The sequence below is a fragment of the Acidovorax sp. SRI_002 genome (genome assembly GCF_057586455.1).
In genome coordinates, this window is sequence record NZ_JBYCZW010000006.1 from 1 (window position 1) to 57671 (window position 57671).

A 57671-nucleotide genomic window follows, 5' to 3' on the forward strand; every position below is an offset into this window, starting at 1 on the left:
TAGCAAGGTATACAGGGGTATAGCTCAATTGGCAGAGCGTCGGTCTCCAAAACCGAAGGTTGTAGGTTCGATTCCTACTGCCCCTGCCACTTGAATGTGGCCCAAAACAAGCCCGCCAGACCCTGGCGGGCTTCGGTGTCTTAAGTGATGCCGTGCATCGGAAGCAGGAAATACTCAAAGATGGCCACTTCACAGGTTGAAACAGTCAATACAGGCGCAGACAAGGCCAAGCTCGCTGCGGTGGTGGCCCTGGTCATCGCTTCGGTTGCAGGCTTCTATTTGTTGGGAAAACAAGGCGCTGTGGTGCAGTGGGCTGCGCTGATCGTTGGGCTGGCTGCTGCTGCTGGCGTGTTCTTGGTGTCGGAGTCCGGTCGCCAGTTCGTTGCCTTTGCCAAAGACGCTTGGCGCGAGGTGAAGAAGGTCGTTTGGCCCACCCGCAAGGAAACCCTGCAGATGACGGCCTACGTATTCGCCTTTGTGGTGATCATGGCCCTTTTCCTGTGGTTCACTGACAAGACGCTGGAATGGGTCTTGTACGACTTGATTTTGGGCTGGAGAAAGTCATGACAACCGCTGCGGAAATCACTGGAGCAGAAGCTCCTGCAGGCGCTTCTGCTTCGGCAAATCCCGATCTGCGTTGGTACATTGTTCATGCCTACTCGGGCATGGAAAAGGCTGTGGAGCGCAATATTCAGGAGCGGATTGGTCGCTCAGGTATGCAGGACAAGTTTGGTCGAATTCTTGTGCCGACCGAGGAAGTGGTCGAAATGAAGAACGGCCAGCGCAAGACGACAGAGCGTCGCTTGTTTCCTGGCTATGTGTTCGTCGAGATGGTGATGGACGATGACACTTGGCATCTGGTGAAGCACACCAACAAGGTGACGGGGTTTGTAGGGGGGGCGAAAAATCGCCCTGCGCCGATTTCTGAAGAGGAAGTCCAGAAAATCGTCAGTCAGATGCAGGAAGGTACAGACAAGCCTCGCCACAAGATCGAATTCATGGTCGGCGAACTTGTACGTGTCAAGGAAGGTCCCTTCACCGACTTCAATGGTTCGGTTGAAGAGGTCAATTACGAAAAGAGCCGCGTGCGGGTCTCCGTGATGATTTTTGGCCGCTCCACGCCGGTCGAATTGGAGTTTGGGCAGGTCGAAAAGACATAGGTCTTTCGGATAACACCTAAGTTCTCCCTGGCGAGGCCAGGGTAAGCAGTTGGATGCCGCACTTTTCGACTCGGTGCGAACATCGTGATAGCGAGTCGTTAACCCCGGGGAGCCAGTTGTTGCGTGGTGCGACAACAGCGTTATGACCCGTAAGGAGTAAAACATGGCGAAAAAAATCGTCGGTTTTATCAAGCTGCAAGTTCCAGCTGGTAAGGCCAACCCATCCCCACCCATCGGCCCAGCACTGGGTCAACGTGGTCTCAACATCATGGAGTTCTGCAAGGCATTCAATGCGCAGACCCAAGGTGTGGAGCCAGGTCTGCCACTGCCCGTGGTCATCACGGCGTTCGCGGACAAGAGCTTTACCTTCATCATCAAGACGCCGCCTGCGACGACTCTGATCAAGAAGGCTATCAAGCTCGAAAAAGGTTCTTCCAATCCGCTGAAGACCAAGGTTGGCAAGATCACGCGCGAACAGCTCGAAGAAATCGCCAAGACCAAGATGAAGGACATGAATGCTGCGAATGTTGACGCTGCTGTCCGTACGCTGGCTGGTTCCGCTCGCTCGATGGGCGTGACGGTGGAGGGTTTGTAAATGGCCAAGTTGACAAAAAAGCAAAAGGCCCTGCAGGGCAAGGTTGACAGCACCAAGCTGTACGCCTTTGCAGATGCCGTGGTTCTGGTGAAGGAAGCTGCTACTGCTAAGTTCGATGAATCCATCGACGTGGCTGTTCAGCTGGGCATTGATGCCAAGAAGTCCGACCAGGTGGTGCGTGGCGCTGTCGTGCTGCCCAACGGTACTGGCAAGACGACCCGTGTGGCCGTCTTTGCGCAAGGTGCCAAGGCGGAAGAGGCCAGGGCTGCTGGCGCTGACATCGTTGGCATGGATGACCTGGCTGCCATGGTGAAGGCTGGTGACATGCCCTTCGACGTGGTGATCGCTGCTCCTGACGCCATGCGCGTTGTGGGTACCCTGGGTCAGATCCTTGGCCCACGTGGCCTGATGCCAAACCCCAAGGTGGGCACGGTTACTCCCGACGTCGCTACGGCCGTGAAGAACGCCAAGGCTGGTCAGGTGCAGTTCCGTGTGGACAAGGCCGGTATCGTGCACAGCACCATTGGCCGCCGCTCGTTCGACAATGAAAAGCTGCAAGGTAACCTGGCTGCACTGATCGACGCTCTGAACAAGGCCAAGCCTGCTTCGAGCAAGGGTCTGTACCTGCGCAAGGTCGCTGTGTCCTCCACGATGGGCGTTGGCGTCCGCGTGGACACACAATCCATCGCAGCGTAATTGCGGTAAAAAATCTTCGGGCCTGCAAGGGCCTGATGTGGTGGGCTGGGGTGGTGCAACAACCGTCTCCAGGCCATCCAAGACCGTTGGTGTGCAGCCTTGCACTTAATCCCTCCGGGGCCAACGCAGATGGCGATCCCGCTGCAGATGGAATTCATTCCGAAACAGTTGGTCGCTGCAACAAGAGCGTGTACGAGGGCGCAAGCCTGAATGCACAATTTAAGGAGTAGACCTTGAGTCTTAATCGCAGTGAGAAAGAAGCGGTCATCAGTGAAGTGACCAGCCTCGCCGCTAAAGCTCAAACGCTTGTGATCGCGGAATACCGTGGCATCACGGTCGCCGACATGACCAAACTGCGTGTGGAAGCTCGCAGCAAGGGCGTGAACCTGAGTGTTCTGAAGAACACTTTGGCCCGCCGTGCTGTGGCTGGCAGCGCGTTTGACGTGGTGGCTGACCAGATGACCGGTCCTCTGATCTATGGCTTCTCCGAAGACGCCGTGGCTGCCGCGAAAGTGGTGGCTGACTTTGCGAAAACCAACGACAAGCTGGTGATTCGCGGTGGCGCTTTCGGTGGTAAGGCCCTGGACGTGAACGGCGTTAAGCAACTGGCCAACATTCCTTCCAAGGAAGTTCTGCTGGCTCAGATTTGTGGCTTGCTTATGTCCCCCATGTCGCGTACGGCCGTTGTGCTGGGCGCACTGGCGGCGAAAAAAGGCGAAGGCGCAGCCGCACCGGCCGCCGAACCTGTTGCGGCTTGATAGCCCGGCAGACAACCAACACAATTGTTAGGAAATCAAAATGGCATTCGATAAAGACGCATTTTTGACCGCGCTGGACAGCATGACGGTTCTGGAACTCAATGACCTGGTGAAGGCCATTGAAGAGAAGTTTGGCGTGAGCGCTGCAGCCATGGCTGCTCCAGCTGCCGCTGGTGGTGGCGCTGGCGCCGCTGCTGCTGAAGAAAAGACGGAATTCAACGTGGTGCTGACCGAAGCTGGCGCCAACAAGGTGTCCGTCATCAAGGCAGTGCGCGAAATCACCGGCCTGGGCCTCAAGGAAGCCAAGGACCTGGTGGACGGCGCTCCCAAGAACGTCAAGGAAGGCATTGCCAAGGCCGACGCCGAAGCAGCCGTCAAGAAGCTGGTGGAAGCCGGCGCCAAGGCCGAACTCAAGTAATTCGGTCTTGCTCAAGGGCTGGAGTGCTCCTCAAAGGGCCTCCAGCCTTTGGTGCTTTCAGAGCGCACCCGAAAGCCGCCGTGCAAACGCTGGTTTTCGAGTGTCTTCTGACAACCCCGACAGCAGAAGACGCCTTGGTTCGGGTGATGTGCAACGCATCACCGTCCGCCATGGTTGGTAGTGGCCAACCGCCAAGCCCGTAAGGACAGCGCTCCTTGCGGGTCAGTCGTCGAAGACCCAGGACTCATGTCTTTGCCCGGAGATCTCATGGCCTATTCCTACACCGAACGCAAGCGAATTCGCAAAAGTTTCGGCACCCGCGATAGCGTGCTCGAAGTTCCTTATCTGCTGCAGATGCAGAAGGACGCCTACACCGCTTTCTTGCAGGCTGATAAAGCACCCCAGAAAAGAACCATCGAAGGCCTTCAGGCTGCATTCGACGCTGCCTTTCCTATCGTCTCCCACAACGGTTTTGTGGAGATGAAGTTCATTGAATACAACCTGGCCAAGCCGGCTTTTGATGTGCGCGAGTGCCAGACCCGTGGTCTGACTTTCGCCTCGGCTGTGCGCGCCAAGGTGCAACTGATCATTTATGACCGCGAGTCCTCGACCTCGCAGTCCAAGGTGGTCAAGGAAGTGAAGGAGCAAGAGGTCTACATGGGTGAAGTGCCCCTGATGACCGACAAGGGCTCGTTCATCATCAACGGCACCGAGCGTGTGATCGTGTCGCAGCTGCACCGTTCGCCGGGTGTATTTTTCGAGCATGACAAGGGCAAGACCCACAGCTCGGGCAAGCTGCTGTTCTCGGCGCGCATCATTCCTTACCGTGGTTCGTGGCTCGACTTCGAGTTCGACCCCAAGGACATCCTGTACTTCCGCGTGGACCGTCGCCGCAAGATGCCGGTCACGATCCTGCTCAAGGCCATCGGCCTGAATCCAGAATCTATCCTGGCGAACTTCTTCGTCAACGATAACTTCCGCTTGATGGACAGCGGTGCACAAATGGAATTTGTGTCCGAGCGTCTGCGTGGTGAAGTGGCCCGTTTTGACATCACCGACAAGTCCGGCAAGGTCGTAGTGGCCAAGGACAAGCGCGTGACGGCCCGCCACACCCGCGAACTGGAACAGTCTGGTACCACGCACATTAGTGTGCCCGAAGACTTCCTGATAGGTCGTGTCGTGGCCCGCAACATTGTGGATGGGGACACTGGTGAGATCATCGCCAAGGCCAATGACGAGCTGACCGAAGCGCTGCTCAAGAAGCTGCGCAGCGCTGGTGTGCAAGACGTACAGTGCATCTACACCAATGAACTCGACCAGGGGGCGTACATGTCGCAGACCCTGCGCATCGACGAAACGGTGGACGAATTTGCTGCACGCGTGGCCATCTACCGCATGATGCGCCCCGGCGAGCCGCCTACGGAAGACGCCGTGCAGGCCCTGTTCCAGCGCCTGTTCTACAACCCCGACACGTACGACCTGTCGCGTGTGGGCCGCATGAAGTTCAACGCCAAGATTGGCCGCGACGAATCCACTGGCCCCATGGTGCTGTCCAACGAAGACATCCTGGCTGTGGTCAAGATTCTGGTGGACCTGCGCAACGGCAACGGCGAAGTCGATGACATCGATCACCTGGGCAACCGCCGCGTGCGTTGCGTGGGCGAACTGGCCGAAAACCAGTACCGCACGGGCCTGGCACGTATCGAAAAGGCGGTGAAGGAACGTCTGGGCCAGGCCGAGCAAGAGCCGCTGATGCCCCACGACCTGATCAACAGCAAGCCGATCTCGGCTGCCCTGAAGGAATTCTTCGGCGCGTCGCAGCTGTCGCAGTTCATGGACCAGACCAACCCGCTCGCCGAAATCACGCACAAGCGCCGTGTTTCCGCCCTGGGCCCGGGTGGTCTGACCCGCGAACGCGCAGGCTTCGAAGTGCGCGACGTGCACGTAACCCATTACGGCCGCGTCTGCCCTATCGAAACGCCTGAAGGCCCTAACATCGGCCTGATCAACTCGCTGGCTCTATACGCTCGGCTGAACGAGTACGGTTTCATCGAAACCCCTTACCGTCGCGTGGTCGATGGCAAGGTCACGAACGAGATCGACTATCTCTCCGCCATCGAAGAAGGCAAGTACGTGATCGCGCAGGCGAATGCAGTGCTCGACAAGGATGGCCGTTTGACGGGTGATCTGGTGTCTGCCCGTGAGAAGGGTGAATCCATTCTGTGTGGTGCAGACCGCGTGCAGTACATGGACGTGTCGCCCGCGCAGATCGTGTCGGTCGCGGCTTCGCTGGTGCCCTTCCTGGAACACGATGATGCGAACCGCGCGCTGATGGGCGCCAACATGTCGCGCCAGGCCGTGCCAGTGCTGCGTCCTGAAAAGCCGCTGGTGGGCACGGGCATCGAGCGCGTGGCTGCCGTGGACTCGGGCACCGTCGTGACGGCGACCCGTGGCGGTGTGGTGGACTATGTGGATGCGACCCGTATCGTGATCCGCGTCAACGATGCCGAAGCCGTGGCCGGTGAAGTGGGTGTGGACATCTACAACCTCATCAAGTACCAGCGTTCCAACCAGAACACCAATATCCACCAGCGCCCCATCGTCAAGAAGGGCGACATGCTGGTCAAGGGTGACGTGATCGCCGACGGCGCATCGACGGACTTCGGCGAAATCGCCATCGGCCAGAACATGCTGATCGCGTTCATGCCTTGGAACGGCTACAACTTCGAAGACTCGATCCTGATCTCCGAACGCGTGGTGGCCGAAGACCGCTATACCTCGATCCACATCGAGGAACTCGTGGTCATGGCGCGCGACACGAAGCTGGGCGCCGAAGAAATCACGCGCGACATTCCGAACCTGTCGGAGCAGCAACTGAACCGCCTGGACGAGTCCGGCATCATCTACGTGGGCGCCGAAGTGCAACCCGGCGATACGCTGGTGGGCAAGGTCACGCCCAAGGGCGAAACGACGCTCACGCCTGAAGAGAAGCTGCTGCGCGCCATCTTCGGCGAGAAGGCTTCCGACGTGAAGGATACCTCGCTGCGCGTGGACCAAGGCTCGTCGGGCACCGTGATCGACGTGCAGGTCTTCACCCGCGAAGGCATCCAGCGCGACAAGCGCGCCCAGCAGATCATCGACGATGAACTCAAGCGCTTCCGCCTGGACCTGAACGACCAGCTACGCATCGTGGAGGCTGACGCCTTCGACCGTATCGAGAAGCTGCTCAACGGCCGTGTGGCCAACGGCGGCCCGCAGAAGTTGGCCAAGGGCACGAAGATCGACAAGGCCTACCTGTCTTCCGTCGAGAAGTTCCACTGGTTCGACATCCGCCCGGCTGAAGACGAAGTAGCTACGCAACTCGAGTCCATCAAGAACGCGCTGGAGCAGACGCGCCACAGCTTCGACCTGGCTTTTGAAGAAAAGCGCAAGAAGCTCACGCAAGGCGACGAGTTGCCAGCTGGCGTGCTGAAGATGGTCAAGGTGTACTTGGCCGTCAAGCGCCGTCTGCAGCCAGGTGACAAGATGGCCGGCCGCCACGGTAACAAGGGTGTGGTCTCCAAGATCGTTCCGGTCGAAGACATGCCTTACATGGCCGACGGCACACCTGCCGATATCGTTCTGAACCCGCTGGGCGTGCCCTCGCGGATGAACATTGGTCAGGTGCTGGAAGTCCACCTGGGCTGGGCCGGCAAGGGCATTGGCCAACGCATCGGCAACATGCTGCAGGAACAGGCCAAGGCCGCCGACATGCGCAAGTTCCTCGAAGAGGTGTACAACTCGCGCGGCCGCACGGAAGACCTGTCGCTGCTCAGCGATGACGACGTGATGGCCATGGCTGCCAACCTGACCAACGGTGTGCCTTATGCGACGCCCGTGTTCGATGGTGCTTCGGAAGAAGAAATCAAGGACATGCTCAAGATCGCCTACCCAGACGACATAGCAGAGCGCAAGGGCCTCACGCCCACCCGCACGCAGGCGTACCTGTTCGATGGCCGTACGGGCGAGCGCTTCGAGCGTCCCACCACCATTGGTTACATGCACTACCTGAAGCTGCACCATTTGGTGGACGACAAGATGCACGCCCGCTCGACCGGTCCTTACTCGCTCGTCACGCAGCAGCCGCTGGGTGGTAAGGCGCAGTTTGGTGGCCAGCGTTTCGGGGAAATGGAAGTGTGGGCGCTGGAAGCTTATGGCGCCGCCTACGTCCTGCAGGAAATGCTGACCGTGAAGTCCGACGACGTGGTGGGCCGTACCAAGGTGTACGAATCCATTGTCAAGGGCGAACACGCCATCGAAGCCGGCATGCCGGAATCGTTCAATGTGCTGGTCAAGGAAATCCGTTCGCTGGGCCTGGACATCGAGCTGGAACGCTCCTAAGCAGAAAAGGAAAGAGTCACTATGAAATCGCTACTCGACCTGTTCAAGCAATTCACGCCGGACGAGCATTTCGATGCCATCCGCATCGGCATGGCTTCGCCCGAAAAGATCCGTTCGTGGTCTTTCGGCGAAGTGAAGAAGCCCGAAACCATCAACTACCGCACGTTCAAGCCCGAGCGCGACGGCCTGTTCTGCGCCAAGATTTTTGGTCCCATCAAGGACTACGAATGCCTGTGCGGCAAGTACAAGCGCCTCAAGCACCGTGGTGTGATCTGCGAGAAGTGCGGCGTTGAAGTCACGCAGACCAAGGTGCGCCGCGAGCGCATGGGCCACATCGACCTGGCCGCACCCTGCGCCCACATCTGGTTCCTGAAGTCGCTGCCATCGCGTCTGGGCCTGGTGCTGGACATGACGCTGCGCGACATTGAGCGCGTGCTGTACTTTGAAGCCTATGTGGTGACCGACCCCGGCATGACGCCGCTGAAGAAGTTCAGCATCATGTCCGAGGACGACTACGACGCCAAGCGCAAGGAATACGGCGACGAATTCATCGCCAAGATGGGCGCTGAGGGTATCAAGGACCTGCTGGAATCCATCGACATCGACATGTCGATTGAGCGCCTGCGTGGCGACCTGACCGGCTCTGAAGTCAAGGTCAAGAAGAACGCCAAGCGCCTGAAGGTGCTGGAAGCGTTCAAGAAGTCGGGCATCAAGCCCGAGTGGATGGTGCTCGAAGTGCTGCCCGTGCTGCCACCGGACCTGCGTCCGCTGGTGCCGCTGGACGGCGGCCGCTTTGCGACCTCCGACCTGAACGACCTGTACCGCCGCGTTATCAACCGCAACTCGCGTCTGCGCCGCCTGCTGGAGCTGAAGGCCCCTGAAATCATCGCCCGCAACGAAAAGCGGATGCTGCAGGAAGCTGTTGACTCGCTGCTGGACAACGGCCGCCGTGGCAAGGCCATGACGGGCGCCAACAAGCGTGCTCTGAAGTCGCTGGCCGACATGATCAAGGGCAAGTCGGGTCGTTTCCGCCAGAACTTGCTGGGCAAGCGCGTGGACTACTCCGGTCGTTCCGTGATTACCGTGGGCCCAACGCTCAAGCTGCACCAGTGCGGCCTGCCCAAGCTGATGGCGCTGGAACTGTTCAAGCCTTTCATCTTCTCGCGCCTCGAAGCCATGGGCATCGCGACGACGATCAAGGCCGCCAAGAAGGAAGTCGAATCCGGCACCCCCGTGGTGTGGGACATCCTGGAAGAGGTGATCAAAGAGCACCCTGTGATGCTGAACCGTGCACCTACGCTGCACCGTTTGGGTATCCAGGCCTTTGAGCCCATCCTGATCGAAGGCAAGGCCATCCAGCTGCACCCCCTCGTTTGCGCGGCTTTCAACGCCGACTTCGACGGTGACCAGATGGCTGTCCACGTCCCGCTGTCGGTGGAAGCGCAGATGGAAGCCCGCACGCTGATGCTGGCCTCCAACAACGTGCTGTTCCCCGCATCGGGCGAACCCTCCATCGTTCCTTCGCAGGACGTGGTGCTGGGCCTGTACTACGCCACCCGCGATCGCATCAACGGCAAGGGCGAAGGCTTGGTGTTTGCCGATACCGGTGAAGTGCAACGTGCTCTGGACGCCGGCGAGGTCGAACTGGCCGCCAAGATCACGGTGCGCATGACCGAGTGGACCAAGAACAAGGAAACGGGCGAATTCGTTCCGTCCACCTCGCTCGTGGAAACCACGGCCGGCCGTGCGCTGCTGTCCGAGATTCTTCCCAAGGGCCTGCCGTTCTCCAACATGAACAAGGCGCTCAAGAAGAAGGAAATCTCGCGCCTGATCAACGTCTCGTTCCGCAAGTGCGGTCTGAAGGAAACGGTCGTGTTCGCCGACAAGCTGCTGCAAAACGGCTTCCGTCTGGCCACGCGCGCCGGCATCTCGATCGCCATTGATGACATGCTGGTGCCGCCACAAAAGGCCGGCATCATCGAGCGCTCCGAGAAGGAAGTGAAGGAGATCGAACAGCAGTATGTGTCCGGTCTGGTCACCTCTGGCGAGCGCTACAACAAGGTGGTGGACATCTGGGGCAAGGCCGGCGACGAAGTGTCCAAGGTGATGATGGCCCAGCTGTCCAAGCAGAAGGTCATGGACCGCCACGGCAAGGAAGTGGACCAGGAGTCCTTCAACTCCATCTACATGATGGCCGACTCTGGCGCTCGCGGTTCTGCAGCCCAGATTCGTCAGGTGGCCGGTATGCGGGGTCTGATGGCCAAGCCAGACGGCTCGATCATCGAAACGCCTATCACCGCGAACTTCCGCGAAGGTCTGAACGTGCTGGAGTACTTCATCTCCACCCACGGTGCCCGTAAGGGTCTGGCCGACACGGCGCTGAAGACCGCCAACTCGGGTTACCTGACCCGCCGTCTGGTGGACGTGACGCAGGATCTGGTGGTGACCGAAGAAGATTGCGGCACTTCCAATGGTTCGCTGATGCGCGCCATCGTCGAAGGCGGTGAAGTGATCGAATCGCTGCGCGACCGTATCCTGGGCCGCACGGCGGCTGAAGACGTGCTGCACCCCGAGAACCGCTCGGTGCTGGTCTCAGCGGGTGTCATGCTCGACGAAGACCTCATCGAAGAACTCGAAGCGGCTGGCGTGGACGAAGTGAAGGTTCGCACGGCACTGACCTGCGAAACCCGCTACGGCCTGTGCGCCAAGTGCTATGGCCGCGACTTGGGCCGTGGCGGCCTGATCAACCTCGGCGAAGCCGTGGGTGTGATTGCTGCCCAGTCCATCGGTGAACCCGGCACGCAGCTGACCATGCGCACGTTCCACATCGGTGGTGCCGCATCGCGCGCTGCCATCGCATCGAGCGTGGAAGCCAAGTCCAACGGCGTGATCGGCTTCAACGCCACGATGCGCTACGTGAGCAACACCAAGGGTGAGCTGGTGGTGATTGCGCGTTCGGGTGAAATCATCATCCACGACGAGCATGGCCGCGAGCGCGAACGCCACAAGGTGCCTTACGGTGCAACGCTGACGGTCAAGGCCGACCAGACCATCAAGGCTGGCACCATCCTCGCCAACTGGGATCCGCTGACGCGCCCCATCATCACCGAGTTCGCCGGTCAGACCAAGTTCGAGAACGTCGAAGAAGGTCTCACGGTGGCCAAGCAGGTCGACGAAGTGACCGGCCTGTCCACGCTGGTGGTGATCGATCCGAAGCGCCGTGGCGCTGCCAAGGTCGTGCGTCCGCAGGTGAAGCTGATCGACGCCCAGGGCAACGAAGTGAAGATCCCTGGCACCGACCACTCGGTGACCATCGGCTTCCAGGTGGGCGCTCTGATTCAGGTGCGCGACGGCCAGGACGTGGGCCCCGGCGAAGTGCTGGCCCGTATCCCGGTCGAAGGTCAAAAGACCCGCGACATTACCGGCGGTCTGCCCCGTGTGGCCGAGCTGTTCGAAGCCCGTACGCCGAAGGACAAGGGCACGCTGGCCGAGATGACCGGTACCGTGTCGTTCGGCAAGGAAACCAAGGGCAAGGTCCGCTTGCAGATCACTGATCCTGAAGGCCATGTGTTCGAAGAACTCGTGCCCAAGGAAAAGAACATCCTGGTGCACGAAGGCCAGGTGGTGAACAAGGGCGAATCGATTGTGGACGGCCCGGCCGACCCACAAGACATCCTGCGTTTGCTGGGTATCGAAGAGCTGTCGCGCTACATCGTTGATGAAGTGCAGGATGTGTACCGCTTGCAGGGTGTGAAGATCAACGACAAGCACATCGAGGTGATCGTTCGCCAGATGCTGCGCCGTGTCGTGGTCGAGAACGTTGGCGAGTCCAACTACATCGCCGGTGAACAGATCGAGCGTTCCGAGATCCTCAACACCAACGATGCGTTGCAGGCCGAAGGCAAGATCCCCGCGACCTACAGCAACCTGCTGCTGGGTATCACCAAGGCTTCGCTGTCGACCGACTCGTTCATCTCGGCCGCTTCCTTCCAGGAAACGACCCGCGTGCTCACCGAGGCTGCCATCATGGGCAAGCGCGACGAGCTGCGTGGCCTGAAGGAAAACGTGATCGTGGGTCGCCTGATCCCGGCCGGTACCGGCATGGCCTACCACCAGGCACGCAAGGCCAAGGACGCCATGGACGACGCCGAGCGCCGCGCCATTGCTGAAGCCGAAGCCGCCGAGATGGAAGCCCAGGGTGAAGCAACGGAAGTCGAGGGCAGCACCTCCACCGCGACCGACGCAGCCGCTGACTAAGCCTTCGGGCCGCCTCTGAAAAGCTCCCGTCCTGTCCCTGGCAGGCCGGGAGCTTTTTTCTGGAACCCGCACTTCGATCTTTTGCAGTCTTCGCCTTTCTCCCTCATTTCCTTATCGGGCCGTAACGCGTGGTGCACGCGAGGACGGCAACTGTGCATGTGGTCATCGCCCCTTTTTTGGATTGTTTTTGCCATTGCCGCTTTTTGGGCGCTGGGCGCCTACAACCGCCTGATGCGGCTGCGCTCGGCCGTTGTGCAGGCGTTTGGCAGCTTTGACGCTCACATGGTGCGCCAGCTGTCTTTGATGGGTGAGTATGGTGCGGCGCAAGCGGTACAGCAGGTCCCCTCGGCAGGTGGCACGGAGCCAGAGATGGCGGCACTGCAAGGCGCCACCACCCAGTTGAGCGCATCCTTGGCCATGGCGCGGGCGCGTCCCTTGCAGCCAGACGCGGTGGCCGCCTTGGCGGCAGCGCGCGAGGTGCTCCATGCGTCCTGGCAGAAGGCCACACACAACAGTGGGCAAGCGACCCGGGCGCAGGCGTCTGTGGCTACCGCCGCTGCGGACGCGCCGCCCATGTCCCCATCACTGTGGCAGGTTCGGTGGGACGAGCATGTTCTGCAGAACGACCAGGCGATGCGTGTTTTCAACGAAGCGGTGTTGCACTACAACGCTGCCATTGCCCAGTTTCCAGCCAACCTGCTGGCCTGGGTGTTCGGATTCAAGGCCGCCCGCAGGCTGTAGAAAGGTTGCCAGGACCACGATGAACCCACCCGCACCACGACAACAACCCCCACGCCCTGCGTCCCGCCCCGGGCCTAACAAGCGAGCCGACCGAGCCAACAATGCGCCAGCCCGTGACCGGACGCTTTCCGGCCCGGGCGGCGCCAGTCGCCCGGGGGCGGGCGGTCAGTCCGTGGCGCTATGGCAACAGTTGGAGGCTGTGGCCAGTGCCTTGCAGGCCATTCGCGCCGGGCAGTCGGGCACCGCAGCACTGGCGGCGGTAGACACAGCTCTGCGCCCTGGGGTGCAGTCTCTCCTGTTCCAGGTGCTGCGCCAGGCCGGACGGGCCGAGGCGTTGCGCCGCCAGATGGTTGCACGCACGCCTCCACCGGCTGCGGATGCGCTGTTGTGTACTGCGCTGGCGCTGTGCTGGAACCCTGAGGAGTCGCCGTACGAGCCGTTCACCTTGGTGAACCAGGTGGTGGAAGCGGCCAAACGCAGCGCGTCCACGCGTGCGCAGGCGTCATTCCTCAACGGTTGCTTACGCCGCTTTCTGCGCGAACGCGAAGCGCTGGTTGCCCGCACCGATGGCGATCCGCTGGCCCGTTGGAACCATCCGGTGTGGTGGGTCGAGCGCCTGCGCAAGGACCATCCCCAGCACTGGGAGCAGATTCTGCAGGCCAACAATGCCCACGCACCGATGACGCTGCGGGTCAATGCACAAAAAAGCACTCTAGCGCTTTACCAGAAAGCACTGGAAGCTATCAATTTAGAAGCAATTCCGTCTGGGAGTGTAGGGCTGGTATTGCAGCACCCCGTGCCCGTGCAATCGCTGCCGGGGTTTGAAGAGGGCTGGGTCTCGGTGCAGGATGCCGCAGCCCAGATGGCTGCGCCCCTGTTGCTTGAAGGTCTAGACCTCACCCGGCCTGTGCGGGTGCTTGACGCCTGTGCGGCGCCCGGGGGTAAAACCGCCCACCTTCTGGAGTGGGCGGGCGCTGGTGCGCCGATACAGGTCACTGCGCTGGAGATCGATGCCACCCGCAGCGCGCGCATTGGTGAGACCTTGCAGCGCCTGGGGCTGCGCGCCCAGGTGGTGGTGGCCGATGCGGCGCGTCCGCAAGACTGGTGGCAGCAGCATTGCGATGGTGCGCAGTTCGATGCCATCTTGCTGGATGCGCCCTGCACGGCCTCGGGCATCGTGCGCCGCCATCCGGATGTGCGCTGGCTGCGCCGCGAGAGCGATATTGCGCAGCTTGCAGGCCTGCAGGCCCGGTTGCTCAAGACCCTGTGGCCGCTGTTGCGCCCTGGCGGACGGCTGCTGTATTGCACGTGTTCCGTGTTCCGTGCCGAAGGCGACGACCAGGTGCAAACGTTTCTTGCACACAACACCGATGCGCAATTGCTGCCGTCGCCGGGTCATTTAATCCCCGCCAACGGGGACAAGCCCGGAGCTGTCCCGGACAATCGGTCGGGTGACCACGACGGATTTTTTTACGCACTGTTGCAAAAATCGCCGCAATGAGTTCCGTGGGGCTCGTTGGGTGGCGATCTGTGCGCTCTTTCTCTTGGTGGCATGGGCTGCAATGGTGCGGTCGGCCGTCGCTGGCCAGCCGGTGGACCCCGAGGTGGGCGAACTTCGGCTCGACCGTGCCGAGGATGGCCTCTACCTCAGCGCCACACTGCAATTTGTGCTGCCGGAGCTTGCCGAGGATGCGCTGTACAAGGGCATTCCCATGTTCTTCGTGGCCGAGGCCCAGGTTTTGCGAGACCGCTGGTACTGGTCTGACCGCCAAGTGGCTGAAACCACCCGCTATCTGCGGCTAAGTTACCAGCCGTTGACGCGACGTTGGCGTCTGAACATCTCCCCGGTACCTTTCACCAACAGTGGCCTGGGTGTGGTTTTGGGGCAGAATTTTGACAGTTATGCCGATGCGTTGTCAGCCATTCAGCGCATTTCGCGATGGAAGATCGCTGAACGCGATGTCATTGAGTCAGATGCCGTCCATACGGTCAATTTCCGGTTCCGGCTTGACATGTCGCAGTTGCCCCGACCCTTCCAGATCGGTGCCGTGGGGCGCTCGGGCTGGAATCTCCTGGTGTCCCGCAGCCAACGCCTGGCTGCAGAGACCGTCGCCAAGTGAGCCCTCCAGAGTCTTCCCAGACGGGAGCTTCCGCGTCGGCCCATGCTGCCGCACGCCAGTCGCGCGCCGTGCGCTGGGCCGTGGGGGTTGGGGCCGCCATCATGTCGGCTATCGGCATGGTGCTGTTGTTCCTGCTCACCCTGGCCACCAACAACCGCGCGCTGTACGAGCGCAACTATGCCTGGCTCTTTGGCGTGAACGTTTTGGTGGCCGTGCTGCTGCTGGCCGTGCTTGTGTGGGTGGCGGTGCGCCTGGGCATGCGCTTGCGCAAAGGGCGCTTTGGCAGTCGACTGCTGGTCAAGCTTGCGGCCATCTTTGCGCTGGTGGGTCTGATGCCGGGGCTGCTGATCTATGTGGTGTCCTACCAGTTTGTCACGCGGTCCATTGAGAGCTGGTTCGATGTGAAAGTGGAGGGCGCTCTTTCAGCGGGGGTGAACCTGGCCCGTGTGTCGCTGGATTCGCTGGCCGCCGACATGGCCTCAAAAGCGCGCAATGCCAGTGCCCAAGTGGCGCAGGTGCCTGATGCCGCGGCTGGCCTGGTGCTGGAGCGCATCCGCGACCAGCTGGGAGCCACCGATGTCGTGCTCTGGAATGCTGCGGGCCAGGCGGTAGCCAGTGCAGGCCAATCGCGCTTTAGCCTGAACCCCGACCGGCCCGGCGTGGCGTTGCTGCGCACCGTGCGGCAGCAGCGCGCCACCGCGCAGATCGAGGGCCTGGACGATATTTCGGACCCTGCCGCGGCACAGAATGCGCGCGTGAAAGTGCTGGCGCTGGTCAGCAGCCCCAGCGTCGGCTTGCTCGTGGAGCCCCGATACCTGCAGGCCACGTTGCCCCTGCCGCCTGCGCTGGTGGCCAACGCCATTGCCGTGCAGGAGGCCAACCGCGAATACCAGGAGCGAGCCTTGGCCCGTGGGGGGCTGCGGCGCATGTATGTGGGCACGCTTACGCTGAGCCTGTTCCTGGCTGTCTTTGGCGCCGTGTTGCTGGCGGTGTTGCTGGGCAACCAGCTGGCCCGCCCGCTGCTGGTGCTGGCCGAGGGGGTGCGCGAGGTGGCGGCTGGCAATCTCAGCCCCAAGGCTGCATTGCAGGGCAAGGATGAGCTGGGTGGACTCACACGCTCTTTTGCACTGATGACCCAGCAGTTGTCCGACGCCCGCCATGCCGTGGAGCAGAGCATGGGCGAGGTCGATGCCGCACGCGCCAACCTGCAGACCATCCTGGACAACCTCACGGCGGGGGTGATCGTGCTGGATGCCCAAGGTTTGATCCGATCGTCCAATCCGGGGGCCACCCGCATCCTGCGGGCACCGATGGCGGCCTATGAGGGGCGACCCCTGTCGGAAGTGCCAGGGCTCGCCGAGTTTGCGGCGTCGGTGCAAGGGCACTTCGACGCTTTCCTGGGCGACCACGAACGCCATGGACTGGACCACTGGCAGCAGCCTTTTGAGCTGCATGCGTCTTCTGGCGGCGTCGGGCAACACGCTACCAGCCTCGTCGCGCGGGGGGCGGAACTGCCCGATTCGGCCAGACTGTTGGTTTTTGACGACATTTCGGAAATTGTTTCCGCCCAGCGCGCGCAGGCTTGGGGTGAGGTGGCGCGGCGCCTGGCGCACGAAATCAAGAACCCGCTCACGCCCATCCAGCTGTCTGCGGAGCGGCTGGAAATGAAGCTCTCTGGCAAGCTGCCCGGCACTGAACAGGCCATCCTCGCCAAGTCCGTCAAGACCATCGTGGACCAGGTCGATGCGATGAAGCGGCTGGTCAACGAATTCCGCGATTACGCACGCTTGCCTGCTGCAGAACTCCATGCACTGGACCTCAATGCCCTGGTGGCCGACGTGCTCCATCTCTACGGCGAAGAGAACGCCGCCGTGCGCGTAGAAGCCGAGCTGGACCCGCGCTGCCCCTCTATCGCAGGCGATGCGCAGCAGCTGCGGCAGGTTGTGCACAACCTGCTGCAAAACGCGCAAGACGCCACCGAGCAGGCGCGCGCTGGAACCTCGGAGCCCGTGCCCCCGGTACGCATCAGCACGCGCTGGAGTGAGTCCTCGCGCCGCGTGCGGCTCACGGTATCCGACAGTGGTGGGGGCTTTCCTGCGCACATCCTGCAGCGTGCCTTCGAGCCCTACGTCACCACCAAGCCCCGGGGCACCGGCCTGGGTCTGGCCGTGGTCAAAAAGATTGCCGATGAGCACGGTGCGCGCATTGACTTGTCGAATCGGACCGAAGATGGCGTAGTGCGGGGGGCCCAAGTGTCGTTATCATTCGCCCCTGAACCAGCGGTGGCGTCATAACAACACCGCCCCGCAGTACCCCAAGGCGCTTCAACACACATGGCAAACATTCTGGTGGTCGACGATGAGCTCGGCATTCGTGATCTGCTGTCGGAAATCCTGAACGACGAAGGTCACAGCGTAGACCTCGCAGAAAACGCCACCCAGGCGCGCACGGCCCGGGCAGGCAACACCTACGACCTCGTGCTGCTCGACATCTGGATGCCGGACACCGACGGGGTTTCGTTGCTCAAGGAATGGGCCACAGCGGGCGTGCTGACGATGCCCGTGATCATGATGAGTGGCCACGCCACCATCGACACCGCCGTAGAGGCCACCCGGATCGGCGCCTTCTCGTTTCTCGAAAAACCCATCACCCTGCAAAAGCTGCTCAAGGCGGTGGAGCAGGGCCTGGCACGCAATGCTGCCCACCAGTCCGCCCCGGTGGCTGCGGCCCCAGCGCCCGTCCATACCCCGGCCGACCCCACGTTTTCGCAACTGCCTGCTGTGTCGGCCATCATGGCTGGCGTCGAGGCTGGCCCGCACGCGCACCAGGGGTTTGACCTGGACCGCCCCCTGCGCGAAGCGCGCGATGGGTTTGAAAAAGCCTATTTCGAATTCCACTTGGCCCGCGAAGGCGGTTCCATGACGCGCGTGGCCGAAAAGACGGGCCTTGAGCGCACGCACCTTTATCGCAAGCTGCGTCAGCTGGGGGTCGATCTCGGCCGGGGCAAACGCGGGTAGGCCTGCAAGAAATTATTGGCGGTTTCGCCAAAACGGCCTTTTTTTCTGGTTATAATTTGAGGCTCAGGCCCGGTAGCTCAGTCGGTAGAGCAGAGGATTGAAAATCCTTGTGTCGGTGGTTCGATTCCGCCCCAGGCCACCAAACAAAAGCCCTTGATTTTTGCTAATCAAGGGCTTTTTCCATTCTGCATGCGGCGTCCACGGCGCTGGGTCGTGCTTCGGAGAGGCGTTGGACGGGTCTCCTGTCGCGCCACCAAGCTGCCCAGAGCATTCTTCTCGCCGCAGCACCGCATCCGATGTTTGCGTTCACCGAGGCTGTGGCCGGTGTGCGTTGAACACTTCCTCATCGCTTCGACACTTCACCCATGCCCCTCCTGAAGGACACCACCCTCGGTATCGACTTTGGCACTTCCAACTCCGCGATGGCAGTGCGCCAGGGGGCGGGGTTGGCGCGGATGATTGCGCTGGAAGGGAGTGCGCACACACTGCCCACCGCACTGTTCTTCAACGCAGAGGATCACCGCACGCACTTTGGTCGCGATGCCGTGGGCCAGTATCTGGCAGGCACCGAGGGGCGCCTGATGCGGTCGCTCAAGAGCCTGCTCGGCAGTGCGCTGCTGCAGGACAAGACGGCGGTGCACAACAAGATGGTGAGCTACCAGGACATCATCAGCCTCTTCTTGCGCATGTTGGTGCAAAAGGCGCGCGATGAGCTGGGCGGCATGCCTGCCCGGGTGGTGATGGGGCGGCCGGTGCATTTTGTGGATGGGGATGCCGACCGCGATCAGCAGGCGGAAGATGCGTTGCGCCAGGCTGCGCTGGATGCGGGGTTTGCCGAGGTGTCGTTCCAGCTGGAGCCGATTGCCGCAGCGCTGGACTACGAACAGCGCATCGCGCACGAGTCGCTGGTGTTGGTGGTGGACATTGGCGGCGGTACCTCGGACTTCACGGTGGTGCGGCTGGGGCCGGAGCGCATGGCGCGTGCCGCGCGTGGCAGTGATGTGCTGGCCACCACCGGCGTGCACGTGGGCGGCACCGACTTTGACCGGCGGCTGAGCCTGGACCTGTTGATGCCCTTGCTAGGGTTTCGGCACACCGGGCCCACGGGGCGCGAGGTGCCCAGCCGGGTGTTTTTTGACCTGTCCACCTGGCACCTGATCCAGTGGCTGTACTCGCCGCGTGCACTGCGCGATGCGCAGAACCTGCGCACCGACTATTCCGATGCGCGGCTGCACGCGCGGCTCATGCGGGTGCTGCACGAGCGCCTGGGGCACCGCATGGCCAACACGGTGGAGCAGGCCAAGATTGCGGCCTCGTTGGCCGATGCCGAAGCGCCCATGCCGCTGGACTGGATCGAGGCCGGGCTCGGTGCCGCCGTGACACCGGAGGGACTGGCGCAGTCCCTGTTGCAGCCCCTCGAACAGGTGGTCGCCTGCGCGCAGGAATGTGTGCAGCTGGCGGGCTTGGGTGTGCAGGGGCTGGATGCGATCTATCTCACCGGGGGCTCGTCGGCCCTGCGGCCGCTGCGGCAGGCGCTCAAAGCGGCGTTTCCCGACACTCCCCAGGTGGAAGGCGATTTGTTTGGCGGGGTGGCGGCCGGGTTGGCGGTGTCAGGGCGATAGATCCGGAGGGGGCGGCGGCACCAGGGCCGGTGGTGGATTCGCTGTGGCGGATGAAATGCTATTAAAAATATAGCTATCAGCGCTTGTCCATAAAGCGCTAGGTGCCAATTTGGCCTGAAATCCGAGGTGCTATCAGCTCCCGGCGTCGCCTGCTTCGTCCTCATCTTCCCCGCTCGCGCCGCTGCGCTTCCACGCCAGGGCTGTGTCGTACAGCACATTGCGCGATGCACCCGTGATCTCGGCAGCCAGGCGCACGGCGGTTTTCAGCGGCAGCTCCTGCACCAGCAGGCGCAACACCCGCAGGCTGGCGCCATCGTCGCTGGCCACCGCCACCGGGTGCAGCAGCACCACAAACTCGCCGCGCGAGCGCTGGGGTGCGCCGTCCAGCCAGGCTGTCAGCTCCCGGGCGGGCCGCGTGGTCACTTCCTCGAACTGCTTGGTCAGCTCCCGTGCCAGCGTTACCGGACGATCACCCAGCACCGCCAGGGCCTGGGCCAGCTCGTTGATGCGGTGGGGAGCTTCAAGCAGGACCACGCAGCGCGGCTCCGGGGCCAGCTGCTGCGCAATCACCGTGGCGCGTTCCGCGTTCTTGACGGGCAGGAAGCCCGCAAACACGAAGCCGCCATGTTCAGTGCTGTGGGCCACGGCACCCGCCACGCTCAGCGCTGTGGTGATGCTGCTGGCGCCCGGCAGGGGCACGGCCCGCAGGCCGGCCGCCTGCACGGCGGCCACGAGCCGGGCGCCAGGATCACTCACGCCGGGCGTGCCAGCGTCACTCACATACACCACGCGCTGGCCCAGCTGCAGCCGCTGCACCACGTTCTGCGCGGCCTCGGCCTCGTTGTGCTGGTGCACGGCCAGCAGCTGGGCGGCACCCTTGTCGATGCCGTAGGCGCGCAGCATGGACTGCGTGTGGCGCGTGTCTTCGCAGGCCACGGTGTCGGCCATTTGCAGCACGTGCAGCGCGCGCAGGGTGATGTCGGCCAGATTGCCGATGGGCGTGGCCACCACGTACAAGGCGCCCTCGGGATAATGCTGCGCAGCCGCCGCTTCGCGCGCGGCGCCCTGGGCTGAAGCGAAAGATGCGCTCAATGAAATTCCTTGGAAAGAGAAAACCGGCGGGGGGCTCTGGCCCGGCTGCCCCTGCCGCCACCACGCGCGAACGCGGCAATGTGGCGGAGGACCAGGCCTTGGCCCATCTGCAGGCGGCTGGCCTGCAACTGGTGGTGCGCAATTATCGGACGCCCGGACGCGGCGGTGGCGAGATTGATCTGGTCATGCGCGAGCGCGACGGCACGCTGGTGTTTGTCGAAGTGCGCAGCCGGGCGGGCAGTGCGTTTGGCGGCGCGGGGGCCAGCATCGGTGCCACCAAGCAGCAGCGCATCATTTTTGCGGCCCGGCAGTACCTGCTGCGCCTGCCATCGCCGCCGCCCTGCCGTTTTGATGTGGTGCTGGTCGAGGCTTCGGTGCAGTGGCTCAAGGCTGCCTTTGATGCGCAGTGACCCCATCCGTTCCCTGTCCCCCATTCGGGCTCCAACGCAATGCCAGTGACTACGGTTTGCTACAAAAGCTGTAACACGCGGCGGGTATCATCGAGCCCTCATGCTTGAGCAACGCATCCAACAGCATTTCATCGACAGCGCCGACCTGAAGTACCAGGCGGCGCAGGTTTTGAGCCATCCCATCGCCGCCGCCGTGCAGGCCGTCCTGGCCTGTGTGACCAGCGGCGGCAAGGTGCTGGCCTGTGGCAACGGCCCCTCGGCCGCCGAGGCGCAGCAGTTCGCTGCGTTTTGCGTGGCGGGTTTCGAGCGCGAACGCCCCGAGCTGGCAGCGCTGGCCCTGACCTCCGACAGCACGCTGCTGACGGCCGCCACAGGAGGCAGTCACGACGCCGCCCAGCAGTTTGCCCGCCAGGTGCGTGCGCTGGGCCAGGCCGGTGACGTGCTGCTGGCCCTGTCGGTGTCCGGCAACGACGCCAACCTGCTGGCCGCTGCCGAAGCCGCCCACGAGCGCGACATGACCGTGGTGGTGCTGACCGGCCGCACCGGCGGCAAGCTTGCCGCCATGCTGCGCGAAACCGACGTGTTGATCAGCGTGCCCCACGACCGCGCAGCGCGCGTGCGCGAAGTCCATGCCCTGGTGCTGCATTGCCTGAGCGATGGTGTGGACGCCCAGTTACTTGGTGAACAGGAGAATCCGCTATGAAGCAAACAACCATGAACCGTACCCAGCGCACGGTGTGCACCGTGCTGGCCGCTGCCGCCCTCGCTGCAGGCCTGTCGGCCTGCGCGCCGCTGATCGTCGGGGGCGCCGTGGTGGGTGGCGTGATGGCCGTGGACCGCCGCACGGCGGGCACCCAGATCGAGGATGAAGGCATCGAACTGCGCGCGGCCAACCGTATCCGCGAGACGTTTGGCGACCGCGTGCACGTGAACGTGACGAGCTACAACCGCCAGGCCCTGCTGACGGGCGAAGTCCCTAATACGCAGGAGCGCCAGGCCGTCGAGCAATTGGTGTCGCAGGTGGAGAACGTGCGCTCGGTGGTGAACGACCTGACCATCACCACCTTCTCCAGCACCCTGAGCCAGCGTTCCAACGACACCTTCATCACCGGCAAGGTGCGGGCCAGCCTGGTGGACGCGCAGGACATCTCGGCCAATTCCTTCAAGGTGGTGACCGAGCGCAACGTTGTCTATCTGATGGGCCGCGTGTCGCAGCGCGAAGCCAACCGCGCCACCGAGATTGCGCGCGGGGTGAGCGGCGTGAGCAAGGTGGTGCGTGTGTTCGAGATTGTCTCGGAAGAAGAACTGCGCCGCATCGCTCCGCAACCTGCACCCGTCACCACGGATGACACCAAGCCCTCTGGGGGCTGAAGGCCGTTTAGCAGGCTTGGCGGCCAGCACAGCCAACCACCCGTGCAGCAAAAATCCCGGCCCGCATCCTGCGGCCCGGGATTTTTTCTTGGGGATTTTGCCCCGCGCGCTGCGGCGTGAAACCGGCGCTGCACAAGCCAGCGCGCCCGTGGAACCGGCTTTGCCGGGCCACCGGGTGCGTCCCCCCTCAGGGGGGAAGGCGCGAAGCGACTCAGGGGGGAGCCTATTTCAACCGCTGGATGAGGGACGATGTATCCCAGCGGTTGCCCCCCATTTTCTGCACATCGGCATAAAACTGGTCCACCAGGGCCGTCACCGGCACGCGTGAACCGTTGCGCTTGGCCTCATCGAGCACCAGGCCCAGGTCCTTGCGCATCCAGTCCACGGCAAAGCCAAAGTCGAACTTGCCGTCCACCATGGTCTTGCCACGGTTGTCCATCTGCCAGCTTTGGGCGGCGCCTTTGCCGATCACGTCGAGGACCTGTTTCATGTCCAGCCCCGCGTTCTGGCCAAAGGCCACGGCCTCGGACAGGGCCTGCACCAGCCCGGCAATACAGATCTGGTTGACCATCTTGGCCAGCTGGCCCGAGCCACTGGCACCCAGCAGCGTGAAGGCACGCGAGAACGCCATGGCCACGGGTTGGGCTGCCTCGAAGGCTGCGGCATCGCCGCCGCACATCACGGTGAGCAGGCCGTTCTGCGCGCCAGCCTGGCCGCCCGACACGGGGGCATCCACAAACTGCAGGCCCAACGCCTGGGCGGCTGCGTACAGCTCGCGCGCCACCTCGGCCGATGCCGTGGTGTGGTCCACAAAAATCGCACCCGGCTTCATGCCCGCAAAGGCGCCGTCCGCTCCCAGCGTCACAGAGCGCAGGTCATCGTCGTTGCCCACGCAGCAGAACACGATGTCCGCGCCCGCAGCGGCTTCGCGCGGCGTTGCAGCATGTTTTGGCGCCTTGGCGCTTGCATACTCTGCGCACCAAGCTATTGATTTGGTAGCGGTCCGGTTGTAAACCGTCACCTCATGCCCGGCCAGTGCAAGGTGTCCGGCCATCGGGTAGCCCATCACACCCAAGCACAGAAAGGCGACCTTGCGGGAAGGGGTGGCGTCGTAGTTGCGGGGGTTGGTGCTTGGCATGGAAATGGTTCTTGTGAGAAAAGGCCGCCATGTCGACGGCGTTTGAAACTGGTGCGGCCTGGGCCAGCGGACGCCGTGGAACTGGCTTTGCCAGGCCACTGGCGTCGTCCCCCTTCCCGCGCGCCGCGCGAGAGAAGGGAGAAGCGGCGCAGCCGCTCAGGGGTTTGTCACACGATCGCGAAATGCTCGGTACCCGAGGCCAGGTCTGGCGACTTGGCGCGCTGGCTGTTGAGCTTGATCTGCAGGCGCAGGTCATTGAGCGAGTCGGCGTTGCGCAGCGCGTCTTCGTAGCTGATCACGTTGGCCTCGTACAGGTCGAACAGCGCCTGGTCAAAGGTCTGCATGCCCAGGTTGCGGCTCTTTTTCATGATCTCCTTGATCTCGGAGACATCGCCCTTGAAGATCAGGTCGGAGATCAGCGGCGTGTTCAGCATGATCTCCACCGCAGCCGCACGGCCCTTGCCGTCCTGCTTGGGGATCAGGCGCTGCGAGACCATAGCGCGCAGGTTCAGTGACAAATCCATCAGCAGCTGCGCGCGGCGCTCTTCAGGGAAGAAGTTGATGATGCGGTCCAGCGCCTGGTTGGCGCTGTTGGCGTGCAGCGTGGCCAGGCACAGGTGGCCGGTTTCGGCAAAGGCCACGGCATGTTCCATGGTCTCGCGGTCGCGGATTTCGCCCATCAGGATCACGTCGGGCGCCTGGCGCAGCGTGTTCTTGAGGGCCGCTTCCCAGCTGTCGGTGTCCAGCCCCACTTCGCGCTGCGTGACCACGCAGTTCTTGTGTGGGTGCACGAATTCCACCGGGTCTTCCACCGTGATGATGTGGCCGAACGAGTTCTCGTTGCGCCAGTCCACCATGGCGGCCAGCGTGGTCGATTTACCCGAGCCCGTGGCACCCACCAGGATGCACAGGCCGCGCTTGGTCATCGTCACTTCCTTGAGCACCTGCGGCACGCCCAGGCCGTCGATGGTGGGCAGCGTGAGCGGAATCGTCCGCATCACCATGCCCACATGCCCCTGCTGGATGAAGGCGTTGACGCGAAAGCGGCCGATACCGGAGGGCGAGATCGCGAAGTTGCACTCCTTGGTGCGTTCAAAGTCGGCCACCTGCTTGTCGCTCATGATGGCGCGCGCCAGCGTGAGCGTATGGTTGGGGGAGAGCGGCTGGGGCGACACCTTGGTCACCTTGCCATCCACCTTGATGGCGGGTGGAAAGTCTGCGGTGATGAACAAGTCGCTGCCGTTGCGGCCCACCATCAACTTGAGCAGGTCATTGATAAATTTACTGGCCTGATCGCGTTCCATCAGAAGTTCTCCCGGGGCTGTTCGTCGGCTGGACGATCATTGATCTTGTCTTGACGCATCATTACTTGTGGTTGTCGCTCAGGCGCGCACTCACCACACGCAGGCGCAGCGACAGCTTGCGGGCCAGCAGTGCAATCAGGCTGGCTGCAAGCTGCGGGTCCTTGGTCATCATGTCGTCCATGGCTTCGGCGCTCAGCACGGCGATCTCGCAGTCAGTGAGCGTGGTGCAGGCCGAAAAGCGGATGCCGCTGTCGAGCAGCGACATCTCGCCCAGGATGTCACCGGGCCGCGTCTCGGCCAGGCGCAATTGCTCGCCCCAGGGCTGCACACGGTCCACGGCGATGGTGCCCGTGAGCAGCACCACCATGAAATTGCCGTACTCGTCCTGGCGGATCACATCGCGGTTGGACGGGATGGCCGCAAATTCGAAGAAGCGCTCCATGCGCTCCACGGCGTCCTTGTCCAGGTGCGCCATGTATTTGTCTTTGGCCCACAGACCTTGCAGCAGCTTGCCGCCTCGGCTGGTGGGCAGGCGTTTGGCGCCTACTTCCACGGCACGTGCCTCCCAGGGCACCAGCATCGAATCGTCTACGCCCTGGCCTGCAAAGGCCGTGGAGAACAGCACGGAATCCGTGTGGTCTTCCGCAGGCTTGCCGCCCCGGGTTTTTATTTTCAGAAGGCTCAGAATGCCTTTCATATCGGGCTCCGGTATGCGGCGCCTGCAGGGGCCGCAAAGTCGTTCATGGGTGTGTGCTGCGGGGGGCTCAGCCAGGGAAGTTCTCGGGGATCTTGGCCTTGCTGCGGGCCTCGGCCGGGCTGATGATGTTGCGGCGCACGAGGTCGGTGAGGTTCTGGTCCAGCGTCTGCATGCCCACGCTGTTGCTGGTCTGGATGGTGGAGTACATCTGCGCCACCTTGGCCTCGCGAATCAGGTTGCGGATGGCGCTGGTGCCCAGCATGATCTCGTGCGCGGCCACGCGGCCCGAGCCATCCTTGGTTTTGCACAGTGTCTGCGAGATCACGGCCTGCAGCGATTCGGACAACATCGCACGCACCATTTCCTTTTCTTCGGCCGGGAACACGTCGATGATCCGGTCAATCGTCTTGGCAGCGCTGGAGGTGTGCAGTGTGCCAAACACCAAGTGGCCCGTTTCCGCCGCCGTCATGGCCAGGCGGATGGTTTCGAGGTCGCGCATTTCACCCACCAGAATGGCGTCTGGGTCTTCGCGCAGTGCGGACTTCAGCGCGGCAGCGAACGACAGCGTCATCGGCCCCACTTCGCGCTGGTTGATCAGGCACTTCTTGGATTCGTGCACGAACTCGATCGGGTCTTCCACCGTGAGGATGTGGCCGTATTCGGTTTCGTTGAGGTAGTTGACCATGGCGGCCAGCGTGGTGGATTTGCCCGAGCCCGTAGGCCCGGTCACCAGCACCAGGCCGCGCGGCTTGAGGGCCAGGTCGCCGAAGATCTTGGGTGCGTTGAGCTGCTCCAGCGTCAGGATCTTGCTTGGAATCGTCCGGAACACGGCGGCGGCGCCCCGGTTCTGGTTGAAGGCGTTGACGCGAAAACGTGCCAGGCCTTCGATTTCAAAAGAGAAGTCGACTTCCAGAAACTCTTCATACGTCTTGCGCTGCGCGTCGCTCATGATGTCGTACACCATGGCATGCACCGTCTTGTGGTCCAGCGCATCGACGTTGATGCGCCGCACATCGCCGTGGACCCGGATCATGGGCGGCAGGCCTGCGGAGAGGTGCAGGTCGGAGGCCTTGTTCTTGACGCTGAACGCGAGCAGTTGGGTAATGTCCACGGAATCCCTCTATCGTTTGGTACGCTTGCCAAACATTATGACCACGATTGCTAACAACCTCCAACAGGTTCTGGGCAGGATGGCGCAGGCGTGCAAAGCCGCCGGGCGCGATCCGGCCAGCGTTTCCTTGCTGGCCGTTTCCAAGACCTTTGGCGCCGATGCGGTGCTGGAGGCCGTGGCCGCCGGCCAGCGCGACTTCGGCGAAAACTACATCCAGGAAGGCGTGGACAAGATTGCGGCTGTGCGCGCCGCCTTGCCCGATGTGGCGCTGCAGTGGCACTGCATAGGCCCCATTCAGAGCAACAAGACCCGCCTGGTGGCCGAGCACTTTGGCTGGGTGCATACGGTGGACCGGCTCAAGATCGCCGAGCGCCTGTCGGCCCAGCGGCCCGATCACCTGCCGCCGCTGCAGATATGTATCCAGGTCAATATCGATGGAGGCCCCACCAAGTCAGGTGTGGCTCCTGCTGAAACGCTGGAGTTGGTGCGGGCTGTCGCAAAACTGCCACGGCTGGTGGTGCGGGGGCTCATGAGCATTCCGGACCATGCTCCTGAATTTGAAGCGCAACTGGCAATCCACACCAGCGCCAAGAGGCTTTTTGACCAAATATCTGCCTTGGGCGGACCGGGCCTGGGGAAGTTCGACACCCTGTCCCTGGGCATGACGGCTGATCTGGAGGCCGCCATCCGGGCGGGCAGCACGCTGGTGCGCGTGGGCACCGGCGTGTTTGGTGGACGGACCTACCCCGCCGCCTGAGCGGGCTCAGCCCGGCAGCGTGAAGCGCGCCACGCAATCCAGCGCTGCCGTCACATCCTCCTCGCTCACATCCAGGTGCGTCACCCAGCGCAGCCGGGTGGCGCCGCCATACAGGCTGCTGGTGACGCGCACGCCGTGCTGCGCCAGCCAGGCGGTGAAGGCTAGGGCCACCTCTGCGTGCAGGTCGGTGAAGAGGATGTTGGTCTGCCACGGCAGCACGGTGAGCTTGCCCTGCAGCACAGGGTGGCTGCGGTTGGCTTCAGCCAGCCCTTGCGCCAGCCGGTCCAGGCGGGCGTGGTCTTCCGCCAGGCGCCGCACATGGTGCTGCAGCGCGTAGTGGCCGGCAGCCGCCAGCACACCCGCCTGCCGCATGCCGCCGCCCAAAATCTTGCGGGTGCGGCGCGCCTGCCGGATGAAGTCGCGCGAGCCCAGCACCAGCGAGCCCACGGGCGCGCCCAGGCCCTTGCTCAGGCACAGCGATGTGGAATCAAAGTGGCTGCACAGCGCGCGCGCTTCCGCATACACATCGGTGCCGTTGCGCGCGGCATTGGCCGTGGCAGCGTTGAACATGCGTGCGCCGTCCAGGTGCATTGCCAGCCCCCGGCTGCGCGCCAGCTGTGCCACCTCGGCGATGTAGGCGGGGGGCAACACCTGGCCGCCGGTCGTGTTCTCCAGCACCACCAGGCGGGTGCGGGCAAAGTGCGGGTCGTCGGGCTTGATCGCGGCGGCGATGTCGGCCAGACGCAGGGTGCCGTCAGGCTGCGTTTCCACGGGCTGGGGCTGGATGGAGCCCAGCACCGCCATGCCACCCGCCTCCCAGCGGTAGGTGTGCCAGCTCTGGCCCACGATGGCCTCGTCGCCGCGCTGGCAGTGGCCCCACAGTGCGATCAGGTTGGTCTGCGTGCCCGAGGGGGCGAACAGCGCAGCCTCGAAACCCAGCAGCTCGGCGGCATGTTCCTGCAGTGCGTTCACTGAAGGGTCGTCGGCAAACACATCGTCGCCCAGCGGGGCCTTGAACATGGCCTCGCGCATGGCGGGCGTGGGCTGGGTGACGGTGTCGCTGCGAAAGTCGGGCATGGGCGCGGTCCTTGTGGGTCGGGTCAATGAATGCAATGACCGGCCATGGTAGCGGCGGCCTGTGGCGGTTGCCGCTGTGGGGATTTCGGCGCCCTTCGGCGCCGTGGCATCAAGGCCGCGTCATCTTGCACTCGGTGCCTTGGGCTATTTCATTGCCGGTGTAGGCGGCATCGGTGCGAAAGCCATAGTTCGTGCCTTCCCAGCCCACCTTCACGGCCTTGCCGTCCACCGGCGCGATGGTGTTGACCACCTGGGGTAGCAGCAGCTGGTGGTCTTCGCCGCGCATGCGCACCGGGCCCACCACCGAATCAATCGTCAGGTCTTCCAGCGCGCGAGCCACCTTCACCGGGTCGGTGGACTGGGCCTTGTTGATGGCGGCGGCGAGGAAGCGCGGCGTCATCTCGATGCGCGGCGCGAGGAAGTCCTTGCCCGTCTTGGTCTTGTAGGTCTTGGCCAGCGCGTCCACCTTGGGGGTGTCGGCCTGTCCGGGGTGCCATTCGGCCACCCAGGTCAGCTGGCCTTGCTTGGCCTGCGATACCGCCAGCACCGTGCCGGGGATGGAGCCCGCGCTGTGGTTGAAGTAGCGCAGGTTGTAGCCCGCGTCACCCGCCGCCTTGAGCAGCAGCGTCATGTCCTGCCCCCAGTTGCCGGTGATGACCGAGTCGGCCTCCGTGCTCTTGACCTTGGCGAGGTAGGGTGCAAAGTCCTTCACGCGGCCGATGGGGTGCAGCGCCTCGCCCACAAACTGGATGTCGGGCCGCGCCAGGCCCACCATCTCGCGGCCATAGTGCGCCCACTGCTTGCCATGGGCGTAGTCCTGGTTCAGCAGGTAGACCTTCTTGATGTCCGGCTGCTTCTTGATGTAGTTGGCAATCGCCTTCATCTTCATGGCCGTGTTGGCCTCGAACTGGAAGTGCCAGAAGTTGCACGCCTTGCCCGTCAGCTCGGGGTCGATGGAGGAGTGGTTCAGCACCAGGATCTCCTTGCCCGGGTTGCGCTGGTTGTGGCGCGCCGCTGCTTGTACCAGCGCCGTGACCACCGATGAGCCCGAGCCGCCCGTCACGATGGCCTTGGCCCCCTGGTCAATGGCGGCCTGCAGCGCGCTCTGGCTCTCTTGCGCCGAGAGCTTGCTGTCGAACTGCAGCAGCTGCAGCTTGGTGCCCTTGAGCACGCCGCCCTTGGCGTTGATGTCCTCGATGGCGTACTGCGTGTGGGTGAGCATCAGCTCACCCACGTTGGCGAACGGGCCCGACAGCGGGTCGATGTAGGCGACCTTGAAGGTCTCCTGCGCGCTGGCGGCCGGGCCGATGAGTAGTGCCGCCGCAGCGGCCAGGGGGGTGAGGAACACGGTTTTCATGGGTTTTGTCTCCGGTGGTTGTTGTGCTTGGTGTAGGGGTGCTGCGGTGCGCGTCAGGCTGGGTTGCGCTTGCGGGTTCGCCGCAGCCCCAGCACACGCCAGGCCAGCTGCGCCAGCTCCTGCGCCACCTCGTCTTGCGACAGGCGGCCGTCAGGGCGGTACCAGTTGTAGAGAAAGCCGGGCAGGCTGCATGCGGCCAGCGCGGTGATCTTGGTGTCGTTGAACTCGAACATGCCGTCGTCGCGGCCCTGTTCGAGCAGCGCGCACAGCCGGTCGTAGAAGTGGTTCGCCAGATCCTTTTGCGCCGCCAGGTACTCGGGCCGGTAGACCTGCGGTTCGCGGTACGGGAAGAACGCCGATGGGTGGTGCTCCAGCGTGGCGCGGATCAGCCGCTCGATGCCTTCCGTCACCTTCACATGGGCAGGCCGGTCATCGTCCGCCGCAAAGTCCATCGCAGTGAAACACGCCACGGCAGGCGCCCACGACAGCGTCTCGAAGATCTCCTGCTTGTTGCGAAAGTAGTAGTACACAAAGGGCTTGGTCACGCCCAGCTGCTGCACGATCTGCTCGATGGTGGTATTGGCGTAGCCCTGCGCATCGAACAGCGCCTCGGCTGCGCGCAGGATGCGCTCGCGCTTTTCGTCCGACCCGGCCGTGGCGGCCTTCTGGCGGCCGCTGGCCTGCACGGGGGGCTGCTGGTTCATCGGTGTCCTTTGCGCGACGTTGAAGTTATACCCATGGGTAGCATTGTTCTACCGAGCGGTATATATTGGCAAGACGCTGGCGGGTGAGGGCGCTCAGAGAAAACCCTGAGTGGCCGCCAAGAACCAGCGATTCCAGACACCTCGGAGACAACGCCATGCCTTCTGCCGCACCGCAGCTGCCGCTGCACGAACACCTGCGCCGCCACGCGCGCGAAACGCCCGACCGCATCGCCTACCTCTGGTACGGCCAGCCCCTCACGTGGGCGCAGCTCGACGCCGCTAGTGATGCATTTGCCGCGCGCCTGCAGGCGCTGGGTGTGGCCAAGGGCGAGCCCGTGGCACTGTTCATGAACAACTGCCCGCAGTACGTGATGGCGCACTACGGCATCCAGAAGATCGGCGCCATCGTCTGCCCTTGCGGGCCGCTGAACAAGGAGCATGAGCTGGAGTACCAGCTCACCGACTTGCAGGCGCGCGTGATCGTCGCGGCCGATGTGCTGCTGCCCGTGGTGGACAAGGTGCGCGCCAAGACCGCGCTGCAGCAGGTGTTTGTGGTGCGCTATGCCGAACTGCTGCCCGAGGGCGAGCCCAGCATCGACGTACCCGCCGAGCTGCTGGCCATGCGCGCCGCCATGGCGCCGGTGCCTGCGGGCTGCGAAGACTTCCTGGCCGCCACCCGCACGGGCGCACGGCCTGCGCCAGTGACCTTGTCGATGGACGACATCTCGCTCATGACCTACACCTCGGGCACCACCGGGTTACCGAAGGGCGCCATGCTGAGCTATGGCAATGCCACGTTCAAGACCGCTGCATCGGCCGACTGCAACGGCATGACGCCGCACGAAACGCTGCTGGCCGTGGCGCCGCTGTACCACATTGCCGGCATGGTGATGGGCGTGAACCTGCCCGTCTATACCGGCGCCACCGCCGTGCTGCTGTACCGTTTTGACCCACTGGGCGTGGCCCAGGCGCTGGAGCGCCACCGCGTGACCTGGTGGTACAGCATCGCGCCCATGAACGGCGCGCTCATGCAGGTGCCCGGCGCACGCGACATGGACTGGAGCGCGCTGCGCCGCAACCCGGTCACGAGCTTCGGCATCACCTTCACCGAGGCGCTGGCCCAGCAGTGGCAGCAGTTCGCGCCGAACTGCATTGCGCACGAGGCGGCCTATGGCCTGTCGGAAACCCACACCGTGGACACTGCCATGCCGGTGGACGCGATCCGCTGGGGCACCCAGGGCAAGCCCGTGCCGGGCAACACCCTGCGCATCGTCGACCCCGACACCGGCGCGCCCCTGCCCGTTGGCGAGGTCGGCGAGATCACCATCCACGGCCCCGGCAACTTCAAGGGTTACTGGAACAAGCCCGAGGCCACGGCCAAGACCCTGCGTGACGGCTGGGTCTACACCGGCGACATGGGCCAAATCGATGCGGACGGCTACCTCACCTTCATCGGCCGTTTCAAGGAAATGATCAAGGTGTCGGGCTACAGCGTGTTCCCCGAAGAGGTCGAGACCCTGCTCATCAAACACCCCGCCGTGGCCCAGGCCGCTGTGATTGGCGTGCCCGATGCGGAAAAGGGCGAGGTGGTGCGCGCCTTCATCGTCAAGAAGCCCGGCCAGGATGTGGACGCCGCTGACCTTGTGGCCTGGTGCCGCGAGAACATGGCGCCCTACAAGGCCCCGCGCGAGGTGCGTTTCATCGACGCACTGCCCGCCACCGGTGCTGGCAAAGTGCTGCGCCGCCTACTTCGGGATATTGCTTGATTGAATGAGAAATTGGCTGCTGGCGCCTGATGAGTATGCGCTGGTAGCTATACAAAACATAGCGACTGCCCCATGCCATCTTCTGTTCTGTTCACCAAAGTGCTGGTTGCCAATCGGGGCGAAATCGCACTGCGCACCGTGCGCGCCCTGCACGACCTGGGCATCACCAGCGTGGCCGTGTATGCCGACGATGACGCCGCCAGCCCCCATGTGCACGCAGCCAGTGCGGCCGTGGCGCTGGGCGCGACCGGCCCGGCGGCGTACCTGGACGGTGCGCGCCTCATTGCCATTGCCCAGGCGCAGGGCTGCGATGCCGTGCACCCGGGCTACGGCTTCTTGAGCGAGCGCGCCGACTTCGCCTGCGCGTGCGCCGACGCCGGGTTGCGCTTCATCGGCCCCACGCCTGCGCAGCTCGCGTTGTTCGGCGACAAGGCGCAGGCCCGTGCGCTGGCGCAGCAGCAGGGCGTGCCGCTCATGCCCGGCACGCAGGCGGCGGTGACGCTGCAGGAGGCGCAGGCCTTCTTTGCGCAGCACGCCCACGCCGGCATCGTGATCAAGGCCATCGGTGGCGGCGGCGGGCGGGGCATGCGCGCGGTGGCGTCGGCCGATGACTTGCCCGCTGCTTACGCGCGCTGCCGCAGCGAGGCGCAGGCCGCCTTTGGTGTGGACGGCGTGTACGTGGAGCGCCTGATGGGCAACGCCCGCCACATCGAGGTGCAGGTGGTGGGCGATGGGCGCGAGGTGATCGCTCTGGGCGAGCGCGAATGTACGCTGCAGCGGCGCTTTCAGAAGGTGGTGGAGATCGCGCCTAGCCCTTCGTTGCCCGCAGCGCTGCGCGAGCGCATCACCACCGCCGCACTGTCCATGGCGCGGGCGGTGCAGTACGAAGGCCTGGGCACCTTCGAGTTTCTGGTGGACTTGGCGTCGAACGACCTGCCGTTTGTGTTCATCGAATGCAACCCACGCCTGCAGGTGGAGCACACCATCACCGAAGAAGTGACCGGCGTGGACCTGGTGCAGGCGCAGATTGCGCTGGCCGCGGGCCGCACGTTGCAGGACATCGGCCTCGACCCTTCCGCACCGCCTGCCGTGTTGGGCTTTGCCGTGCAGTGGCGCATCAACGCCGAGACGCTGGACGCGCAGGGCAACGCCACCCCAGGCAGCGGCACGCTCAGCCGCTTTGACCTGCCCGCAGGCCCCGGAGTGCGCGTGGACACGCACGGCGCAGCAGGCGCCACGCCGTCGCCGCACTACGACACGCTGCTGGCCAAGCTCATCGTGCACACGCGCAGCCCGCACTTTGCGGATGCGCTGCGCCGCTCGCAGCGCGCGCTGGCCGAGTGCCGCATCGAGGGCGTGGCCACCAACCTCGCGCTGCTGCAGGCGCTGGCAACACGGCCCGAGATGGAGAGCCAGCAGGTGCACACGCGCTGGCTGGAATCCGTGTTACCTGAATTGCTGGGTGCTTCCAAAAACATAGCTGCCAGCGCTTATCCATCAAGCGCTAGCGGCCAAAAATACTCAAATTTCTCAATGCCTGCACCCGAAGGTGCCGTGCTGGCCCCCATGCCCGCCCGCCTGGTGCAGCTGAGCGTGGCCGAGGGCGACGTGGTCGCTGCCGGCGCCGAGCTGGCCGTGCTCGAATCCATGAAGATGGAGCACGTGCTGCTGGCCCCACACGCGGGCCGCGTCGGCGCGCTGCTGGCCGTGGCCGGTGGCTACGTCGTGCAGGGGCAGCCGCTGCTGGTGCTGGACGCGGTGGATGATGCGGCCGATGTCGAAGTGCAGGGCAGCGCTGCGCACGACCCCGACCACATCCGCGCCGACCTGCAACGCGTGATCGACCGCCACGCCTTCACGCTCGACGCGGCGCGCCCCGACGCCATGGCCAAGCGCCACGCGCAAGGTGGCCGCTCCGCGCGCGAGAACATTGCCGACCTGTGCGATGACGGCAGCTTCATCGAATATGGCGCCCTCGCCATCGCCGCGCAGGCGCGCCGCCGCAGCAAGGAGGACCTCATCGCCAACACGCCCGCCGATGGGATGGTCACGGGCATTGGCGGCATCAACGGCGCACTGTTTGGCGACGAGAAGTCCCGCGCCGTGGTCATGTCGTACGACGCCACAGTGCTCGCGGGCACCCAGGGCGCACGCAACCACGCCAAGACCGACCGCATGCTCGGCATCGCGCTGGCGCAGAAGCTGCCGGTGGTGCTGTTCGCCGAGGGCGGCGGCGGGCGCCCGGGCGACACCGACATGCCCGTGGTGGCGGGGCTGCATGTGCACACCTTCGCCAGCTACGCGGCGCTGTCGGGCCAGGTGCCGGTGATCGGCATTGCCGCAGGCCGCTGCTTTGCGGGCAACGCGGCGCTGCTGGGCTGCAGCGACGTCATCATTGCCACACGCGCCAGCAACATCGGCATGGGCGGCCCGGCCATGATCGAAGGCGGCGGGCTGGGCATCTTCAAGCCCGAGCAGATCGGCCCGAGCCGCGTGCAGCATGCCAACGGCGTGATCGACGTGCTGGTCGATGACGAGGCCGGGGCGGTGCAGGCCGCGCGCCACTACCTGTCGTTCTTCCAGGGCCGCACATCGCAGTGGTCTGCACCCGACCAGCGCCTGCTGCGCGCCGTGGTGCCCGAGAACCGCCTGCGGGTGTACGACACCCGCACGGCGATGGCCGGCCTGGTGGACGAGGGCAGCCTGTTGCTGCTGCGCACCGGCTTCGGTGCGGGCATCCACACCGCACTCGCGCGCATCGAAGGCCGCCCCGTGGGCCTGCTGGCCAACAACCCGCAACACCTGGGTGGCGCCATCGACGCCGATGCGGCCGACAAGGGCGCGCGCTTCATGCAGCTGTGCAACGCGCATGGTCTGCCCATCGTGAGCCTGGTGGACACGCCCGGCTTCATGGTCGGCCCCGAGGTCGAAGCCACGGCCCAGGTGCGCCACGTGAGCCGCCTGTTCGTCACCGCCGCCAGCCTGCGCGTACCCACCTTCAGCGTGGTGCTGCGCAAGGGTTACGGCCTGGGCGCCATGGGCATGACGGCCGGGGGCTTCCATGCGCCCGTGTTCACTGTCGCCTGGCCCACGGGCGAGTTCGGCGCCATGGGGCTCGAAGGCGCCGTGCGCCTGGGCTTTCGCAAGGAGCTGGAGGCGCTGCCCGAGGGCGCCGAGCGCGACGCGCTGTTTGCCAAGCTGCTGGCCAAGTCCTACGCCAACGGCGAGGCGATGCACATGGCCGCCACGCTGGAGATCGATGCGGTGATCGACCCGGCGGACACGCGGGCCTGGCTGGCGCGGGGGTTGGCATCGGCGCAGGTGGCGCCGCTGGGTCCACGTTGCATCGATACCTGGTGAAGCAGCACGGCACCTGACACGGTGGTGCCTATCGGTGCATCAGGGCGAGCTTTGCGCCGAGCCCGACAAACGCGGCCGCAAAGCCGCGGCGCAGCCACACCAGCGTGCCGGGGCGCTGCAGCACCTGGTCACGAAACCGGGCGGCAAAGACGCCATAGCCCAAGAACACCACAAAGGTCATGGCCATGAAGACCAGCGAGAGCTGGACCATGCGCCACGCGGGCTGCGCTTCACCCGGTGCGATGAACTGCGGCAGAAAGGTGAGGAAGAACAGCGACAGCTTGGGGTTGAGCAGGTTGATCAGCATGGCTTCCGCGATACGCCCGCCGGCTGTGCGTGCGGGTGCGTCAGTGCGAACCTCCAGTGTGGCGGGCGAGCGCCACGTGGCCCAGCCCATGTAGACCAGGTAGGCGACCCCCGCGTAGCGCAGGACTTCGAATGCCGTAGCGCTGGCGTTGAGAAGTGCGGCCAGCCCGGTGATCGCCGCCAGCAGGTGCGGCACGATGCCGAGCGTGCAGCCCAGCGCCGTCACGGCGGCGGCCCGCGCGCCGCCCGAGAGCCCGGCCGCCACGGTCAGCAGGGTTCCTGGCCCCGGCGAGACGACCACGATGAGAGAGGTGATGAGGAATTCGATGCCCATGGCGAGAGGCCGCGCGGCGGCGTGAAGTGGCGATGCCCGCAGCATCCGCCAACCCCCGCACAACGGTCTTGAACGAAATTGCAGGGGCCGGGCTGTCAGCTGCGTGCGCGAACGTAGGCGCCTGGTGTGATGCCAAAGCTGCGCGTGAACAGGCGCGTCAGGTGGCTTTGGTCGGCAAAGCCACTCGCTGCGGCGACATCAGCCAGGGGCGTGCCCTCACCCATCAGATGGCGCGCAAGCTGCAGTCGGCGCTGCAGCAGGTAGGCGTGTGGCGTGAGGCCCGTGGCCTGGGCAAATTGGCGCACGAGCTGGTAGCGGCTCAAACTTGCTGCATCGGCCAGTTGCGCGAGGCTCCAGGGTGCGGTGGGATCGTCGTCCATCATGGTGCGAGCCCTGGTGATGGACGCGGCGGATTGTTGGTGGCCCTTCGGTCGCAGCAGGCCGCCCAGCACCTGCAACAAGCATTCCTCCACATGCAGCGCTGCGGCCGAGTGGTTGAGGCGGTGGGTGGCCGCGTCGAACAGCGCCAGTACCTGGGCCGCCAGCCGCGCATCGCGCATCGTCGGAGCATGGAATTCGAAAGCGGAGCCGAGCGGGCCCGGATGCACCTCTGCCGCCAATGGCGCCACCAGGGCAGGCTCCAGGTAGAGCATGCGCCAGGCGCGTCCACGCTCGTCCAGCGGCATGCCATCGTGGACTTCGCCGGGGTTGACCGTGATGGTGTCGCCTGGGCCCGATTCCACAATCCCCCGGCCGCTGGCCGATTTCTGCGCACCCCGTTCGATCACGCCGAGGCCGAACTGCAAGTGCATGTGCCTGCCGAAGACGAGGCGGGAGTCGGCCTGCATCGCTTCGATGCCGGGCAGTGCGGTGGGCAGGAATCGGAAGGGTTTTTGCTGCATGGCGCGCGGCCTTGGGGTGGCGCGGGGCCATGATAAGCTGACCTGATCGTCCCTTTTTCGTACCCCAGTTTCACACGCGGAGACTCCCCTATGCCCGGCCTTTTGCCCGATATCGACCCCGATGGTTTGCTCGAATTTTCGGTGGTCTACACCGACCGCGCGCTCAACCACATGTCCAAGCGCTTCACCGGCGTGGTGCAGGACATCCTAGGCACGCTCAAAGAGGTCTACCATGCCCACACCGCCGTGCTGGTGCCCGGCAGCGGCACCTTCGGCATGGAGGCCGTGGCCCGCCAGTTCGCCAACCGCGAGAAGGTGCTCATCGTGCGCAACGGCTGGTTCAGCTACCGCTGGACGCAGATCTTTGATGCCGACAAGGGCCTGGGCGGTGGTTCCGTGGTGTGCAAGGCGCGCCAGCAGGGCAGTGGCCCGCAGGCGCCCTGGGCACCATGCCCCGCTGAGGAAGTCGCCGCTACCATCCGCGCAGAAAAGCCCAAGGTGGTGTTTGCGCCCCATGTGGAAACGGCCAGCGGCATCATCCTTTCGGACGACTACATCCGCACGCTGACGGCGGCTGCGCATGAGGTGGGCGCGCTGTTTGTGCTGGACTGCGTGGCGTCGGGCGCGATGTGGGTGGACATGCAGGCCACGGGCGTGGATGTGCTCATCAGCGCGCCGCAAAAGGGCTGGAGCGGATCGCCCTGCTGCGCCATGGTGATGCTGTCCGAGCGTGCGCGCGAAGCCATCGAGGGCACCACCAGCAGCAGCTTCTCGTGCGACCTCAAGAAGTGGATGCAGATTGCCGAGGGCTACGAAAAGGGCCAGCACGCGTACCACACCACCATGCCCACGGATGCGCTGGTGCGCCTGCGCGAGGTGATGGCCGAGACGCGTGAATATGGATTTGCCAAGGTGCGTGACGAGCAGATCGAATTGGGCGCCAAGGTGCGGGCGCTGCTCGAATCGCGCGGCTTCCCCAGCGTGGCGGCCGACGGCTTCAAGGCGCCCGGCGTGGTGGTGAGCTACACCACCGACCCCGGCATCCAGAACGGCAAGAAGTTCATGGAAGTGGGCCTGCAGACGGCTGCGGGTGTGCCGCTGCAGTGCGATGAGGGGCCGGACTTCAAGACCTTCCGCATCGGCCTGTTTGGCCTGGAGAAGTGGCACAACGTGGACCGCACGGTGGGCCATCTGTCGAAGGCGCTGGACCAGATTGCGGCGGCTGCCTGACACATTGGGGTCGAGGTCGGCGGGCGTGCCCGGATGAACGCCGAGACTGAAAGCGCAACCCTCGCCTTGCGCCGGGCCAAGCGCCAGGCACTGGGCCTGTTGTTGCTCGTGACGGCCGTGTTCATCGCCACCAGTGTGGTCGAACGCGGCCTGCTGCTCAACTGCGTGAAAGCCATGGCCGAGGCCGCCATGGTGGGTGCGCTGGCCGACTGGTTTGCGGTGGTGGCGCTGTTCCGGCGCCCGCTGGGCCTGCCCATTCCGCACACGGCGGTCATTGCGCGCAACCAGGCGCGCATCGGCCGCAACCTGGCCACCTTTGTGCGCGACAAGTTCCTGGATGTGCCCTCGCTGGTGTCTCTGATCCGCCGGCACGACGCCGCCGAGCGGCTGGCGCAGTGGCTGACTGCCCCCGGCAACGCCGCGCTGCTGGGCCACCAGGCCACGCGCCTGGCATCGGCTGCGCTGGAGACGGTGCAAGACGCGCAGGTGGAGCGCTTCATCCACAAGGCCGCGCGTGCCTTGATCGGGCAGGTGGATATGTCGCGTGCCCTGGCGGCAGTGCTCGACACCCTCACGCACAACGGCCGCCACCAGGCGCTGCTGGACGACGTGCTGGCCAAGCTCATCGAACTGCTGCAGAACGAGCAAACCCGTACCTGGGTCGCGCAGTCCATCGTGGCCTGGCTTAAGAAGGACCACCCGCGCACCGAGAAGTTGCTGCCCAGCGACTGGCTGGGCGACAAGGGCTCGGCCCTGCTGGCCCGCGCGCTGGAGAGCCTGATGGCCGATGTGGCCGCCAACCCGCAGCACGCACTGCGTGCGCAGTTTGATGTGGCGGTGCAGCGCTTTATCGAGCGCCTGCGCAGCGACCCGGAATGGGAGCGCAAGGGCGAGGAGATCCGCTCCTGGCTGCAGACCGACGCCACGGTGGCAGGTTATGTGCAGACCTTGTGGCTGGATCTGCGCGGCGCTCTGCAACGCGACCTGGCCGATGCCGATTCGGTGCTGGCGCGGCAGGTGGGCAAGCTGGGGCTATGGTTGGGCGAGTCGCTGGCGGGGGACGCGGCGTTGCGGCAGTCGTTCAATGACCGGCTGGAGCGGTGGGTGGAGGGGCTGGCGCCGGATGTGTCGGCGTTCATTGCGCAGCACATCGAGGACACCGTGCGGCGGTGGGATACGGAAGAGATGACGCAGCTGGTCGAGCTGAACATTGGCAAGGATTTGCAGTACATCCGTATCAACGGCACGGTGGTGGGTGGGTTGATTGGGCTGGTGCTGTTTGCGGTGTCGCACGCGGGGGAGATTTGGCGGGCGGTGGTGGGCAGTTGACCACTCGTTCGGGCTGAGCCTGTCGAAGCCAGGGCGTGCTGGTTAGAAAAGCATGCTTGTGTTGAGTGCGGAAGCCGGGACTCGCCCCGGCGGGCGAGGTACTTGTTCTTTGCTTCGCCAAAGAAAAGTACCCAAAAGAAAGGCGACCCCCAGTCTGCGACCCCTTCGCTGTGCGAAGGGGCAAACCTGCGTCGGGGCGGCTGCGGGGTGCGCCGTGGAACTCGCTTTGCTGCTGCGCAGCGCCGCTCGGACAACCACGGCGAGTCAGTTCACGAGGCATGCGCGCTCCGACGCGCATGCCCACCCCGCAACCGCCCCGCCGCAGGCGCAGCCAGCAGGGGGCGAACAGCCACACTGGCCATTGCTTCGCTCGGCCTCGCGGTCGCGGCGCGAAGCGCCCGTGTTTGTTCTGACTGCTACCGACCAAGGGCAGCTGGCGCAATTGAGAAAAGCAACCACTACGTGGAGGAACCCCTTACCAGGGCACCTCCAGTGATCGATCTGAATCTCAGCTCTTGCGCTTTGCTTTGAGAGACGCCGTTTTGCGCCAGGTGTCACCCTGATCAAGACTCATGGAGCTTTCCCAGGAGAAGGAGTCTGGAGTGATCTCGAAGAAGCGGATTTTTGTGAGCACACGGTGCCCGTTAGGTAGGGTGGCGATGGCATCAAGGAGCATTTCGCCGTCCCTCCATATCCCATGCCACTCAGTAGGGACTGCTGGTTGAAGTGCCTGTAGTCCGACGATCTCCCAACGCTTTGTAGTTTCAGAATATGTTCGCAGGGTGACGAATGATGAGACTGGCGCGCCAGTCGGACCAAGCGCCTTGAAATCGTCCATGATCATCCTGCCCTCATTCAGATGAACGGCATTCCACAAGGCCGAGTAGTTGAGCGCAGGAGTTCCATCCTCCTTGTATCGCGTCGCCTCGACATTCCAATGGCCAATGAGGAAATCAAACTCCTTTGCTTCGGGTGCCGGGCCTTGAAGATAGCGCAGCACTTCTGGTGGCACGTTTTGAACTTGTGGATTGGTCATTGGAGGAAGTTGGTAGTGTGATGGAGTAAGGCCTAGCGCAATGCGTCCTGCGGTGTTGCGAGATGCTCTTCGCATGCCTTCTCTTGAACGTAGCTTGAGCCTGAGCTAGCGCCTCAAAAATTTGCAAAGACACTGGCACAAATTTACAGCAAGCCCCACACGCCCGTTTTGCACTTTCTCAGAGCCAAAGGCCGCCACCCTTCAAAACCGCGGCAAATCCGGATGCTTGATCTGCCCCCCGCGCACCAGCATCTTCCCGTACTCCGCACACCGGTTCAGCGTCGGAATCACCTTCCCCGGGTTCAACAAACCCGCTGGGTCAAACGCATGTTTGAGCCCGAACATCTGCGCGTTCTCCTCCGCAGAAAACTGCACGCACATGCTGTTGAGTTTCTCCACGCCCACACCATGCTCACCCGTCACGGTGCCGCCCATGGCCACGCTGGTCTCCAGAATCTCCGCGCCAAAAAGCTCGCAGCGGTGCAGCTGGTCGGCGTCGTTCGCGTCGAACAGGATCAGCGGATGCAGGTTGCCGTCGCCCGCGTGGAACACGTTGGCGCAGCGCAGCTGGTATTTCTTTTCCATCTCCTGGATGGCCAGCAGGATGTCGGCCAGGCGCTTGCGCGGGATGGTCGAGTCCATGCACATGTAGTCGGGGCTGATGCGGCCGCTGGCGGGGAAGGCGTTCTTTCGACCGCTCCAGAAGCGCAGGCGCTCGGCTTCGTCGTTGCTGACCGAAATGGCGGTGGCGCCTGCAGCGCGGAGCACGTCGCTCATGCGGCCGATTTCTTCCTCTACTTCTTCGGGCGTGCCATCGCTTTCGCACAGCAGGATGGCTTCGGCTGTCAGGTCGTAGCCCGCGTGCACAAAGTCTTCGACGGCGGCGGTCATGGGCTTGTCCATCATCTCCAGGCCGGCGGGGATGATGCCAGCCGCGATGACCGCGGCCACCGCGTCGCCCGCTTTGCGCACGTCGTCAAAGCTGGCCATGATGCAGCGCGCCAGCTGGGGCTTGGGGATGAGCTTGACCGTCACTTCGGTGGTCACGGCCAGCATGCCCTCGCTGCCGATCACAGCGGCCAGCAGGTCGTAGCCGGGCGCATCCAGCGCCTCGCTGCCGAACTCCACCGGCTCACCTTCCACCGTGAAGCCCTTCACCTTGAGCACGTTGTGCACCGTCAGGCCGTACTTCAGGCAATGCACGCCGCCCGAGTTCTCGGCCACGTTGCCGCCGATGGTGCAGGCGATCTGGCTGCTGGGGTCAGGGGCGTAGTAGAGGTTGTAGGGTGCCGCCGCTTCGCTGATCGCCAGGTTGCGCACGCCACACTGCACCACGGCCGTGCGGCTTTCGGGGTTGATGTCGAGGATGCGGTTGAACTTGGCCAGCGACATCGTCACGCCCAGGGCGTGGGGCATGGCGCCGCCCGACAAGCCCGTGCCTGCGCCGCGCGCCACCACGGGCACCTGCAGCCGGTGGCAGACCTGCAGCACGGCCTGCACCTCGTCATACGTTTCGGGCAGGCACACCACCAGCGGGCGCTGGCGGTAGGCGGTGAGGCCGTCGCATTCGTACGGAGTGGTGTCCTCGTTGTGCCAGAGCAGTGCGTGGGCGGGCAGCACGCGGCCCAGGGCCTGGACAACCTCGGCCTGGCGCGCGGCGCGTTCGGCGGGTGTCGGGAGCGGGGCGGAAGAAGTGGCGGTGATCATGGCCGCCACTGTAGGGGATGGGGACGGGCGGGGTGTGAGGTTTTCTGCAGGTGTTTGTGAAAAACACCGAATCGCTCACTAATTGATAGCTTCTAACGTTTGATGGACAAGCGCTGGGGCTGATTTTTGCCTGAACTTGGTGGAGGAGGGCACGGCTCGGGCGAGGGCCGCCGAGCAAGGGCCGCCCCGCAGCGAGGGCGGCGTCCCCCTTCCGGCGCAGCCGAGAGAAGGGGGAAGGCGCCAAAGGCGATTCAGGGGGATGCCTCGACTACGCCATGGTTTTGCGCAGCCACTCGGCAAACGCCGCGCATTCCCACCGGTCCATGGTGCCGGTGCGCCAGCACAGGTAGTGGGCGTGGGGGCTGGCAGTGTCGGTGTCAAACAGGCGCACCAGCGTGCCGTTCTCCAGCCACGGTGCGCCCAGCTTCAGTCGCACTAGGGCGACGCCCATGCCGGCGGCGGCGCCGTCGCACATCAGGCCGATGTCGTTGAACTGCGAGCCCTCGCTGGGCTCGGCCCAGTCGAGGCCCGTGGCAGCAAACCAGGTGCGCCAGGGCTCCAGCGGGCTGCGCAGCAGGGGCACGCCCTCCAGGTCTTCAGGGCGGTCAAAGGGGCCGTGTTCGCGCACGAACGCGGGCGAGGCCAGGGGCGTGACCACGTCGCGGGCCAGTTCTACGTGCTCCACGTCGGCATAGTGGCCGGGGCCAAAGCGCACCATCAGGTCTGCATCCTCGGCCACCACGTCCAGCAGCGGGATGGAGACCTGCAGGGCCAGGTCGATCTCGGGGTAGGCCTCGGTGAACTGGCGCAGGCGCGGGATCAGGATGGTGCGCGCAAACGTGGGTGTCACGGCCAGCTTGAGCCGCCGCCGCCCCGGCGCGGTCGCCTGGCCTGGAAAGCGCTGCAGCGCACCCAACCCCTCGCGCACATGGGCCAAGTAGGCGCTGCCCTCGGTGGTCAGCGAAAAATCGGCCCGGCCAAACAGCCGCACCCCCAGGATCTGCTCCAGCTGCTTGACCCGGTGGCTCACGGCGCTAGGCGTGACGCACAGCTCGTCGGCCGTCTGCGTCACGCTGCGCAGGCGGGCCAGGGCCTCAAAGGTCAGCAGGCACTGGATGGGCGGAATGCGCCGGGCTGCGCTGCTGAGGAAGGATGAGGACGGGGCTGCCGTGGCCATGGGGCAGAACGGGTTGGCGGGTTAGCGGAAGACGACGGTCTTGTGGCCGTTGAGCAGCACGCGGTGCTCGCTGTGCCACTTCACGGCGCGGGCCAGCACCTGGCTTTCGGTGTCGCGGCCCCGGGCCGTGAGGTCTTCCACGGTGTCGGTGTGGTCGGCGCGGGCCACGTCCTGCTCGATGATCGGGCCTTCGTCCAGGTCGGCTGTGACATAGTGGGCCGTGGCTCCGATCAGCTTCACGCCCCGGTCATGCGCCTGGTAATAGGGCTTGGCGCCCTTGAAGCTGGGCAGGAAGCTGTGGTGGATGTTGATCGCCCGTCCGGCCAACTTTTGACATAGGTCAAGAGAAAGTATCTGCATGTAACGGGCCAATACCACCAACTCGGCCCCTTCGCCCTCGATAATCTCAAGCTGCTTGGCTTCGGCCTGGGCTTTGGTGCTGCCCGTCAGCGGGATATGGTGGAACGGCACGTTGTAGCTGGCCGCCAGCTGGTAGAAGTCGCGGTGGTTGCTGATGATGGCGCGGATGTCGATGGGCAGCAGGCCACTCTTCCAGCGGAACAGCAGGTCGTTGAGGCAGTGGCCCTCCTTGCTGACCATGAGCACGGTTTTCATGGGTGCAGCTGTTGCGTGCAGGCGCCAATGCATGTTGTAGGGTTCTGCAAACGTGGCCAGGCGGGCCTTGAGCGTTGCGTGATCGTGCTGGTCGCAGGCAAACTGAACGCGCATGAAGAACAGGCCGGTGGCGTGGTCGTTGTACTGCGCGGCTTCTTCGATGTTGCCGCTGTGCTCCAGCAAAAAGCCCGAAACGGCATGCACCAGCCCCAGGCGGTCGGGGCAGGACAGGGTAAGGATGTAGGCGTTGGTCATAGCGGTGCGATTGTCGCAGCATGGCCTGAGCGCTTGTCGAACAGGGAAATCAATGACCAATCCGGGCGATGCGTCGCGTATTGTCCCCTGGCGGGGAATGCTGCTGTACCTGGTGCTGGGGGTGGCCTGGGTGTTCGTGGGCGACGCGCTGTTGGCCCGGTGGGTGAGCGACCCGGTGCTGCTCACGCGCTTTCAGACCTGGAAGGGCTGGGGCTACGTGCTGCTGACCAGTGGGCTGGCCTGGTGCCTGCTGCGCAGCATGCGCCACGCCGAAAAGGTGCGCCTGGCCATGGCCAGGGAGCTGTCGCAGATCGTGCGCCACGTGCCGGCAGGTATCGCGCGCGCGGCGCCAGACGGGCGGTTCCTGTGGGCCAACACCCGCCTGTGTGATCTGCTCGGCGCGCCGCTGGAGCGGGTATGCAGCCTGAATGTTCGCGATGTGCTGATGGCGCCCGACCGTGACCGGGTGGCTGCCCAGTTGTCGCGCCTGCTGGCGGGCGAGATCGACCACTATGTGGGTGAACACGAATGCCTGCGTCCGGGCGATGGGCGCAAGGTGGCCGTGCTGTGCACGGTAGCGCTGGTCCCCGAGGCGGATGCCGAGCCCGCCCATATGGTCTGCGTTCTGCAGGACCTGGACGAGATCAAGGCCGCCCGCGCCGCACTCAAGAACAGCGAGGCCCGCCAGCGGCTGGCCGCCACGGTGGTGGACAACACCATGGAGGGCGTGGTGGTGACCGATGCGCAAAGCCGCATCCTGTCGGCCAACGCCGCCGTCACCCGCCTGCTGGGCTATACCGAGGAAGAACTGCTGGGCCAGACGCCGCGCGTCTTCAAGTCGGGGCGGCATGACAAGGCGTTTTACGAGGCCATGTGGGGCACATTGCGCCAGACGGGCCATTGGCAAGGCGAGATCTGGAACCGCCGCAAGAACGGCGAGGTGTTTCCGGAGCACATGTCCCTGTCGGCCGTGCGCGACCCCGCCGGGCAGATCACGCACTACGTGTGCATGTTCACCGACATTTCTGAAGAAAAGGTGCAACAGCAGCGGCTGGAGTTTCTTGCGCACAACGATGCGCTCACGGGGCTTTCCAACCGCGCGTGGTTCGGCCACCAGCTGGAGCAGGCCGTGTTGGAGGCGCGCGCCAGTGGCGAGCACATCGCTGTGCTGCTGCTCAACCTCGACCGTTTCAAGGACGTGAACGACAGCTACGGCCATGCCACCGGTGACGAGGTGCTCAAGCACATCGCGCGGCAGGTGCAGTCGGCCTTGCGGCCGGGCGACGTGATGGGACGGCTGGCGGGCGACGAGCTGGCCGTGGTGGCGCGCCACCTGCGCCATGCCGACGGCGCCGCTGCCGTGGCGCGGCACCTGATCACGGCCGTGGCCGAGCCCTGGCGTTCGCCCGATGGCTTTGAAGTGGTGGCGGGTGTGAGTGTGGGCATCTGCATGTTCCCTGAGCACGCGAACACCACCGAGCTGCTGCTGCAGGGCGCCCATGCGGCGGTCTATGGCGCCAAGGCGCGCGGCCGGGGGGCGTGGTGCTTCTTCCACGAGGCGATGACCCAGGCTGCGCGCGAGCGGCTGGCGCTGGAGTCGCGCCTGCGCCTGGCGCTGGCGCAGGGCCACCTGCAGATGTACTACCAGCCGCAGGTGGACATTGCCACCGGCCACATCCAGGGCGCCGAGGCGCTGGTGCGCTGGAACGACCCGGTGGAGGGCCTGATCTCGCCCGCGCGCTTCATTCCGGTGGCCGAAACCTCGGGCGTCATTGGCCCGCTGGGCGAATGGGTGCTGCACGAGGTTTGCCGCCAGGGCCAGGCCTGGCGCCAGGCAGGCCTGCCCGACCTCACGCTCGCCGTGAACGTGTCGCCGCGCCAGTTCCACCTGACGGATCTGGCCGGTTGCGCGTCGGGCGCGCTGGCCGATTCGGGCTTTCCGCCCGAGCTGCTGGAGCTGGAGATCACCGAAACCGCCCTGGCCGAGCGCACCGAAGAGGCGCGCCAGGTGCTGATGCGCCTGCGCGCGCTGGGCCTGCGCATTGCGGTGGATGACTTTGGCACAGGGTATTCGTCGCTCGCGCAGCTCAAGCGCTTTCCGATTGATGTGCTCAAGATCGACCAGGGTTTCATCCGCGACATTCCGCAAAGCGAGGACGACATGGCCATCAGCGCCGCCATCATCGCCATGGGGCACAGCATGGGGCTGTCGGTGCTGGCCGAAGGGGTGGAGACCGACGGTCAGTTGGCCTTCCTGCGAGAGCGGGGCTGTGATGCGTACCAGGGCTACCTGTGCAGTCGGCCCGTGCCCGCCGATGACTTCGCAGCGCTGCTGCGGGCACAGCCCGTGACTGTGGCACCGTAGGTCACGGTGCTGGGCGCGCCGGGCGCCACTTCTCACGCAGTTCTGCACAGGCATCGCGGGGTGGCAGGGCAGGGGTTTCAATCACCGCTTCCGCGTCGCCTGGTTTGTTTGCTCCATATTTGATAGCTGTTTGCGCTTTACCAGATTGCGCTAGGGCCACTTTTGACACCAAACCGGCTGGCCAGTGGGTGGGCACTCCCAGGCTGCTCAGCACATGACCGCCCCCGGCCACCAGCAGCACCGTCTGCCCGGGGCGCAGGGCCTGCTGGGCGGTGCGCGCCATGCTCGCGTCGCGGGCGATCTGGATGCGGGCCATGGGGGCAATTTGCGATTCCGGCAGCAGGCCGCAGTGGCCCTCGCGCAGCGCCTGGTGTTGCTGTGCCAGTGCGGGGGCGGGCAGGTGCTGGTCCCAGCGGGCCTCGCCCATCGCGGCGCGCATCTGGGCGCGCGGCAGGTTGCCACCCAGCACCGGCACGCCAGCGGCCACGGCGGCCATCACCACGGGGCCATAGGCCTTCCACGGCCAGGCGGCGTCGTTCCATTGAAGGGCGGCCTGGGCCTGGGCGTCGGTGGCGTCGCGCGGCAGGGCCTGCGTGCTGTGGCCGCTCTCGGCCATCTCCATCACCACGGCCGCCAACTGGCCTTTTGCGGCCAGCCACAACACGGTCTCGCGCTGCAGGCGCTGGTGGTCGGGCGCATCGTGCTGTTCGCCGAGCAACAGCACATCGGTGGGGAGCAGGGCCTGCAGGCGGTCGGGCCACGCAGCGAGTGGTGTGCTGGGGGGCGTGGTGCCCGTGCTGGCACAGCCTGCCAGTGCTCCCGTGGCTATCAGGGCTCCGGCCAGCAGCAGGCGGGCACAGAGGTGGGTGTCGGATGATCGTTGCATGGCGCCATGCTACGCGGGTGAGACTTGACCCAGGTCAAGAGTCGGCGCAAGCTCGGTGCCTACACTGCCCTGCATGCGCACCAAGCCCACCCTGTCCACCAAGCTCCTGGCCATGGGCGCGGGTTTTTTGCTGGTGGCGCTGGCCTCCATCAGCCTCACGCTGTGGGTGACCTGGAAGCTCGAAGGCGGCGCCGCCGCTGTCAACGAGGCCGGCCGCCTGCGCATGAACATGCTGCGCATGGTGCTGGTGCTGCAGACCGAACCCACCGAGGCGGTGCAAGAGCGAGCCCGCCTGTTCGATGCCAGCCTGGACCTGCTGCGCACGGGCGACCCCTCACGCCCGCTGTTTGTGCCCTGGAGCGACGAGACCCGCTCGCGCTTCGAGGCCATACGCACCCAGTGGGCCCAGGCGCGCAGCGGCTGGGTGACCACGTTGCCCCCCGATCGCGCGCAGACCTTGGCGCAAGCCGATGCGTTTGTGCAGCAGGTCGATGGTTTTGTGGATGCCATCGAGATCCAGATTGCGGGCTGGACGGCGGCGCTGCACCTGTTCCAGCTGTTCATGATGGCGCTGGCCATTGTTGCCGCCGTGACCTTCATGGCCGCAAGCTATCTGCTGGTCATCAACCCCGTGGCGCGCCTGCAGCAGGCCCAGGCCCGGCTGCGCCAGGGCGAGCTCGGCACCCGCCTGCCGGTGGATACGGATGACGAGTTCGGCCAGCTGTCGGCGGGCTTCAACCTCATGGCGCACGCATTGCAGGCATCGCACGACGACCTGGAACACAAGGTGGTGGAGAAAACCGCCAGCATCGCCGTGCAGAACCAGCGCCTCGCCGCGTTGTATGAGGTGAGCGCGCTGGCTTCCACCGCCAGCAGCCTGGAGCTGCTGGCCCAGGGCTTTGTGCAGCAGATCCGGCGCGTGGCCGGGGCCGATGCGGCGGCGGTGCGCTGGTCCAACGAGGCCAATGAACGTTATGTGCTGCTGGCCGGTGACGGCCTGCCCCGCACCATGGCCGAGGGCGAGCACTGCCTGCACACCGGCACCTGCCTGTGCGGCCAGCCCCAGGCCCAGGCGCGCACGCGGGTGATTCCCATCACGCCATCAACTACCGTCGCCTTGCCACATTGCCGCGAGGCGGGTTTTGAAACCATGGTGACCATCCCGGTGCAGATGCAGCAGCGCTTGCTGGGTGAGGTGGACCTGTTCTTCCGCTCGCCCATTGAGCTGACCGATGAACTGCGCGATTTGCTAGAAGCCATGACGCGCCACCTGGCCAGCGCCATGGAAGGCCTGCGCGCCACAGCCCTGGAGCGCGAAGCCGCCGTGGCCGAAGAGCGCAGCATGCTGGCGCGCGAGCTGCACGACTCCATCGCCCAGTCGCTGGCCTTCCTCAAGATCCAGACGCAGCTGCTGCGCGACGCCGTGAACCGTGGCGACGAGGCCAAACGCGACCGCAGCATCAGCGAGCTGGATGTCGGCGTGCGCGAGTGTTATTCCGACGTGCGCGAGCTGCTCGTGCACTTTCGCACCCGCACCAACGACGAGGATATTGAATCGGCCCTGCGCGCCACGTTGTCCAAGTTCGAGCACCAGACCGGCATGGCCACCACGCTGGGCATGGTGGGCCATGGCCTGCCGCTGGCGCCCGATTTGCAGATCCAGGTGCTGCACATGGTGCAGGAAGCGTTGTCGAACGTGCGCAAGCATTCGGGCGCCACGCGGGTGGACCTGCTCGTGCACCGGCATCCGCGCTGGCGCTTTGAGGTGCAGGACAACGGCAAGGGCTTCGACGTGGCCACCGTGCCGCCCGATTCGCTGCATGTGGGCCTGGGCATCATGCGCGAGCGTGCCCACCGCGTGGGTGCCGTGCTGCAGGTTGAATCCACCCCGGGCCAGGGCACCCGCGTGTGCATCGAGCTGCCCACGGTGACCGCTGCCACCACCATGCCCTCCCAGTCTGCATCTCCGTCCGCAGCGGCCATAGCCCCCCAAGGCGCGGCTTCTGGCGAAGAACTCACACCCGCCGTGGCCGCAGGCCGGGTGGCCACCACCGCATGACCATCACCACCGCCATCCCCTTGGCCCCCCCCGCCGGTGTGGGCCACCAACCCTCCGCAGAGCCGCCTGTGACGCTGCTGGTGGTGGACGACCACACGCTCTTCCGCCGGGGGCTGATTGCACTGTTGGGGCAGGACGCGGGCCTGCTGGTGGTGGGCGAGGCGGGCGATGCCGCCGAGGCCCTGCGCCTGGCGCCGCAGCTGTTGCCCCAGGTGATCTTGCTGGACAACCACCTGCCCGGCGTGATGGGCGTGGACGCCATCCGGGGCCTGCGCGAAGTCTCGCCCTCCTCGCGCGTGCTCATGCTCACCGTCAGCGAAGACGGGCAGGACCTGGCCGCCGCACTGCGCAACGGCGCGCAGGGCTACCTGCTCAAGACCATCGACGGCGATCTTTTGGCCCAGGCCATCCGCCGCGCGGCCCGGGGCGAGCCCGTGGTGAGCCCCGAACTCATGGGCAAACTGGTGGCCGCGTTCCAGTCGCAAGGGGTGGCCGAAGCAGCAGCGCTCATCGCCCCAGCCGGGCCCGCCGGGGCGGGGGCGTCCACGCAGCCGCCCGAGGCTGCCAACAACGGCGCCGCGCCCCTGTCCCCGCGTGAGGAAGACGTGCTGCGCGAGATCGCGCGCGGTGCCAGCAACAAGGAAATCGCGCGCGCACTCGACATCGCCGAGACCACGGTCAAGATCCATGTGCAGCACATCCTGCGCAAGCTGGGCCTGAGTTCGCGCGTGCAGGCGGCGGTCTACGCATCGGACCGCCAGCGCTAGCGTGCAACACCACACTAGTAGGAGTAGCGCGGCAGTGCAACCGCCGTGGTCGGCCAGGGATTTGTCGCTGACCACCCTGCGCGCGAGCCGGTGCACCTGCACAAGCGCGCCCTGCGCGAGGCCCGGCGCATGAAGCCGTCACGCCCGCTACATCGCCAATCGCACATAGCGCGTCGCCCATAGCGCATAGGGCCTGTCGTCATGCAACCCCTGGGGGTGGGGCGCAGCGCGGGGGAACTTCATAGACTTCTTTCCAGTGTTCTACCTGCCACTGGCCAACGGCCGCATTGCTGAGGAAGCCTTTGATGTCCCCCGAACAAATCCATCTTGTTCGCCAGAGCTTTGCGCAGGTTGCTCCTGTCGCCGCGAAGGCGGGTGCGCTGTTCTACGCCAAGCTGTTCGCCCGCGACCCCGCTATCAGCGGGCTGTTTGCCTCGTCCGACATGAACGAACAGGCGCGCAAGCTGCTGGACATGATCGGCAGCGCCGTGCGCATGCTCGGCCAACCCGAGCAGCTGGACGCCGCACTGCGCGCACTTGGCAAACGGCACGCGGGCTATGGCGTCGAGGCCGCGCACTACGACACAGTGGGCGCGGCGCTGCTCGACACACTGGCCGAAGCACTTGGAGGCGCCTTCAACCCCGCCACGCGCGAGGCATGGGGTGCCTTATATGCCCACGTGGGCACCACCATGCGGGCGGGGGCCGCAGGGGCGTAGCGTGGCAGCGTGGGCGGTTTGCTTGCCCAGGTGACCGATCCTTGTCTGGTTGCACGCCCCGGGGCATGATGCTTTTGTCAGCACCCGGTGCCGGGGCGCTGGCCCCCATCGATACAGGAGCAACAACGCATGAAAATCACCTCCTTGCGCCGCTTCGGCGCAGCCGCAAGCCTGGCAGCAGTCTCCCTTGCTACCGTCTTCGCCTCTGTCACTGCCATGGCCGACACCACCAAGCCGCTGCTGTTCAAGATCGTTACGGTCAAGGACGATGTCATCGTTGCCGTGCCGCCGGACGAGGCCGGTGCCCCGCGCCCCGAAGCCGCCGCCATTGGCCAGGCCCTGGCCGCCAAAGGCGCGCTCACCTTCTGGCAATACGCGACACGCAAGGCAGCCGACGGCGCACTGGAAATGGCCCCCCGGGCCAAGATCAGCGTGCTGGCGCACGACAGCCTGCGCGTTGAGCCCTACACACCAGCGGTGCGGGTTGTGCCGATGCCGTAGTGGCGCTTGGCTGACCTGGGAGTGTGGGCAGCAGAAGGAGCACCGGCTGCAACGCGCGATAAACCGGTCTCGCGCGGTACTGCCTCCTGCGCCCAGGGGCCCGCTCTGGGCTTGTCGGAAGCACCACGCGATCCTCGGTTTTCGCACGTTTCGCTTCGATGCCTTCTGCCGCCCACACTCCTAGCTGGACCTGCCCTGATCGGGCTGAAAAAGCCGAAGGGAGCGAAGCCCGGGTGTTTCTTCATGAAGCCCCTTTTGAACGGGCTCTTACCCTCGCTCCACCGGAGGCTCCTCAACGGGGCGCCAGCAGTCGGGCTTGCAGCTCCAGCCGGTTTTGCACCTCCAGCCGTGTGTAAATCTGGCGGCGGTGGTAGGTGGCGGTGTTGGCGCTGATCCCCATGCGTTCGGCAATCTGCGCCTCTGGCAGGCCCCGCGCCAGCCAGTAGGCCAGCTCGTGCTGGCGCTGCGGCAGCCCCAGCGCGCGCAGCGCGGGCAGCAGGTGCGCCACGCGCGGCACCCGGTGGGTGATCTGAATGCCCACCGCCTGGCCTTCGCCCGCTGCGGCGGCCATCTGCGTGGCGCGCAGGCTGAACCAGCCGCTGGCGTTGTGCAGGTCCAGCTGGGGCAACGCAGGCGCGGGGCCACTGCGGCTGTCACCGCTGCGGCCCGAAAATTGCAGGCGCTGCAGCAGCATGTCCAACTTTGGCGGCAGCTCAGAGCGGCGGTGCCAGCTCGGCCCAAAGGCCAACGCCATCAGCAGATCCGATTGTTGGGACGTCCATACCAGTCTTCCTTGGGGCGTGACTACCAGCATGGCACTGTCGTGTACCACGCTGTCCTGCGCGTCCAGCTCGCCCGGTTGCAGAATCCGCGCCAGCCACGGCTCCATCCGTCCAAACATCGCCACGTCGTCCACGTTAAAGCGTGACGAGGCGGCGCTGCGATACAGCTTGAGCGCACCCAAGCCAGCACCCTGCGGCGTGCGCAACACGAGGCTCAGGCAGTCAAACACCTCGGCGGGCCGCAACGCTAAGTTGTAGAAATCGCTGCGCAACAGCTCGCTGATGGGCACCGCCAGAAGCTGCTCCAGCACTTGCGGCCCATGGTCAAAGCGCACCGCCTCGGCAAAGTGGTGAGCGCTGCGGCGAATCACCTTGCGTTCGCTGGCTATTACCTGTGGCTCGAAGTAGGTGTGCATGGTGTCCCTCGCGATCGACGGCTCGACATACGCATCCAGCCCAACGTCGCCGCCTGGATAGAAATAGCAACCCGAGTCAAAGCCAATGAGGTGATGCAACTCATGCAAAACGGGCTCGATGAGCTGGGGCCCGTTGAAGTCAAGGCCAGCCATCTGCTGCAAGCGCGCAATGGCCTGCTGCTGAATTCGGGTGAGGGACATGAAGTGGTGTGTTTGTTTACTGCATCGCTTCAACGCAATGCGCGTGCCCCAACGTAGCACATCGAAAGTGTCGTTTCCCAACCCCTGGGGGTGGGGCGCTGCGCAGGAGGGCTCCATAAACTTCTTTTCAGCCCAACCCCCTTCTATCGAAAGCTTTCATGCTCCCGATTAGATAGCACGCGCTGAAAAACGCATCCACCCCGACCACGCCATGAAGAGAACGCACGTTGCCTGCCTGTCCCAGTTCCCGCACTGGCCGCCACCTGCTTGGGGGACCACCCTTCGCGGTGGTCTCCAATGCGCATCAAAAAATAGCTATCAGCGCTTTCCAGATGAGCGCCCGAGCCGGGTTTTTACTGAAATTTTCAGAGTGTCAACCCACCGACCTCGCCCACTTCGTTGAAAACACCATGAAGAAATACCTTGTACTTCTAGCTGCGGGCCTCCTTCAGGCGGGCGCCAGCGCCACCACCACTTACCACTTCACCAGCGCTTCCTACAAAACGCCGATCTTCAATCACACCGACAACTGCGCTAGCGGCACCTGCGCCGACTTCACCGCAGCCATGGCGCATTCGGGTAGTTTCACCTTGAACACCAAGCTCGGTCCCAATCTAGTGCACGTCGATGTCTCCAGCGACATGACAAGCTATTCCTTCAGCGACGGTACGACCCCTGTGTTTGCCAGCAAAGGTATTCAAGAACGGCTGATGTCCGCCTTTGTCTCAACCGATGCAGTGGGGAACATCACCGCCAGCGATATCGTCGTCATGCGCTGGCAAACCGCCAACCATCTTGCCGGTGGACGGCTTGACAGCATTACGGTGGGCGCTGTCAGCTACGCCAACGGGATTTGCAATGCCGTAAGCAGCCCAGGCAGGTGCACCCAAGTGGTTGGTGATGCATCTACCAGCCAAGCCGCCATAGGCCCTGGAGGCCCCGGCTGGAACCCTGTGGGCGCCGCCATTGCGTCGGTGCCAGTTGACAACCCCTTTGCGTTGCTACTCACCGGAATCGGCGTCATCGGCCTGACCTTGCGATGCAGGCAGAAGCTGGCGACTGTCCGTCTGCATCCGTGATGAGCACTGCCCCCTCAACCGTGGGCCAGTCGTAGGCGTGACATCGATGCCCACACTCGATGAATGGGGCTTGCTGCTGATGGCCTTCCTGGTGCGGCGCGCAGGCTGGTGGCAGGTGCGGCGCCGCATCCACTCCGTCTACGTTGCTGCCAATACCATGAAGAAATACCTTGCACTCCTGGCTGCGGCCTTTCTCAAAACCAGCGCCTGGGCGGCCACTTACACCTTTACCGGCCCCACCTACGTCAGCCTGCTGGACTACACGGCACCCTGCGCCGCCGGTAACTGCGTCAACTTCAGCACGGTCATGCGGCAAACGGGCCACTTCACCACCAACCAGCCGCTGCCCGCCAACCAGGTCAGTCTCGACATTGCACCCCTCATCACCTGGTACGACTTCAACGATGGCGTGACCAGCTACAGCATGAACGGCCTCAACACTCGGTTGGCCAAAGCCCATGTTTCTACCAACGCAGCAGGCGAGATTGTTGATAACGACATGGTTTTTCTGTGGTGGCAAACCGGCAGCCATGGCGTGGGCGACCGATTGAGCTACATGTCGGTCAACTTTGCCAGCTACTTCAACCGCCCCTGCGTTTCCCTGAGCAGCCCCGACATCTGCCATAGCTACGCTGACGACGGCGCCACCAGCCACGGCTTTGCCCATGGCAGTGGTGGCTGGACGAGCGACGTCCCCGTGGTGGGGCCGGGTGGGGCGCAGTCCGTACCCGTGGACAACCCGTTTGCCCTGGTGCTGACAGCCGTCGGCTTGCTGGGGCTGGCCTTGCGTGGGCGGCAGAAGTTGCTCTTGAAAAGATAGCTGATTGCGCTTTCCAGATAAACGCTGGAGGCAAATTTTTTATCCACCCCTCAGCCCTTCCATTTTGCGCACTGGGCGACAAATCACCATGAAAAAATACCTTGTATTCCTGGCTGCGGCCCTTCTTCAGGCGGGCGCCTGGGCTGTCACGTACACCTACACGGGCTCCGCCTATACAGCCCCCACCCTGACCAACCACGCCGGTCCCGGATGTCCGATCGGGGCCTGCGGTGACTTCACCACGTCCATGTCGCAGTACGGGACCTTCACCACTGTTTCCCCGCTGCCCCCAAACTTCAACGGCAATATCGCACCGCTCATCACCGGTTTCAACTTCAACGACGGACTAACAACCTACTCCAGCGTGGATCCAAACACGACGCTGACGTCAGCCATCGGATGGACTGACGCAAGTGGTGCGTTGGTCGGCGCGGGTCTGAATTTCCAGCGCTGGCACACGAGTGCCCCGCATAACATTGGCGACCGCGTAGACCAAATGGTTCTGGAGCAAGGCGCTTACAGGAATAGTCCGTGCAATGTAGTCACCACACCACCCGGGGGCGACGTGTGCAATGCGGTTTCTTTTGATGCTTCCAGCAGTAATGTCTTTGGCGTCCCCAGCGCTTCCGGCACGTGGACCGCTATTGGTATCCCGCCAATGGGGGGCGTTACCTCTGTCCCCACGCTCAGCGAATGGGGTCTGATGATGCTGGCGTGCCTGTTGGCAGCGCTTGGCCTGCGTCAGCGACGCAAGCTCTGATCTGATCTGATCTGATCTGATCTGATCTGATCTGATCTGAGTTTCATTCGCTACTGCCGCTCCTGCGAGCAGCCCAGGCGGTGGTTCTTTTATCCTTCAAGAGCTTCCCCGATCAGCGGTGGGAAAACCGTTCTGGCCCGTTGAGTCCCGGGTCGGTGACATCGGTGCCCCAGGCGAATGGGTTCGTTGCTGCTGATCTGCGCTGCGCCAAACAGCGGCAGGTACGACGGCAACCCGCCGCCGCCCGTGGGTTACGTTGTGAGCACGCTTAGTTTCTGGTACCGCTGAACGCAGCCTTCTTGCCAGTTTGCGCATGCCGCGCAGTAGCGGCCGCAGTGCCGCACCATAGTTCTTTCGAACGATGCGCCCAAGCCGCGCACTAGTCCTTCTGCCGCCCCCCGTGCTGGTCGAGCGAAGGATGTGCAAAGGCCGCTGCAAACGCGACCATTCCTCTCATGCAAAAAGAGAGGAACCGCGCAATGGCACATACCCCTTTGCCCCCGGGCGACAGCCCACAGCGCACCCGCCAGGCCTGGTCGGTGCTGATCGTCAGCACCTTCGCTTTCACGGTCTGTTTCATGGTGTGGATGATGTTCGGCGTTATCGGCATCCCTATCAAGAAAATGCTGAACCTGAACTCCACGCAGTTCGGGTTGCTCATGTCCATGCCTGTGCTCACGGGCTCGCTGGTTCGGGTGCCGTTGGGCATCTGGACCGACAAGTTCGGCGGCCGCATCGTGATGGCCGCCGTGATGGCCACCACCGTGCCCGCCATCTGGCTGATGGGCTACGCCACGGAATACTGGCACTTCCTCACCATCGGCCTGTTTGTGGGCTTGGCGGGGGGCTCGTTCTCGGTGGGCACGCCCTATGTGGCGCGCTGGTTCCCCAAGCACCGCCAGGGCACGGCCATGGGGGTGTATGGCGCGGGCAACTCGGGTGCGGCGGTGAACAAGTTCGTGGCCCCGGTGCTGCTGGTGGCCTTTGGCTGGACCATGGTGCCGCAGGTGTATGCGGCCATCATGCTCGGCACGCTGGTGCTGTTCTGGTTGTTCAGCTACAGCGACCCGGCCCACCTGGTGCCCAGCAACGTCAAGTTCACCGACCAGCTCAAGGCGCTGAAGGACCCCAAGGTCCTCAAGTACTGCCAGTACTACAGCATCGTGTTTGGCGGCTATGTGGCGCTGTCGCTGTGGATGGTGCAGTACTACGTGGGCGAATTTGGCCTCGACATTCGCGTGGCGGCACTGCTGGCCGCGTGCTTCTCGCTGCCCGGCGGTGTGCTGCGCGCCATCGGCGGCATGCTGTCTGACAAGTACGGCGCCCACAGCGTGACCTGGTGGGTGATGTGGGTGAGCTGGATCTGCCTGTTTTTGCTGAGCTATCCGCAGACCGACTTCACCATCGTCACAGTCAACGGCCCCAAGACCTTTCACATCGGCCTGAATGTGTACCTGTTCACGGGCCTCATGTTTCTGCTGGGCATTGCCTGGGCCTTTGGCAAGGCCAGTGTCTTC

Annotated in this window: 47 protein-coding genes and 2 tRNA genes (1 of these 49 running past the window's edge); 33 read left to right on the top strand and 16 right to left on the bottom strand. The window is 64.3% G+C overall.

Annotated elements, in window-relative coordinates; all coding sequences use genetic code 11:
- Positions 1-13 precede the first annotated feature (13 nt).
- The 16 genes from AC2YJX_RS16925 (at position 14) to AC2YJX_RS17000 (ending at position 19764) form a co-directional block, all read left to right on the top strand.
- A tRNA-Trp gene (locus AC2YJX_RS16925) sits at positions 14-89 on the top strand.
- Between the two features lie 91 nt (positions 90-180).
- Entirely contained in the window at positions 181-567 is a 387-nt protein-coding gene (gene secE, locus AC2YJX_RS16930; RefSeq protein WP_121422025.1) for a preprotein translocase subunit SecE, read from the top strand.
- A complete protein-coding gene (gene nusG / locus AC2YJX_RS16935; RefSeq protein ID WP_082437456.1) occupies positions 564-1160 on the top strand; it encodes a transcription termination/antitermination protein NusG in 597 nt (198 codons plus the stop codon). The genes secE and nusG overlap by 4 nt, the downstream gene beginning before the upstream one ends.
- A 163-nt stretch (positions 1161-1323) precedes the next feature.
- Entirely contained in the window at positions 1324-1755 is a 432-nt protein-coding gene (rplK, locus tag AC2YJX_RS16940; protein ID WP_010467238.1) for a 50S ribosomal protein L11, read from the top strand.
- Positions 1756-2451 (top strand): 50S ribosomal protein L1, encoded by a 696-nt coding sequence (gene rplA / locus AC2YJX_RS16945; protein ID WP_487256730.1) that lies wholly within the window; start codon positions 1756-1758, stop codon positions 2449-2451.
- A 233-nt stretch (positions 2452-2684) separates the two neighbouring features.
- Complete coding sequence (gene rplJ, locus AC2YJX_RS16950; protein WP_055398511.1) at positions 2685-3209, top strand: 50S ribosomal protein L10; 525 nt, start codon at positions 2685-2687, stop codon at positions 3207-3209.
- 40 nt (positions 3210-3249) lie between these two features.
- The gene (gene rplL / locus AC2YJX_RS16955; RefSeq protein ID WP_008907085.1) at positions 3250-3627 is read left to right on the top strand and encodes a 50S ribosomal protein L7/L12; all 378 of its coding nucleotides are present in this window, start codon (positions 3250-3252) and stop codon (positions 3625-3627) included.
- A 267-nt stretch (positions 3628-3894) separates the two neighbouring features.
- Positions 3895-8007: a DNA-directed RNA polymerase subunit beta gene (gene rpoB, locus AC2YJX_RS16960; RefSeq protein ID WP_487256731.1), complete on the top strand. Its 4113-nt coding sequence runs from the start codon at positions 3895-3897 to the stop codon at positions 8005-8007.
- Between the two features lie 21 nt (positions 8008-8028).
- Positions 8029-12264, top strand: coding sequence for a DNA-directed RNA polymerase subunit beta' (rpoC, locus tag AC2YJX_RS16965; RefSeq protein WP_055398513.1), 4236 nt, complete (start codon positions 8029-8031; stop codon positions 12262-12264).
- Positions 12265-12420: 156 nt separating this feature from the next.
- On the top strand, positions 12421-13005 hold the full coding sequence (locus AC2YJX_RS16970; RefSeq protein ID WP_487256732.1) for a LemA family protein: 585 nt from the start codon (positions 12421-12423) through the stop codon (positions 13003-13005).
- Between the two features lie 172 nt (positions 13006-13177).
- Positions 13178-14506, top strand: coding sequence for a 16S rRNA (cytosine(967)-C(5))-methyltransferase RsmB (rsmB, locus tag AC2YJX_RS16975; RefSeq protein ID WP_487256733.1), 1329 nt, complete (start codon positions 13178-13180; stop codon positions 14504-14506).
- Between the two features lie 61 nt (positions 14507-14567).
- Complete coding sequence (locus AC2YJX_RS16980) at positions 14568-15125, top strand: DUF4390 domain-containing protein (protein ID WP_487256981.1); 558 nt, start codon at positions 14568-14570, stop codon at positions 15123-15125.
- On the top strand, positions 15122-17419 hold the full coding sequence (locus tag AC2YJX_RS16985) for a sensor histidine kinase (RefSeq protein ID WP_487256734.1): 2298 nt from the start codon (positions 15122-15124) through the stop codon (positions 17417-17419). Before AC2YJX_RS16980 ends, AC2YJX_RS16985 begins: the two co-directional genes overlap by 4 nt.
- Positions 17420-17458: 39 nt before the next feature.
- Complete coding sequence (locus AC2YJX_RS16990) at positions 17459-18142, top strand: response regulator (protein WP_121422031.1); 684 nt, start codon at positions 17459-17461, stop codon at positions 18140-18142.
- A gap of 66 nt (positions 18143-18208) precedes the next feature.
- Positions 18209-18284, top strand: a tRNA-Phe gene (locus tag AC2YJX_RS16995).
- Between the two features lie 223 nt (positions 18285-18507).
- Positions 18508-19764, top strand: a complete 1257-nt coding sequence (locus AC2YJX_RS17000) for an Hsp70 family protein (RefSeq protein ID WP_487256735.1) — start codon at positions 18508-18510, stop codon at positions 19762-19764.
- 132 nt (positions 19765-19896) lie between these two features.
- Here the strand turns inward: AC2YJX_RS17000 and rsmI are convergent, their stop codons facing one another.
- Complete coding sequence (rsmI, locus tag AC2YJX_RS17005) at positions 19897-20856, bottom strand: 16S rRNA (cytidine(1402)-2'-O)-methyltransferase (RefSeq protein WP_055398397.1); 960 nt, start codon at positions 20854-20856, stop codon at positions 19897-19899.
- On the opposite strand from rsmI, the gene AC2YJX_RS17010 reads away from it, so the two are divergent.
- The 3 genes from AC2YJX_RS17010 to AC2YJX_RS17020 all read left to right on the top strand — a co-directional run bounded on the left by AC2YJX_RS17010 (position 20856) and on the right by AC2YJX_RS17020 (position 22637).
- Positions 20856-21266 carry a YraN family protein gene (locus AC2YJX_RS17010; protein ID WP_487256736.1) on the top strand — a complete coding sequence of 137 codons (411 nt, stop codon included), beginning with the start codon at positions 20856-20858 and terminating at the stop codon, positions 21264-21266. The genes rsmI and AC2YJX_RS17010 overlap by 1 nt on opposite strands.
- A 100-nt stretch (positions 21267-21366) precedes the next feature.
- Positions 21367-21969 (top strand): SIS domain-containing protein, encoded by a 603-nt coding sequence (locus tag AC2YJX_RS17015; RefSeq protein ID WP_121422035.1) that lies wholly within the window; start codon positions 21367-21369, stop codon positions 21967-21969.
- Entirely contained in the window at positions 21966-22637 is a 672-nt protein-coding gene (locus AC2YJX_RS17020; RefSeq protein WP_228897601.1) for a BON domain-containing protein, read from the top strand. The genes AC2YJX_RS17015 and AC2YJX_RS17020 overlap by 4 nt, the downstream gene beginning before the upstream one ends.
- A gap of 223 nt (positions 22638-22860) precedes the next feature.
- On the opposite strand, the gene AC2YJX_RS17025 is transcribed toward AC2YJX_RS17020, so the two are convergent.
- The 4 genes from AC2YJX_RS17025 to AC2YJX_RS17040 all read right to left on the bottom strand — a co-directional run bounded on the left by AC2YJX_RS17025 (position 22861) and on the right by AC2YJX_RS17040 (position 26887).
- Entirely contained in the window at positions 22861-23775 is a 915-nt protein-coding gene (locus AC2YJX_RS17025) for an NAD(P)-dependent oxidoreductase (protein WP_487256737.1), read from the bottom strand.
- Between the two features lie 167 nt (positions 23776-23942).
- A complete protein-coding gene (locus tag AC2YJX_RS17030) occupies positions 23943-25079 on the bottom strand; it encodes a PilT/PilU family type 4a pilus ATPase (RefSeq protein ID WP_055398402.1) in 1137 nt (378 codons plus the stop codon).
- Positions 25080-25140: 61 nt separating this feature from the next.
- Positions 25141-25776 carry a Crp/Fnr family transcriptional regulator gene (locus AC2YJX_RS17035; RefSeq protein WP_487256738.1) on the bottom strand — a complete coding sequence of 212 codons (636 nt, stop codon included), beginning with the start codon at positions 25774-25776 and terminating at the stop codon, positions 25141-25143.
- 67 nt (positions 25777-25843) lie between these two features.
- A complete protein-coding gene (locus tag AC2YJX_RS17040; protein WP_055398404.1) occupies positions 25844-26887 on the bottom strand; it encodes a type IV pilus twitching motility protein PilT in 1044 nt (347 codons plus the stop codon).
- 37 nt (positions 26888-26924) lie between these two features.
- Here AC2YJX_RS17040 and AC2YJX_RS17045 point away from each other — a divergent pair, with 37 nt between their 5' ends.
- Entirely contained in the window at positions 26925-27644 is a 720-nt protein-coding gene (locus tag AC2YJX_RS17045; protein WP_487256739.1) for a YggS family pyridoxal phosphate-dependent enzyme, read from the top strand.
- 6 nt (positions 27645-27650) lie between these two features.
- Here AC2YJX_RS17045 and ltaE read toward each other — a convergent pair whose 3' ends face one another.
- From ltaE to AC2YJX_RS17060, 3 genes are all read right to left on the bottom strand, one after another.
- A complete protein-coding gene (gene ltaE / locus AC2YJX_RS17050; protein WP_487256740.1) occupies positions 27651-28721 on the bottom strand; it encodes a low-specificity L-threonine aldolase in 1071 nt (356 codons plus the stop codon).
- Between the two features lie 109 nt (positions 28722-28830).
- Positions 28831-30078 carry a branched-chain amino acid ABC transporter substrate-binding protein gene (locus tag AC2YJX_RS17055; RefSeq protein ID WP_487256741.1) on the bottom strand — a complete coding sequence of 416 codons (1248 nt, stop codon included), beginning with the start codon at positions 30076-30078 and terminating at the stop codon, positions 28831-28833.
- Between the two features lie 53 nt (positions 30079-30131).
- A complete protein-coding gene (locus AC2YJX_RS17060; RefSeq protein ID WP_063459232.1) occupies positions 30132-30782 on the bottom strand; it encodes a TetR/AcrR family transcriptional regulator in 651 nt (216 codons plus the stop codon).
- Positions 30783-30937: 155 nt separating this feature from the next.
- Here AC2YJX_RS17060 and AC2YJX_RS17065 point away from each other — a divergent pair, with 155 nt between their 5' ends.
- Positions 30938-32548 (top strand): AMP-binding protein, encoded by a 1611-nt coding sequence (locus tag AC2YJX_RS17065; RefSeq protein ID WP_487256742.1) that lies wholly within the window; start codon positions 30938-30940, stop codon positions 32546-32548.
- Between the two features lie 87 nt (positions 32549-32635).
- Positions 32636-35908, top strand: a complete 3273-nt coding sequence (locus tag AC2YJX_RS17070; RefSeq protein WP_487256982.1) for an acetyl-CoA carboxylase family protein — start codon at positions 32636-32638, stop codon at positions 35906-35908.
- A gap of 28 nt (positions 35909-35936) precedes the next feature.
- On the opposite strand, the gene AC2YJX_RS17075 is transcribed toward AC2YJX_RS17070, so the two are convergent.
- Both AC2YJX_RS17075 and AC2YJX_RS17080 read right to left on the bottom strand, forming a co-directional pair.
- Positions 35937-36548, bottom strand: a complete 612-nt coding sequence (locus tag AC2YJX_RS17075; protein ID WP_487256743.1) for a LysE family translocator — start codon at positions 36546-36548, stop codon at positions 35937-35939.
- A 95-nt stretch (positions 36549-36643) separates the two neighbouring features.
- A complete protein-coding gene (locus AC2YJX_RS17080) occupies positions 36644-37450 on the bottom strand; it encodes an AraC family transcriptional regulator (RefSeq protein ID WP_487256744.1) in 807 nt (268 codons plus the stop codon).
- A gap of 90 nt (positions 37451-37540) precedes the next feature.
- Here AC2YJX_RS17080 and AC2YJX_RS17085 point away from each other — a divergent pair, with 90 nt between their 5' ends.
- Positions 37541-38680, top strand: coding sequence for a pyridoxal-phosphate-dependent aminotransferase family protein (locus AC2YJX_RS17085; protein WP_487256745.1), 1140 nt, complete (start codon positions 37541-37543; stop codon positions 38678-38680).
- A gap of 33 nt (positions 38681-38713) precedes the next feature.
- Positions 38714-40009 carry a DUF445 domain-containing protein gene (locus AC2YJX_RS17090; protein ID WP_487256746.1) on the top strand — a complete coding sequence of 432 codons (1296 nt, stop codon included), beginning with the start codon at positions 38714-38716 and terminating at the stop codon, positions 40007-40009.
- A gap of 508 nt (positions 40010-40517) precedes the next feature.
- Here AC2YJX_RS17090 and AC2YJX_RS17095 read toward each other — a convergent pair.
- The 4 genes from AC2YJX_RS17095 to purU all read right to left on the bottom strand — a co-directional run bounded on the left by AC2YJX_RS17095 (position 40518) and on the right by purU (position 44799).
- Positions 40518-41045, bottom strand: a complete 528-nt coding sequence (locus AC2YJX_RS17095; protein WP_218299048.1) for a hypothetical protein — start codon at positions 41043-41045, stop codon at positions 40518-40520.
- 201 nt (positions 41046-41246) lie between these two features.
- Positions 41247-42752 (bottom strand): FAD-linked oxidase C-terminal domain-containing protein, encoded by a 1506-nt coding sequence (locus tag AC2YJX_RS17100; RefSeq protein ID WP_487256747.1) that lies wholly within the window; start codon positions 42750-42752, stop codon positions 41247-41249.
- Positions 42753-43020: 268 nt separating this feature from the next.
- Positions 43021-43929, bottom strand: coding sequence for a LysR substrate-binding domain-containing protein (locus tag AC2YJX_RS17105; protein WP_487256748.1), 909 nt, complete (start codon positions 43927-43929; stop codon positions 43021-43023).
- A 21-nt stretch (positions 43930-43950) separates the two neighbouring features.
- A complete protein-coding gene (gene purU / locus AC2YJX_RS17110; RefSeq protein ID WP_121507789.1) occupies positions 43951-44799 on the bottom strand; it encodes a formyltetrahydrofolate deformylase in 849 nt (282 codons plus the stop codon).
- Between the two features lie 52 nt (positions 44800-44851).
- On the opposite strand from purU, the gene AC2YJX_RS17115 reads away from it, so the two are divergent.
- Positions 44852-47164 (top strand): putative bifunctional diguanylate cyclase/phosphodiesterase, encoded by a 2313-nt coding sequence (locus AC2YJX_RS17115; RefSeq protein WP_487256749.1) that lies wholly within the window; start codon positions 44852-44854, stop codon positions 47162-47164.
- 1 nt (position 47165) lies between these two features.
- Here the strand turns inward: AC2YJX_RS17115 and AC2YJX_RS17120 are convergent, their stop codons facing one another.
- Positions 47166-48050 carry a ChaN family lipoprotein gene (locus AC2YJX_RS17120; RefSeq protein WP_487256750.1) on the bottom strand — a complete coding sequence of 295 codons (885 nt, stop codon included), beginning with the start codon at positions 48048-48050 and terminating at the stop codon, positions 47166-47168.
- 73 nt (positions 48051-48123) lie between these two features.
- On the opposite strand from AC2YJX_RS17120, the gene AC2YJX_RS17125 reads away from it, so the two are divergent.
- The 4 genes from AC2YJX_RS17125 (at position 48124) to AC2YJX_RS17140 (ending at position 52096) form a co-directional block, all read left to right on the top strand.
- Complete coding sequence (locus tag AC2YJX_RS17125) at positions 48124-50109, top strand: type IV pili methyl-accepting chemotaxis transducer N-terminal domain-containing protein (RefSeq protein WP_487256751.1); 1986 nt, start codon at positions 48124-48126, stop codon at positions 50107-50109.
- The gene (locus tag AC2YJX_RS17130) at positions 50106-50876 is read left to right on the top strand and encodes a response regulator (RefSeq protein ID WP_487256752.1); all 771 of its coding nucleotides are present in this window, start codon (positions 50106-50108) and stop codon (positions 50874-50876) included. The genes AC2YJX_RS17125 and AC2YJX_RS17130 overlap by 4 nt, the downstream gene beginning before the upstream one ends.
- Positions 50877-51181: 305 nt before the next feature.
- On the top strand, positions 51182-51595 hold the full coding sequence (locus tag AC2YJX_RS17135) for a globin family protein (RefSeq protein WP_055398421.1): 414 nt from the start codon (positions 51182-51184) through the stop codon (positions 51593-51595).
- Positions 51596-51724: 129 nt separating this feature from the next.
- Positions 51725-52096 carry a hypothetical protein gene (locus AC2YJX_RS17140; protein ID WP_487256753.1) on the top strand — a complete coding sequence of 124 codons (372 nt, stop codon included), beginning with the start codon at positions 51725-51727 and terminating at the stop codon, positions 52094-52096.
- A gap of 292 nt (positions 52097-52388) precedes the next feature.
- Here AC2YJX_RS17140 and AC2YJX_RS17145 read toward each other — a convergent pair whose 3' ends face one another.
- On the bottom strand, positions 52389-53495 hold the full coding sequence (locus AC2YJX_RS17145) for a helix-turn-helix domain-containing protein (protein ID WP_487256754.1): 1107 nt from the start codon (positions 53493-53495) through the stop codon (positions 52389-52391).
- Between the two features lie 410 nt (positions 53496-53905).
- Between AC2YJX_RS17145 and AC2YJX_RS17150 the strand changes: the two genes are divergently transcribed.
- The 4 genes from AC2YJX_RS17150 to AC2YJX_RS17165 form a co-directional block, all read left to right on the top strand.
- Positions 53906-54574 (top strand): hypothetical protein, encoded by a 669-nt coding sequence (locus tag AC2YJX_RS17150; RefSeq protein ID WP_487256755.1) that lies wholly within the window; start codon positions 53906-53908, stop codon positions 54572-54574.
- A gap of 46 nt (positions 54575-54620) precedes the next feature.
- On the top strand, positions 54621-55394 hold the full coding sequence (locus AC2YJX_RS17155; protein ID WP_487256756.1) for an IPTL-CTERM sorting domain-containing protein: 774 nt from the start codon (positions 54621-54623) through the stop codon (positions 55392-55394).
- An 88-nt stretch (positions 55395-55482) separates the two neighbouring features.
- On the top strand, positions 55483-56154 hold the full coding sequence (locus AC2YJX_RS17160) for an IPTL-CTERM sorting domain-containing protein (RefSeq protein WP_487256757.1): 672 nt from the start codon (positions 55483-55485) through the stop codon (positions 56152-56154).
- 479 nt (positions 56155-56633) lie between these two features.
- Positions 56634-57671, top strand: partial view of an MFS transporter gene (locus AC2YJX_RS17165; protein ID WP_487256758.1) — the 5' portion only. 246 nt of this gene lie beyond the right edge of the window; the window shows 1038 of its 1284 coding nt (coding positions 1-1038); its start codon is at positions 56634-56636; its stop codon lies beyond the right edge, outside the window.

Bases quoted from the DNA above. Each gene is read 5' to 3' on its own strand.
- secE (WP_121422025.1), top strand. From the start codon at position 181: ATGGCCACTTCACAGGTTGAAACAGTCAATACAGGCGCAGACAAGGCC.
- nusG (WP_082437456.1), top strand. From the start codon at position 564: ATGACAACCGCTGCGGAAATCACTGGAGCAGAAGCTCCTGCAGGCGCT.
- rplK (WP_010467238.1), top strand. From the start codon at position 1,324: ATGGCGAAAAAAATCGTCGGTTTTATCAAGCTGCAAGTTCCAGCTGGT.
- rplA (WP_487256730.1), top strand. From the start codon at position 1,756: ATGGCCAAGTTGACAAAAAAGCAAAAGGCCCTGCAGGGCAAGGTTGAC.
- rplL (WP_008907085.1), top strand. From the start codon at position 3,250: ATGGCATTCGATAAAGACGCATTTTTGACCGCGCTGGACAGCATGACG.
- rpoB (WP_487256731.1), top strand. From the start codon at position 3,895: ATGGCCTATTCCTACACCGAACGCAAGCGAATTCGCAAAAGTTTCGGC.
- rpoC (WP_055398513.1), top strand. From the start codon at position 8,029: ATGAAATCGCTACTCGACCTGTTCAAGCAATTCACGCCGGACGAGCAT.
- AC2YJX_RS16970 (WP_487256732.1), top strand. From the start codon at position 12,421: ATGTGGTCATCGCCCCTTTTTTGGATTGTTTTTGCCATTGCCGCTTTT.
- AC2YJX_RS16980 (WP_487256981.1), top strand. From the start codon at position 14,568: ATGGTGCGGTCGGCCGTCGCTGGCCAGCCGGTGGACCCCGAGGTGGGC.
- AC2YJX_RS16990 (WP_121422031.1), top strand. From the start codon at position 17,459: ATGGCAAACATTCTGGTGGTCGACGATGAGCTCGGCATTCGTGATCTG.
- AC2YJX_RS17000 (WP_487256735.1), top strand. From the start codon at position 18,508: ATGCCCCTCCTGAAGGACACCACCCTCGGTATCGACTTTGGCACTTCC.
- AC2YJX_RS17010 (WP_487256736.1), top strand. From the start codon at position 20,856: ATGAAATTCCTTGGAAAGAGAAAACCGGCGGGGGGCTCTGGCCCGGCT.
- AC2YJX_RS17015 (WP_121422035.1), top strand. From the start codon at position 21,367: ATGCTTGAGCAACGCATCCAACAGCATTTCATCGACAGCGCCGACCTG.
- AC2YJX_RS17020 (WP_228897601.1), top strand. From the start codon at position 21,966: ATGAAGCAAACAACCATGAACCGTACCCAGCGCACGGTGTGCACCGTG.
- AC2YJX_RS17025 (WP_487256737.1), bottom strand. From the start codon at position 23,775: ATGCCAAGCACCAACCCCCGCAACTACGACGCCACCCCTTCCCGCAAG.
- AC2YJX_RS17030 (WP_055398402.1), bottom strand. From the start codon at position 25,079: ATGGAACGCGATCAGGCCAGTAAATTTATCAATGACCTGCTCAAGTTG.
- AC2YJX_RS17035 (WP_487256738.1), bottom strand. From the start codon at position 25,776: ATGAAAGGCATTCTGAGCCTTCTGAAAATAAAAACCCGGGGCGGCAAG.
- AC2YJX_RS17045 (WP_487256739.1), top strand. From the start codon at position 26,925: ATGACCACGATTGCTAACAACCTCCAACAGGTTCTGGGCAGGATGGCG.
- ltaE (WP_487256740.1), bottom strand. From the start codon at position 28,721: ATGCCCGACTTTCGCAGCGACACCGTCACCCAGCCCACGCCCGCCATG.
- AC2YJX_RS17055 (WP_487256741.1), bottom strand. From the start codon at position 30,078: ATGAAAACCGTGTTCCTCACCCCCCTGGCCGCTGCGGCGGCACTACTC.
- AC2YJX_RS17060 (WP_063459232.1), bottom strand. From the start codon at position 30,782: ATGAACCAGCAGCCCCCCGTGCAGGCCAGCGGCCGCCAGAAGGCCGCC.
- AC2YJX_RS17065 (WP_487256742.1), top strand. From the start codon at position 30,938: ATGCCTTCTGCCGCACCGCAGCTGCCGCTGCACGAACACCTGCGCCGC.
- AC2YJX_RS17075 (WP_487256743.1), bottom strand. From the start codon at position 36,548: ATGGGCATCGAATTCCTCATCACCTCTCTCATCGTGGTCGTCTCGCCG.
- AC2YJX_RS17080 (WP_487256744.1), bottom strand. From the start codon at position 37,450: ATGCAGCAAAAACCCTTCCGATTCCTGCCCACCGCACTGCCCGGCATC.
- AC2YJX_RS17085 (WP_487256745.1), top strand. From the start codon at position 37,541: ATGCCCGGCCTTTTGCCCGATATCGACCCCGATGGTTTGCTCGAATTT.
- AC2YJX_RS17090 (WP_487256746.1), top strand. From the start codon at position 38,714: ATGAACGCCGAGACTGAAAGCGCAACCCTCGCCTTGCGCCGGGCCAAG.
- AC2YJX_RS17095 (WP_218299048.1), bottom strand. From the start codon at position 41,045: ATGACCAATCCACAAGTTCAAAACGTGCCACCAGAAGTGCTGCGCTAT.
- AC2YJX_RS17100 (WP_487256747.1), bottom strand. From the start codon at position 42,752: ATGATCACCGCCACTTCTTCCGCCCCGCTCCCGACACCCGCCGAACGC.
- AC2YJX_RS17105 (WP_487256748.1), bottom strand. From the start codon at position 43,929: ATGGCCACGGCAGCCCCGTCCTCATCCTTCCTCAGCAGCGCAGCCCGG.
- purU (WP_121507789.1), bottom strand. From the start codon at position 44,799: ATGACCAACGCCTACATCCTTACCCTGTCCTGCCCCGACCGCCTGGGG.
- AC2YJX_RS17115 (WP_487256749.1), top strand. From the start codon at position 44,852: ATGACCAATCCGGGCGATGCGTCGCGTATTGTCCCCTGGCGGGGAATG.
- AC2YJX_RS17120 (WP_487256750.1), bottom strand. From the start codon at position 48,050: ATGCAACGATCATCCGACACCCACCTCTGTGCCCGCCTGCTGCTGGCC.
- AC2YJX_RS17125 (WP_487256751.1), top strand. From the start codon at position 48,124: ATGCGCACCAAGCCCACCCTGTCCACCAAGCTCCTGGCCATGGGCGCG.
- AC2YJX_RS17130 (WP_487256752.1), top strand. From the start codon at position 50,106: ATGACCATCACCACCGCCATCCCCTTGGCCCCCCCCGCCGGTGTGGGC.
- AC2YJX_RS17135 (WP_055398421.1), top strand. From the start codon at position 51,182: ATGTCCCCCGAACAAATCCATCTTGTTCGCCAGAGCTTTGCGCAGGTT.
- AC2YJX_RS17140 (WP_487256753.1), top strand. From the start codon at position 51,725: ATGAAAATCACCTCCTTGCGCCGCTTCGGCGCAGCCGCAAGCCTGGCA.
- AC2YJX_RS17145 (WP_487256754.1), bottom strand. From the start codon at position 53,495: ATGTCCCTCACCCGAATTCAGCAGCAGGCCATTGCGCGCTTGCAGCAG.
- AC2YJX_RS17150 (WP_487256755.1), top strand. From the start codon at position 53,906: ATGAAGAAATACCTTGTACTTCTAGCTGCGGGCCTCCTTCAGGCGGGC.
- AC2YJX_RS17155 (WP_487256756.1), top strand. From the start codon at position 54,621: ATGCCCACACTCGATGAATGGGGCTTGCTGCTGATGGCCTTCCTGGTG.
- AC2YJX_RS17160 (WP_487256757.1), top strand. From the start codon at position 55,483: ATGAAAAAATACCTTGTATTCCTGGCTGCGGCCCTTCTTCAGGCGGGC.